Consider the following 57,671-nt stretch of genomic DNA (forward strand, 5'->3'; position numbering starts at 1 on the left):
CCATTAAGGGAGTAGAACCGAAAGAATGGAACAAGCGTCAGCGCCGTGACATTGTGACCAGAGTTGCAGAAGCAAAAAATTGGCAAAAAAAAAGCCGAGTGGGTTAACTCGGCTTTTAATATCTTAGTCTCCGAAGAGATTAAAACTTGAATGTTACGAAATGAAAATGGCGGGAGCGAAGGGACTCGAACCCTCGGCCTTCTGCGTGACAGGCAGACGTTATAACCAACTTAACTACGCCCCCGCATTTCGTAAGACTTAATATAGGGATTCCGGTTTCATTCGTCAATAGAAAAATTAAAAAAAAGTTCAATTTTTTTGTGTCCATCTATAAAATTTGTCTATGGGATCGTGAAAAAGCCAGTAATAAAGGACGTCTTAGAATATTTCTGCTAAGATTAGTCTAGGTAAAAAAGGTAAAAATTTATGAGTTTTTTAACGTCACTTTGGAATTATATATTAGTATCGGCTCCGTTTTTAATGTTTGGGCTTCTTGCTGCAGGAGTTATTAAAGCTTTTATCTCTGTTGAGCGCATAAAGAAGGCAATGGGTGGTAAGGGATTAAAGGGAGCGGTAAAAGCCTCTGTCTTAGGTATTCCACTTCCTCTTTGTAGTTGCGCTGTTATTCCTACTGCGGCCACATTAAAAAAGCAGGGGGCTTCAAATTCGGCCACTTCTGCGTTTTTGATTGCAACACCTGAGTCTGGGGTTGATTCAATAGCCATGACTTATGGAATGATGGATATCCCAATGACGATCATCCGCCCAGTCGCTGCTTTTGTGTCGGCGTTTGTTGCTGGTGCTCTTCAATTAGTTTTTAAGACTGATAAAGATGTTGAACAGGTTAGTGGGGAAGTTAAGCCTAGTTGTTGTGGAAGTTCAAAAAAGAAAGATGAAAGTGTTATTGTAAAGCAAAGCTTTGCAAAGAAGGCGCAAGCTTCTGTTCACTTTGGATTTGTTGAGCTTGTTGATGATATGGCCATCTGGCTTGCCTTTGGTATTGTGGCCGGAGCATTCATTGACTTTGCACTTCCTGCTAATTTCTTTGATGGCCTTTCTGGTTGGGGTGGAAGAGGGGCAATTCTACTTGTAGGGATTCCTCTTTATATTTGTGCATCAGCGACGACACCTATTGCAGCTTCTCTTGTAATGAAGGGAATGAGTCCTGGTATGGCATTACTTTTTCTTTTAGTAGGTCCAGCGACGAATATCTCAAATATTTTAGTTATCGGGCAGTATATTGGAAAAAAAGGTGTTGTGATCAACCTTCTTTCAATTGCTCTTGTTGCGCTAGGTTTTTCTTTCTTAACGGACTACCTTTACAGTGCATTTTCATGGCCTCTTAACTTTAATGTTTCTCATCACAATCACGAGACATCAAGCTGGTGGGAAGTTTCATTAGCGGTAGTGTTTACACTTCTACTTCTTCGCTCACTACTATTTGTCGAGCTACCTAAGAGAGTAAAGAAATATTTTGAAGATAAAGGAAATTCAGGTAGCTGTTGCGGTTAACAGCTACCTGTTTGAATATAGAACTCTTTATTATTTGTGGCGTTTTTCGATATCGTCTTTTGACTTATAGATCATACTTCCAAGAGCATTGATAATTGCAGATGAGCGTTTTCCAAAAGCAACCCCTTGAACATTTGCCTCAAAATTTTCGATATCAAAGATCTCCATCTTTTCTGAGTCGTGCCAGTCTCGACTAAAGCGTCTTTCAAAGCTTGCTACTTCTTTCTTATCAAAGATCTGTGCACCAAATTCTCTAAATGAACCTTGGAGAGTATCTGGATTAATATTTGATGAACCACCTAGAACAGTGATTCCATCAATCGATGTAATCTTTCTATGGTTTTCTTGGTGATACTCTTTAGTTGAGCCGTCTGGAAAGTTTGCTGTAATACCATAAGTCTTACGTGCACGTACTTGAATTCCTGCATCAACAAGCTTTTTAACGAATAGGGTATTTGGCAGGCCGTTCATTCCAAAGTTTCCGTTGTGATCGATAACTAGCTTAATATCGAGAAGAGGGTTCTGTCTCTTGGCCTTTACAAGGGCATCGATTACATATGAGTCATATAGGAATAGCTGTTCCATAAAAATATTCTTTTCTGCCTTTGAGATCATATCAACGAGGATATTTCGAACATTCTTAATTGTTCCATCAACATCGGCTTCGGCAAGGCGAATAACGGAGTCACCTTTAATTTCATACTTTTCTTTCTTGATTCGCATATCTTCTAAGATTTGATCTTTTTGAGAGAGGTAGGCACGGTTATCAAAACCTTGTTCTTTATAGTAGAAACCTACTAGCTCTTTTGGGTCTTCCGTAAGTGCCGCTTGAAGATCGCGGTAGTAAGAAGCTTGAACAAGTCCTGCTGCAGCACCTGTTACGTAGATAGCATCATCGTAGTAGTAACCACCACTATGGTCAGTCCAGTTTTTTGAACCAAAATATGCTTGTGCATTTTCAGTGTTTCCATCAACGACAATTACTTTAGAGTGATCAATTTTTGATTCAAAATATGTACTACCTGACTCAAAATATTTGATCGCTTCAGCAGTTTTTGGGATTAGTTTTGTAATTCCAAAAGGGATCCCTGGAGGGTGACGCTGAATATTTGCCTGAAGTAATGAGACACTTTTCTTTAAAACAGGGTCTTTTTCACGACGCTCTTTAATGTATTCAAAGATCGGCATCATCTCATCTAACATATTATAGTTAGTAGCATAGTCGTGTAGTAGGACAACTTTAAAATTAGGATTTTCTTTAAGCTTCTCTTTCGTTTGATCTAAAAGATACTCTGATAGAGTTGCTCCAAGAGTTCCTCCGAAGAGAAAAATATCGATAAAGATTGAGTCCTTAGAACTTGCAATCATATCACGAATCTTAATGTAAATCGGATCCTGTTGAAAAATGATATTTCCTGTAGGATCTTCTGGTGTTGGCATCTTAATATAATCAGAATCGAAGTCTAGAGTCCCACCTGCAAAGATAACTCTTTGATTCAGCCAATCGATACGCTCTAGCGAACGCTCGTTCTCCGAGACGATTTCTGTTTTATTTGAAGGAACAAAACCAAGCGCTGAAAGAGAGTAGTTATTAATATCACTAAATGTTTCTGAAAAATCAATTGTTGCAATTTCATTCTCTTTAATACTTCCGATTACATCTTTACTGCTTGCGATTTTCATTGCCTGTAGCTTTAATGTTGGAAAATAAGTTGAAATAGAATTTGATGTGATTCCTTTTCTCGTGATCTTTGTAAGAAGCTCTTGTGCAGCTTTTTTATCCTTATCCTTCGTTAGAGGATTATCAATAAAGTCTCTGAGTATAAATAGTTTATAGGCCAGGAAGTAGTAGAGAACCTTACCAAGCTCTTTTTCATTTGGAGAAACTTTTGTCCAGTAAGTAACAGGCATTGCTATTTTATTTGGCAAAACTTCGTCAATATTCTTTAAGAACTTTACTGCTTGTTTCTCTTTCGATTTATCGAGCTCTTTTATCGCATCAAAGAAAGTCGGAGCATGAGCATAGTCACGTTTTCCATAGACTGATTCGTAAGACTCTAGAAATAGTTTCTGTGAGTCGAGACGGTCTTTGATATTAAAGCTTGCTGCAAATGATTGCGTAGCAAGAGTTGAAAGTAGAGCTGTTGTTAATAATTTCTTTGTCGATTTCATTGTCGATCCTATTATTTAATAAATTTCTCTAGATTAAGTTTTTGTACAAGAAAGTCTGTATTTTCTTGTAGAAGAGTTTTTCTGATTGCATCTTTAACATGCATTCTTAAATCAAAATCTCTTGGGTTTGTCGTAATGCGACTCTTGCTCGTAAACTTCTTGTCTTTATGACTGTAAACTAAAGTTTTTAGCTCACCGTTGAAGTTTGTACGGATTGTGCCATTAGAGTAGTCTCCTTGAAATTTGAATTTGGAAGTTCTAATGTCGTTCTTTTTATCAAATACACTAAAAAGTCTTTTGAAGAAGCTATCGTACTTCTTATCAAGGGAAACAATCTCGCCAAAGTGAAAGATCGTTTTAGTTTTCTTAGGAACCAAGCTATCAAGATTGTATTCATAGATTGTATCAACAGTAAGAACTTGTGGTTCTTCATTCTTTGCTTCAAATTCCTGCTCTGTGATATTCAAATATTTTGATTTAAATGAATCTATTTTTAAGTCTGTAGGGTAGTTGATACGATAATACTTACGAAGTCGTACATATCCCTTTATTCCATTCTTTTTTGGATTGGGAATAGGTTGAGATATCTTCCAGTCTGTATCAATTAGCTCTGATGTCAGTGTAATTGCCCCACCGATATATTGATAAATATCGTTAGAAATTGGGATTTGTGTATCTAGGACACGATGTGAGAAATTCTTATTATAAGTTTGGAAAGCTTCATAAAGTGATCCTTGAGTCTCAAGGTTTATAAGTTGATTTGTTTGTAACTCATCCTTATATGAAACAGAGTCTTTATTGTAAGGTGTAAACATAATATCGAACTCAAAATTAGAATCGATAAGCTTATGAACCTTAACTGTATAAACAAAAGTATTGAGGAATTCTTTTGTTAATTCAGGAAGTAGTTCCGATTTTAAAGTCGTCCCTTCCTTATTTCCTTTTTCGATAAGTCTTTTGAATCCAGCACTAAGGCCTTTTTCAATTGCTTCTTTACCGTTTTTTGTGAAGTATTTAGCGCCTTTGTCTGACCAGAAGTCTACAGACATCTTGTAGTCGACATTTCCATTGAAGTCTTCATAGATGACATACTCTTCAAAAGGGAATAGTTGTGGGAACTCTTTGTATTCGCCAGGAACTTTTTGAGACGCTGGAGCTCTTCGTTCATGGATTTTTTCTTTCGAATAGACGTTATCAAACTTAGATGTTGAAAAGAATTGATATGCAACAAATGCATTAACACTAAGTACGCACGCTAAAGCAATAAAACTTTGTTTCTTACCTTCACTCATAGTATGTCTCTCTCATTAGTATTTATCCTTCTTATCTTGTCGGATTTTAAATGCAAAAACTTTACTTTAAATTCGTAATCTCTTGAAAATACTTGATAGAAGTAAAGTCAGACTCTATCACTTGTAAAAATAGCGAGTTGTTTTTTATAAAATCTCGCTCGACATATTACCTTTATTTAAGTTTAGAAAAATCTAGTTGGGCGTTATCGTTATTTACAACCAAAAAAAACATGGAGGAAAAAAATGAAAAAGGTAATTCTAAGTCTACTTCTTGCAACAGGTCTTTCTTTTAATGCGTCTGCAGCAGTTGGTATGTTAACAGGTAACTGCTACATCGCTTATACTGGACTACTGGCAATGAAAGTAGGTGTTGGTTACTCAGTAAAAGCAATCTTCTCAGGTGACCAAAAAGATTGGGCAAAAGCCGCTAAGATTGGTCTTGCTGGATTAATTGTTCTTGATAATGAAGGACTAGCAGAGTTTGGTCCTGTGTATGGAACAATTAAAGGTGTGAGTGCAGATCAAATTGCTATCTACAACTCTGAAGTTGAAGAAGCAAATTTAATCCTTGAAGAAGTTGTTGCTCAAATGGATCGAGACACTTCTGTAGCAGAGACTAAAGAAATTTGGGCACGCTACGAATCATCACTATCTCCTGAAACATTAGATGTAATGCGTGCAATTGTTTCAGAATAATAAATAAAACCTTCTACAAAAAGAAAGGCCCTCTTTATTAAGAGGGCCTTTTTATTTTATAAATTTTCTTCGTAAACGAGCTTTTTTATATCCTTTACATTATCTACGTAAAGTTTCCCATATAGATGGTCGATCTCATGTTGAAAAACTGTTGCTAAAAAGTCTTGTGCTTCAAAAACGACTTCCTCTGCCTTTTCATTTAAATATGTCACACGAATATGATTTGGTCTTTCTACATATCCTCTCAGTCCAGGAACCGAAAGACACCCTTCCCAATATCCATCTTCTTGTTCTGTTAAGAACTCAATTCTTGGATTGAAAATAATGAGCTTTCCACTTGGTGTTGCATCTTCGTATCGTGAATCCTCAGGTACATCAATTATTGTAACTTTCTTAGAAACACCAATTTGGGGAGCAGCAATTCCTATTCCACCTACTGCTAGCATTGAATCATTCATATCTTCTAGAAGTTGCTTTGTCTCTTCACTAAGAATTTCTTCTTTAGTAAAATCTTGTGCTATTTCTCTTAGAACTGGATCTCCCATTGTTCTGATTCTTTGTACTGTCATAATTTTATTCCTTTAAATTTACTTTCACCCTCGATTCTATCATAATTTCGTAATGAAAATCTTATTTGTTTGTCTTGGAAATATATGTCGTTCACCGGCCGCTGATGGGGTACTTCTACATCGTATTCAGGAGCTGGCCTTAGAAGAACAGATTCAGGTTGATTCTGCAGGTACTAGTGCCTATCACGCAGGAGAAGGTGCCGATAGACGTATGCAGGAGCATGCCTTGAAAAGAGGATATAAGCTTCCAAGTATTTCAAGAGGTTTCACAAAAAGAGATTTTGAAGAGTTTGATCTTATCGTTGCTATGGATAAGTCTAATTATCGAAATATTTTAAAACTTGACCCTGAGGAAAATTATAAAAATAAGGTTAAATTATTTTGTAGTTTTTGTAGTGGTCCATATACTTCATATGAAGAAGTACCCGATCCATACTTTGGTGGTGCAAGAGGCTTTGAGGAAGTGATGGACCTCGTTGAAAATGGAGTAGAAGGAATTCTAAGTCAATATGGCAATAAAGAAAGATAATTATATTACTCCCAAAGGCTTTGCAAAGCTTGAAGAAGAGTTAAATTTTTTAATGAAAACTGAAAGACCAGAGATAACTGAAACAGTTAAATGGGCTGCTTCACTTGGAGATCGATCTGAAAATGCTGATTATCAGTATGGAAAGAAGAGGTTGCGTGAGATCGATCGTCGCATTCGCTTTCTAAATACAAGAATCAATGCCGCCTTAATTGTTGATCCTCTCTCTGTCACAACTGATAAGATTCAATTTGGTGCAACGGTTACCTTAGAAGATGAGAATGGAAAAGAGAAGAAATATTCAATTGTAGGCGTCGATGAAGTGGACACGACAAAAGGATATGTCAGTTGGAAGTCTCCAATTGCTAGGGCCATGATTGGAAAAGAAGAAGGTGATGAGGTTATTGTTCAGGCACCAGGGGATGATTTTGAGTACACAATTATAGAAATTAATTATATTGATATTGAGGTATAAGATGATTATTGAATGTCCTGTTTCACTTGGTGAGCTCGTTGATAAGATGACTATCTTAAAAATTAAGACAGAGCGTATAGAAGACAATGAGCGCGTATCTTTGGCACAGGCCGAATATGATGAATTAGCGAAAACTTTGGCAGAACTAAATTTAGAAGGAATAGAATCTTTTATGAGTGAGCTTAAAGAGATTAATGAGAGGCTCTGGGTAATTGAAGATGATATCCGTCTTAAGGAAAAAGAAGCAGACTTTGGTGAGGAGTTTATCTCTCTGGCACGTAGTGTCTATAAAACAAATGATTTAAGATTTAAGGTTAAAAATTCAATCAATATGAGTTACAATTCAGGCATAAAAGAAGTCAAATCATATAAATAAATAACAAAAGAGTATTTAATGTCGAAAATTCCAACGAATTTAAAGTACGAACTTTATGAAAAGTCAGTCCAAAATCACGAAGTTGATATTGAATTTATCAACAAAGAATATAAGAAGATTTTTGGCCGCTCTCCAAGATCTCTACGTGAAGACTTTGGTGGTACAGCTGCAATGGCCTGTGACTGGGTAAAAGAAGGGAAAGATCGTGAAGCTTGGGGTATTGATCTTGATGAAGAGCCACAGGCATATGGAATGGAAAATCACTACTCTCGTTTAACAGAAGAAGAAAAAACACGTATGCATTATATTAATGGAAACGTGCTTGATGATTATGAATTTAAAGCTGACGTTACGGTTGCTTTTAATTTTTCGTATTTCATCTTCAAAGAAAGAAATGTTCTTCTTAATTATTTTAAACAAGTAAAAAAGAATATGGGACCTGAAAGTATCTTTATGGTGGATATCTTTGGTGGTGAAGAATGTCGTCAAGAGCTAGAAGAAGAGACTGAGCACGATGATCACACTTACTACTGGGATTGTGATAGCTACAATCCATTAACAGAGGAAGTTCAGTACTATATTCACTTTAAAACACATAAAGATGGAAAAATGTATCGTAAGGCCTTCTCATATGATTGGAGACATTGGTCAATTGGCGAGATCAAAGACATCATGAAGGATGCTGGATTTGAAAATATCATTACTTTCTGGGAAGGTGAGGATGATGATGGTTCAGGTGATGGTATCTTCTATCGTTCAACTGTTGAAGAGAACTGTGAGTCTTGGGTGACTTATATCATGGCCTACTAACGTATTTTCAATGCCTTAGTTAGTGTAAATTCGACAGAATTTCTTAAAACCTAAATAAATTCACATTTTTAGTGCTACAAGCTACTGTTTTTAAAATCTAAATAGGACAGTAGCTTGTGAAAAAACTAGTTTCATACTTTGTAGGAAATAGCTTTCTAGTAAACTTATTAAGTATCATGATGGTGCTCTTTGGGATTATCTCCCTTGCCCATATGAAACGAGATCTAATTTCAAATTGGTCATCAAAGAGAATTCAAATCACTGCCACATTGACTGGTGCAGGTGCATCTCAAATTGAAAGGTTTTTAACTTACCCAATTGAGCGTGCAATTAAAGGTAGTGCTGGTATCGATAAAATTTGGTCAAACTCGCAACAAGGGTATATGCGTATCAATGTTGATGTGAAAGATGAGTTTGAGGAAATAGGTGATTTAGAGACTCGAATTAAAGATGCTATTGAAACAATCCGTGGAGATCTTCCATCTGAAACTAAAGATATTGTCGTTCGCCATATTAAGCAAACAGATTCTTGGTTTAATTATTATGCAATTTTAAATTTTGAACAAAGTAATGACTTACACCAGAACTGGTTATTGAAAATAGAAGAAGAGCTTGAAAGAGTCGATGGAGTATCAAGAGTCGATACATATGGATATACAAAAGATCTTTATATTAAACTTAATGTCGATAATATGGCCCGCTATAGGATAGCGCCATCAGATGTTTATAATAAGATTAAAGAAACTTTTAGAATTTACCCTTTAGGAAGTATCCGTAAAGGAAGTGATTCTTATTCGATTGAAATTGAAAACTTAAACTACGATATTGAATCACTTAATAATCTTTTGATTCGTTCAAATAATTCAAGCCATACTTTGCGTCTAAGGGACTTAGCAACTCTTGAGTATCGCTTACCTAAAATTAAACGATCTAATTACATAAATGGGAAGCCAGGGATTAACTTTAATATCTTTAAAGATGTTGAAGCCGATTCAATTACACTAAAGGAAAAACTAGAAGAGAAGCTTAAAAAGATTAATGAGCAAGCTCCTGAAGGTGTGAATATCATAAGTGTTGAAGATGGTCCGGCATTCATTGAAAGACAAATTAATGCTCTACAATCAAATGCTCTAATGGGAATCGTTCTTGTTTTGATCACGCTTTGTTTATTTTTAGGCTTTAGAACTGCAATTATGACTTCTCTTGGGATGCCTCTTGCATACTTTTTTACATTTACAGTTCTTGAAACAATGGGGATTTCAATTGATCTAATCTCTGTTGTAGGGATGCTTCTTGTTATTGGGATCCTAGTTGATGATGCTATTATTATCTCTGAACAGTATATGCAAAATCTTGAAAACGGTGCCAGTTCAAAAGATGCGGCCGTAGGTGCTGTTCTTTCGACTTGGAAACCTATTTGTGGAACTGTTGCAACGACACTGATTGCCTTTGCCCCAATTCTTGTTGGGAAGGATTCAATGTCAAATATCTTAATGGCGATTCCTGTTGTGGTTTTCTCGGCGCTTCTTTTAAGTTTATTTGAAAGTTTCTTTATCCTTCCAAATCACTTAAAGCACTTTGTAACAAAAGCAAATGCACATCATGAGTCTAATTACTTCCAGCGCTTTAAAAGAGGGTATCTTAAATTACTCGATGGAGCACTAAGATGGCGCTATATTGTTTTAACAGGTTTCATTGTGGCAATGATTGGCTCAATAATCTTTGCGAGCAAGAATATTAACTTTAATTTCAATTTAAATATTTCTTCTGAAACAGTTGAATTTGTCGGTACTTTGAAAGAATCAAAAAATCTTGAAGACTCATATAAACAACTGACTCCTGTAGAAGAGGTTATGAGTAAGATTGACAAAAATAAGTATAATAACTACCAATTCTCAATTGGACAAAATTATACAAATGGTAAGAAGCAAGAGGGGCCACAGTATTTTAGTTATAGAGTTTCTTTTTCACAGCTTGATAATAATGTTGAGGCCAACAAAAAAGATGTACAAGACTTCCTTAAGGAACAACTTAAAGAGCTTGAGAAAACTGGTAAGTTTGAAAGGCTAGAGGTTAAGATTGCAAAGGGTGGAGATGATGAAAGTCGTGAAAACCTAGTCGAAGTAACAATTCAATCTCTTTCTCCATTTAATGTTGAAGAAGTGACAGAGTATACTAAAAAATCGATTGAGGATTTAAAAATTGAGGGAATTAAATCAGTTGATCTTGATGATTCGCTTTTTAAAGACGCTTGGATTTTTACACCTCATAAAAATGAGATTCAATCACGAGGACTTTCTCTGGCTCAAGTCTCAAGTCAATTAGTTCAGTTCATTAGTAAGAATGAAGTTTATGAGTATACAAGTGGTAATCGAAAGATTCGCTTTTTAACTTATGCAGCTGATGGCGATGATCTAAATTTCGAAGAACTAGGTAACCTTCCTGTCGTTCTGGGAAATGGTGAGATCATAAAGTCATCTGATATTGGAGTTTGGAAAAAAGAAAAGAAGCAATCGACAATTAGGCACTCAAATTTAATGAGAAAAGTTGTTGTTGATCTTCCGTTTGATAAAGAAATTATTAAAAAAGAAGTTCTAATTAAGAAGGTTGATCTACTAACTCAAAAGCTTTCAAAGAAGTATCCCGATTTAATGTTTAATGCACAGGATGCTGATGAGCAGTCGAGAAAGAATAAGAGTTCAATGGTTAAGAAATTTGCTTTTGCTCTTCTTGGTATCTTCTTTATTTTAGCGATTGTTTTAAGAAGTATTATGCAGCCGATCTTAATCTGTTCGGCCATTCCTTTTGGAGTGATAGGTGTTATCTGGGCATTCTACTTCCAAGGACTCGACATTAGTTTAATGGCGATTATTGGTATTATTGGTATGGCCGGAGTTGTTGTAAATGACAGCTTACTTCTTGTTGTTACAATTAATGAGAAAAGAAGTGATTGGTTTAGCTTTCATCGTCCAGAAATTTTAGAAGGGGCAGGAAGTCGTCTAAGAGCGATCATATTAACAAGTATTACAACACTTGGTGGTGTATTCCCAATGGCATATGCAATCGGTGGAGATGCCGGATTTACGAAAGGCCTTGCCATGAGTATGGGGTGGGGACTTCTATTTGCGACAGTTTTAACTCTTGTGGTTCTTCCATGTATGCTTCTTATCCAAAGAGACTTCATGGTTTTCTTTAAGCGCAAAATTTTAAGAATGAATAGAGTAGAAGAAGTTGAAGAAGATATTGATGATGTTGTTATCGTGACAAATAAATTAGAAGAAGAAAGTGTTATTCATTAGAATAACTCTTTCTCTGCTTCTTTCGCTTTTTGTTCTTCAATCTTTTTAATCATTGATTCACGTTTTAGAATACGTTCAATTCTATAGAGGATAGTTTTCTCTAGAATTCCATCCGAACGTACAAGGCGCCAACCTTGTAGAAAATCTTTTTCAATCATTTGGCGTCGGTAAATTGAAACCTTAGAAACCTCTTGTTTTCCGCGATATCCTTTAATGACGTTGATAACTAATTTAAATTGGGCCGCTTTAACCATCTCTTTTGAGCCGAAGGCATCGGAGAAGTTAATTTGACTCGTGTTGTTGATCCAACGTGTTTTTACGACTCCAGCTTCTTGATTTTTTACTGAAATATCATACTGTTGCATGATCTCAAGAACAGCTTGCCATGTCTGGTTAAAATTCGACTTATAAGTTTTTGAAGGTATTTCTGATTCTTCAACTAATTGTTCAAATTGTTCATATGAACTACAACTAAATAGCAGGGAAAAAAGCACTATTATTTTTAACATTTTCATATAATTATAATAACATAGTCGTAGACTCGATCGAGATAGAAAAATTGACACTAAAGGAGATGGTAGTGGAGCATTTTGGTCAGATGAAGGAAGTTTTAAAACTTGAAGCTGATTCAATTCTAAGAGTAATAGATCTTTTAGATGAGAAGATGTGTAACAAACTGACTGGTGTCTTCGAATATCTGCATGCTCATAACGGCCAGATGGTTTTATGTGGCGTTGGTAAGTCAGGCCTTATTGGAGAGAAACTATCTTCTACATTTAGCTCTCTTGGCCTTCGCTCAATTTTTCTTCATCCAACTGAGGCCCTTCACGGAGACCTTGGGAGAGTTAGTGAAAACGATGCCATTATCTTTTTATCAAAATCTGGTACCACAAGTGAGATCTTAAAATTAATACCATTTCTAAGAATAAGAAAAGAGAACCGTATTGCTCTAGTAGGTGATTTAACAAAACAAATTGCACTTGAGTGTGGGATTTCTTTTGATTGCTCGGTAGAGCGCGAAGCCTGTATTAATGATCTTGCCCCAACTACTTCATCAACTGTTGCTCTGGCAATGGGAGATGCCATTGCTGTTGCCTATGAGAAATTTGTGGGTCTATCACGTGAAGGGTTTGCTATTAATCACCCTGGTGGGAAATTGGGTAAATCTCTTACGATGAAAGTAAAAGATTTAATGTGGGTGTCGAAAGAGTGCCCAATCCTTAAACCATCAAATCTTTTAAAAGATGCCGTTCTTGAAATGACGAATAAACCTCTTGGGGCCCTTGCTGTTATTGAGAATAATAGCTTTAGTGGAATTCTTGTCGAAGGTGATATCAGACGCTCGATTGCTAAAAATGCTAATGCACTTGAAACGGCTCTTAGCGAGATTATGACGAAAGAGCCTAAGAAAGTTTCTTCTGATGACCTTGCTATCGATGCCCTAACATCAATGGAGCAAAATAAGATTTATGTACTCCCTGTGATTGATGGAAATGAATTCAAGGGATTCATTCGAATGCATGATCTTCTTAAAGAAGGTTTTTAATTTTAAAGAGAAAAATCTTTTATTTCTTGTTTAAAATTTTCTGTACGAATTAACTCTCGACCATCTTGTTTGATGACGGCCGAGATTCCAGTATTGGTCGCTCTAATAATTGGAAGATTAAATTCCACAGCTCTCCACTTTGCTAAGAATAGGTGCTGCTCTTGTTCTGAGTAAGGCCCATACCATGAATCGTTTGTCACATTGACGATGAAATCAATTTTTTCTCCACGCTTCTTCACTTCTTTAATGTATCTTCCAACATAGCGAGGAAATAGGACTTCATAACAGATGAGTGAAATAAAGTGTTTATCTTTAACTTCAAAGTTTGTGTACTTAGTTCCACTCGCAAAGAATGAGATATTTGTTAAGTAAGGCGCCAGGTATTGGTTAAGTGGTCCAAAAGGTAGTCCTTCTCCAAAAGGAATGAGTACTTGCTTATGATAGACCTGATCAATAATTCCTTCACCTCGAGATAGTACTGTCGCATTATACGTATTCTCTAAGACACTTGGATTTGTTGAAGCAAGATCGTATGTTCCAAAGAAGTAGCTAGCATTACTCTTAATAAAGAGATCCATTAGCTCGTCTGACAACTTTTTACTTTTTTCTGAGAAAACAAATCTAGGATAAGAAGTCTCCGGCCAAATAACCAAATCGATATCTTCAATTCCTTCGGCCAAGCTTAGTCCTTTATAGATATTAATAACTTCTGATGAGGCAAGCTTTATGCCCTGTTCAGATTTAAGCTTTAGGTCATTTCCAATATTTCCTTGAACAATTCGAATCTTAAGATCGTTACTTATATTAGACTTTATTGGGCCTACTCCAAAATTCATCAGTAAAAGTGCAAGGATGATACCACCTTGAACTCTTGGAAGCTTTTGTTTTTGGTAGAACATAAAAATAAGATGCCCAATGAATAAACTTAAGAAGCTATAGAAGGGAACTCCTAGGAGTCGTGCTGGTTTTAAGAATGGAGATATCTTAAGCCACGGATGGCCAAAAAGAGCTGGGAATTGTTGTGGCGTAAAATATTCAAGAATAACGAAGATTAGCGAATAAAGGATTCCTCCCGCTAATGTATCGATCTTCACATACTTCTTTAAAAAGAAAAAGATAATAAGAAAGAGATAGAATTGTGGCGCAATAATAACCGAAAAGAGCTGCCACAGGATAAAGTTAAATGGAAAAAATAGGTTTCCAAACTCGTTTAGTGTGAATGTTAACCAATAGTATCCTGCAAAATTATAACCCCAACAGAATAAGAAAATATTTATGAGGTTATACTTAAAACGAATTTCACTTTTAAGCCCGTAGAATAAAACGGCCGCACTAAAAAAGATTGTTGGAAAGATTGTGAACTTTCCTATGAATGGAAAATTTAATGCGTAAATGATACCTGCAAGAATATGAAGCACAGGTAGAAAGAATTTATTTTTCAGCAGGCTAGACATACTTTATTGTCGTATATGATTTAACATTTGCCAATACTAAGCTTATGAAATTACAATATTCTTATGGATAGAGAATTCTTAAACGACATACAAAAACATCAACATCTCTTCATGGAAGATAATATTGCACAGGATGTGCAACTTATAACATGTCCTAAGTGCGAAAGTGAAAATATTATTGAAGAACGCTGCCAAGATTGTGACTTCGATTTAACTTTTAATCCATTAGGAGAACCATTAGGGGAGAAGAGCTTCTATACTTTTCGTGAAAAGTATTGGCTGACACTTTCTCCTCTTGAAATGGAAAACCCTGCAATTTTCCAAGGTGATGTGAAGTTTAAGAAATTTATGATTAAAGTGCGTCGCCGTTATAATAATCTTCTTGATTACTTCTATAGTGAGCACTCAAAGACTGATAAGCTGAGAGCGCTTTATCTTCAAGAGTTAGTGGATATCGTTATTGAAATGATGAACTCTGGAGTGAGCGAGCAAGAAATTTGGCAACCATATACGCAAAAGGGTATCGAAGAGGTTTCTCTTTATGAGCGTATTAAGGAAGCAATATCTGAAACACGCGAGCTAAATAATAAGAGTCAAATTGAAAGTTTTCTTGATTATAAGATGATGGGATTTTTTAAGGTGTCTTATTTATTGTATGGAATGCTAGGAGTGATCTTTATTATGGGGACGACCCTTGCGCTTACGTCCTATTTTAGGGCCATCTAGGAATTAATTATTTTCTGATAATTACTTTTGGAGTGTTTGCTACTTCTCTTTTGCTTTCTTTGTAGTTAGCTAGTTGACCATTTGTCTTTGTGTTTAGCTTTTCAGCAAGTTCAACAGCTGCTGTAGCATCAACACGTCCTGAAGACTTAACCTTTCCATTAAAAGTGATCTCTTTCTTTGCAGTGATTGAGATGATCTTCTTAATTTGCTTTGCTGAAAGACCTGGGTATCCAGCTTTTAACATTGCTGCTACTCCAGAAACAAAAGCAGTCGCTTGTGAAGTTCCTGTTAGCAGACCGTTTCTTGAAGTCGGGATAGCAGAGTTGATCTTATATCCTGGTGCCGAAACGTCTACTGTTTGTGCTCCCCAGTTTGAAGAGTTAAGAATCTTCATCGACTGATCGTGAGCAGTTACAGTAATAATATTTGATAACTTGTAGCTTGCTGGGAAGTAAGCAGTATTCTTGTTATCGATATTTTCTTGCTCGTTTCCTGCTGCTGCAACTACGATGATTCCTTTTCTTTCTGCTTTCTTTAGAATTTCAAGTTCTTCTAAATCCGGCTCTGGTCCACCACCTGAGTAGTTAATGATATCAACACCAAGATCAACTGCGTAACGTAGAGCCTTGATTGTTGAGTTTAAGTTGTCCTTACCTGAAGCGTGACGGTTGTAGTACTTCAGTGAAAGAATCTTAACATTTGGAAATACTGACTTAATAATTCCCGAAACGTGAGTTCCGTGACGATTCTTATCGTAAGGAGTATTTACATTATCAGCACCTTTAGAGAAATCTAGTCCAAAATTAGAAATGCTAGCATCTCCTTTAGGTACGTAGATATTATCTTTAAGGAATGGGTGAGTTGGATCAATACCTGTATCAATAACAGCTACAACAACTTCTTTTTGTGTCTTTAATTTTTTAAGTGCACCTGGAAGATTAATTGATCCTTGTGCAAAGTTATTTTTGATACCCCAGCTTGAAAAGCGTGAGTGTAGTACGTCAGTATTTGATGTTTCCTGTTGGTATTCTTTTTTGAAAACACGTTGTCTTAGTTGATCAAATGATAATTTCTGACCTTCACCAGCTCCAAAAGCAAAAGAGCTAGCAATTAAAGTAGAAAGTAGTAGAAAAGATTTTAGTTTCAAAAAGTGCTCCTTAGTAACTCAAACTCACTGTTATAGAATGCACAGCTTGTGCCAACACTATGACAGGATTCTACCTACTTAAGTTGTTCACCTATAGCCCATATGGATACTTTATAGATAGGTGTCAAAATCTTATACACTATTTTAAAAGTGGTGGTAGAAAATAAGGCCAAAAAGCCACCGTGTTCATTACTCCACTAAGTTAAGTTGCCGTAATCATTGTACCAGAATTTGGCATGGGCCGTGCTTAATTATGAACAGAAGAAGAACTTACCATGGAGGGTAATTCAGTGAAAACTATTTGGACATTATCAATCAGTATTTTTGTGTTTGCATATGTCATGATCGTCGCGCCAATTAATAATACGAACTCAAGTACAATAAGTCTTAAAGTGGAAGAAGTACTTAAAACAAATGAACAGGTTAAGAAAGTGCTTAAGAGAGACATATCGAAGTATGTCTATATAAAGAAGGAGACCTTTAGTGTAGACGAGGGGATGGCCCTATAAAAAAAGCCTGCATAAGCAGGCTTTTTTACTAACATTTGGAATATGAAAAAAGCTATACGGCTCTTCGCATGTGTTGTTCTTCACGCTCTCTTTCTTCTGCGTGTGTGATACAAAGATCGGCCCATGGTTGATTTTCAAGCCTTTTCTTACCGATTGGCTCGTCACAATCTTCACAGTGCCCATAAGTACCTTCTTCAATTCGGTGAAGGGCCTCTTCGATTTGTCTTAGCTTAGTCATTGCTCGAGCACGCATATTAAATGTAACCTGTTGGTTAATTACTGCGTTTGCTACATCACCTTCATCAGGTAGATCATCTGTCGACATCTTAAGGTCTTCAGTACTTGTTAGAATACCACCGTTAAGAATCTCAGCTTTAGCGGCCAATAACTTCTTTTTAAAATATTCTAGTCTTTCAGCTTCCATTTAGTCCTCCTCCTTAACGAAGTAAAACAAGCAAAGTTTGTTGGTTAAACTATTACGCGACACTTAATTTTAACCCTGAATTTATTTAGTTCAAAAGTCTTCTTAAAAGTCGGCAATTGTTGCTTTTAATACATATTCAATAGTTGCCCTAAAACCTCAGCCTTTGCTTCGCTCTGAAGCTTCATGGGAACCTATTGTAGGCACTCTTCGTGTTTGGCGGGAAAATAATTAAGTTAATTTCTTTTTACCAGTAATATCGGTAAGTTCTGCCGATAATAAAAAAAGGACGCTGAACGCGTCCTTATTTTTTTCGCCTAAATTTATTGGCATTAAACTATGCTTATCGTTGTTCGAACTCTTCTTGAATCATTGGACGATTTAAATCGACAGCTCCTGTTGTTGAATTCACTAGGAAGTACTTATCAAAAGCCGTTGTCGCCATATCTGCAAGAGCGTAATTCGTCCCATTGGTTAGTATCGCTGTATCAAGAACACCTGCAAATGAAGTAGGGTTAATGAATACGTAATGATTCTTTACTAACATTGCTGAACCAGCATTATTCGTGCTGTGAATATCTGTTGGATTGTGTCCATCTTTATGTCCCACGTAGAGAACATTTTCGAAGCTAACATCAAATGTATTATTTCCTTTATTTGAGAAGAATGCATATGTATTGACTGGCGCAGGATCAGTGAACTTATTGCCAATAAACTCAAGATTCTTAAATGCAAACATTTCTGAGCTAGACATTGAATAATCAATGCGATCAACAAGAAGGGAACCTGTAGGTGAGCCAAATGTATTATTTTTCACACTAATATTTTCAAATACTGGCCCATCTCCGCTATTCTCTGTTGAGTAGGCTCCTGCAATTAGACCTGTTGCAGAGCATCCGCTACTACTTTCAATCGTATTATTATCGAATTGAATATTATGAAATTGCGCTCGATCATCATCAGAGTTATTGTAGCGACTAATTCTTCCCATGAGAATTCCGGCATCCCCTGCAGAAGTACAATTAAACTTTACTGTAGAGTTTGCAATTCGGAGATTTTTAATTCGTCCGTGTTCAACATATGGAAAGATACCATTAAACATTTGATTGGCACCAGTGTAGTCATTGTAGAAATTTGAAATAGTGAAGCCATTTCCATCAAGAGCGCCATTGTATGAATTATTAAAGTCTGATAACTGAAGTGATTGTCCACCCATATCAATGTTATTCATTAGTTTAAAACTAAAATTACTTAGGAATAAATTATTCTTAATGAATGTTAAATCACTTGCATTTGAAAGAAGGAATGGACTTTCTTCAGATCCTGTCACTGTTGCTCTACCATTTGTTGCAAATCTCATGAAGCGGTTAAATGCAACATTTAGTTTTGAGCCTCCAGTTGCTGTGAAGAATTGGCTTCCAGCAAATGTTGAAGGGATGAATTTATTTGCAAGATCATTAAAGGTAAGGCTTATTTCGCCACCTGGTGTTCCATACTTTAAAGCACTTTGAGCAAGTGCTGTTGTACTATCACTATAGCCATTGTAAACAACATGATTTGCTGTGATTCTGTCTAGGACGTTTGATAGAGTAGAGTCATTGATAAATCCAATGAAGTCGATAATGTGAGAAGTACTCGTTCCCCATCTTGTATAATGGTGTCCATTAACTATAACGAATGTGTTGATGTCTGGCATAACTCCAACAAGAGATCCACTTGAATTTCCAGTAGCATAGCCAAGGTTATTAAAAAGTAGTCCTGAATAATAATTATTATCAAAGTTTGCTGAGGAAAGATTTGTCGTTGATGAAAGTGTCCCTAGGGCTCCACCAACACCTTCAAGTCCTGCTGATCCCGCAGCTGCACCTGTGACTGAACTTGTTGCGATATGATTAAGTGCAAAATTTGCAGAAGTTCCATCGAGATTTAGTCTTCCGATTAAGCCTCCAGCGCTTCCATCTGCACTAACGCTTACTCTTGTTGCTGAAGAATAAATTCCAAGTGTGTTACCAGGATTAGTAAAAGCAGCATGACCAATAAACCCACCTGCATTTTTTAATGTCGTATCAATACTTCCTGTTGTAATAGATGAGCGAATCTGAAAAGTTTCAGGATTAAATATCTTTCCAGCAATTCCGCCAGCACCTTGAATCGTACTATATGGAAGATCACTTGAAATTGCTAAGTGAATATTATTTTCACCAAGCTCTAGACGGCCTAGATAGTTTGCGGCCGTTGACTGATGTTGTCCTAGAAGGCCACCAATAATCGCTGGTGCCGCTGAAGTATATGAGTTAGTAAAAACATAACTATTACTATAAGTACTAATATTAGTAAGATTTTCTGAGAAGCCGATTAGGCCACCAACTGATTGTTGTGGATTAGCTGCATCAACTTCGATATTAATATTTCCATTAACATCATAAATTTTAACTTCACGACTATTAGTTGCAGTATCAGTTGAGCCACTTGTTAGGGCACCAATAAGGGAGCCTACGTAAGCACTATCAGAACCAGGAAGTCCCGTACATTTTAAACTAAAGTTACTAAAAGTGATTCTTTCAACTTGTGCGAATACATTCTTTGTTGATGTTCCATCATAGTAAGACTGATTAAATAATCCACCGCACGAGTAACCAAAGCTTGAACCAGGTGGTGTTGTTGATGGATTCGAGTTTGTCATTGAACCTGAGATTATTAATTCATGAAGATTTGAAGAATCGCCTAAGTACTTTGCAAGAGCCGGCCCTGCTGTTAACGAATTAACATTGATATTTAAGTTACTAAGTCCTGACTCAGCGTTAGCAACCGTGCTTCCAATACTATTAAATAATGAGTCAGATGCTCCAATAATATGTGGAAGCTTCTTAAGACTTATAAGAATATCTCCCTCTAATTTTCCACTAAAGTCAGTAGCGCCCGTTGCTGGTGCTGAACCTGCAAAATCAATTGTTCTCGCAACAATATAATTCTCTGAAGGGTAGGAAGCGATATTATTAAATTGATCGGCCGTACAAATAATATTAAATCCTCTTGATCCAGCGCTATCAGCTGCAAATGGAGAGCTTGTTGCCGCTCCTGCAAACGCACAAGAATCAAAGCCTGCAAGTAGAGTAAGACCTGTCGCTGAATCTTCTGTTGCTAGTAGATACTCCTCTGAAGGAAGTCCTGCTGTTCTTGGAATCCTTTTAACTTGAGAGGCTCCAGAGCAAGCAGTATCATAGTAGGCTACAATTTCAACTGGATTATAAAAACCACTATCACTAGTAACAACGTTATAGTCGGCAGTTAGGTCATAGGTGAAAATATCTCCAGCATTTGGTGTTAAGCATTTTGATTCAAGAGTTAAGCTTGGATCGACGACACCTTCAGCATTAATTGAAGGGTAGCGAATCTTAAGTGATTGAGCGTTACTTGGAGCTTCATCGCAGCTTTCTCTTTTTCCTTTCCCAAAAACTTGGACAACCCCGTGACAAGTTTCAACCTTGAACTGATTTCCTGTCGTACTGTCATGAACAACTGTATTAGTTAGTGATGCACAATTGGCCGTTGTCATTACTAGATTCATTGGAGTTTCAGTAGAGTCAACTTGAGTATTAATTTGAGAACAATACTTTGTTCCAACTAGATTCGTTGGAGTCGTTCCTTGGTGCCAACCGATGGCCTTTACATCGTAGTTTCCAAAAGGAAGCTCAATTTCGATTTCAGAAGGGGAGCTTGGATCAAGACCAATTTGAAAAACTTGTTTTGTATCGTTATTTCTTCCAAAGATAAGTACACCACCATCAAAGTTTGAGTTTAAGTCTCCAACTAAGAATTGTGATTTTGAAAAAGTAACTTTTGTGTTTGATGTTTTTACCCCACATGAAGTGAGAAGAAGTGAAACAAGAAATAATCCAAATATATGACGGTGCATACGGTCCCCAAATTCAATTTAATCCACAAAACTCATCGGTTAAGCAAATCTTAACCTTTAAAGAATTGGGGACAAAAGCTTACGGGATTTCAGTTGGTTATGGTTTTAACCTCAATAGTGAATGCCATTTCTTAGTGCCATATTAATAATATGTGTAATTAAAAAGCTGACCATTGGCATTTAAGTCAAAATTTCCTGTACCTGCAGGAGAGCCTGTGATTGTAAGTGTACAAGTCGTATAGGGAGAACATGAAATGTCTCCTGAGATTGATAAGGTGTCTGGTGTTGAATAGATACTAAAATTCACAATACCATCAGTGTTATTATTAAATGTAATTGTCGTGCTTCCACCTGTTGTAATATCAACATTTGATCCAGGTACTGGTATGAAATCTGAATCCGGAATCATAACAATAGGGTTTGCCATTACGCTAAAGCGCTTCTCTGGAGAATAGATTAATCTACTTGAAGCGTCATCAAAATACGATCCAATCATTCTAAACTCAAAAGTATCTCCAAGATTAAAATTAGTAGTATTACCGTCGAGAACAACATCTCCTGACGTCGTATCAAATGATATAGGGCCTGAACCGATTGGATATCCACAGGCAACAAAAGTTGAATCATCTGTTCCAGCGACTTTGTACTCACAAGTATAGTTCATCGAGTTGCCAAGATAAGTATCGTTTCCAACATCATATGGGCCACCAACCTGTACTGTCGTTGCAGAGTTTCTTTCAAATGAATAACTCGAATTTGTAAGAGAAAGTTCAAATGGAGTAGGTGGCATAATATAAGTGAAGTAAGTGCCATCGTAGAAGTGACGATCGTTTCCTGCTAGGTCTTTTTCACCGATACTGTTCATGGTCATAAGTGTACCAACTGGCCCGGTAGAGCAGTCAGTTGTTCCACTATCTTTATCTTCATATCCTTCTATTCTAAGAGGTAAGTGGAATCCGCCTGTTAGCCTTACTGGAAGAACCATTCCAACAGAAGCATCAAGAACCATTTTAGCGTAGTCGACTCCATCGAGTAAATTTCCATTAACATTGCTATAGCAAGTATTCATCGATTCATTAAATCTTGATTGAGTATAGATTAGATCCTTATTAATTGGTCCTTCATAGTGAGGAATACCAAATTTAATAGATAGGTCAGTTGAATTAAATCTTATGTATTCACCAACATTACAAGCTGAAGTTTCACAAACAGACATATACTTGGCCGTTTGTAGGCCATCAATAAACTCAGCACAAGGGTGACCTATATCAACGACGTTGGCCGGTGCCACAGTATCGACTTGAGTTAGATTGAAAGTAAAAGTTGTCTGCTCTGGGATTGCTGCGTTTTTTACGACTGAACAATAAAGGCTTCCTTCCATCATCTCGCCTGCAGTTGAACCATGCCAACCAAGAATCATAATATTCCAATTTCCATTATCAAATTCGTGATCAAGTGTTGCTTGTGAAAGAGGAACAACATAGAGAAGAGGAGGTTTATCCGCTGGTCCGCCAACTGCAAGCATGACCGCACCATTATCAAAGAGTCCTGCTACTTGAGAGAACGCACCTTGAAGCTTTACTTCGACGTTTGAGGACTTCCCTCCACATGAAGTAAGGATAATTGCGAATGATATTAGTAGCATATTGATAATTTTCATAATTCCCTCAGGCAGTTAACTAAATAAATTATCGTCTATAGCTATAATAAACTTTAATTTAGTGTGGACTAAATTTCTCGTGATTCTAGGTGTTTAGTAGGATTCTCATAAAGAGATCTGCCAATAATTAGCGCAAGAACTTCGATTTAATATGCGTGAGGATACTGAAAACGATAAGGGCCGAAAAACCACCAATGACACCTAAGAATAGGTTTTGCAGTATTTCATAGGTATAGAGGTCTAAGTGAAAGCTATGAGCAAAGATTCCTCCAGCTACGAGAAACATTGCAATTGTCCCAACTATTCCAAGTCCTCTCATAATCCAAGGCATTGAACTGACACAAGCGTAGCCAAGTCTCTTATACTCTTTTCTTATAAGGTAGAGGCCAAGATCATCAATTTTAACTAAGACAGCGACAAGTCCATAGATAAGGACAGATGCTAAAAGCCCCACAATTACAAGAGTCATTAGCTGATTTACAAAAGGTCCACTAATGCTATTTTGTGCAATTACGATAATTTCAATTGAAAGAATTAAATCTGTGCGAATCGCTCCTGAAACTTTTTTCTCTTCACTAATTTCGGCCAGGATCTTCTTGCTATCTTGCTTGGTAATCTTTTCGACCACTTTGTGGGCGCCTTCATATGCTAAATAAATTCCACCAATTAGAAGAACGATTTTTAGAGCTGGAGGATAAAAATAGGTAAGGGCAACAACGCCTAAGATGCTGTAGACTTTATTTAAAAGTGAGCCTACAAAAATCTTCCAGACCATTGGAAGCTCCTGATCGGCGTTTACTCCATGGATAACACCTGCATTAACTGCAAGATCATCACTCATTAGAGCACTGGTCTTCTTGATGGCAACTTTAGACATGATGGCCACGTCATCAAATGTTGTTGCAATATCATCGAGAAGAGACAGGAGACTAAACATACTTAACAAATGACTTCGGGCTTAAAACAAGCTCGCCCGAGCGCTCCTTTTCATGAATATACTTTCTTAACTCGTCTTGTGCTTTATTGATTGCTGAAGCTGGCTTTGGTTGATCATACTTCATAAGAAATTCTTCTCTTACACCAGCAGTAACTTCAGAAAGAAGATCATTGATTAATTCTTTAGACGACATTCTTAAAGCACAGGCCATAAGATCAAGACTAAATTGTAAAAAGAACTCACGCTTCATATCGATTGTCATATAGCGAAGGCGATCGATATCTTCTACTGACTCTGAGATATTGATAGCGAGTTGAGGGTTCTTTTCATGTATCTTAGCTAGTTGCTTTTGATAATCATCAGGATTTAGGCCATTGAATAGATTTGTATCAAGACCTTTTAATTTATTTTGTCTCTTTTTAACAAGAGAGCCAATTGAATCATATGTTATTGAGTTTAGCGTTTGTGTGAATTCAACTCCAATGCGTAGGAGGTGAGTTTGAAGTCCTTCTCCTGAAACACGGTAGCGATTAACTGAGGCAATCTTCGCTTCGTGTAGCTCAGGTAATTCCTGATCTGTAATTGAAGTAATAAAAATTGATTTTCCTATTTCGTACTTCGCTTTTCTTTTCGCATCGATAACAAATGCAAGACCTCTTAAAGAGATATCGAGAATAATATCATGTTGAGTTTCATCTTCACCCTCAACTTTGTATGAGATATTTTTGAAGTCTGGATATTTATAATTGAATCTCTCCACACTTCGTCGATCGCGCATACGAACTTCACTAGGAGTCTTGAACGAAAGACCACCATTTTCAAGTTTGAAAATATCTTTTTTGAAAATCATATCCCCAGCAGGATAGTGAAAAAAGACAGGTGAAAGAGGTGCTATTCGAGTATAAAAAGGAGCACTTTCTTTTGTGAGCCTGATAGAGCATTTTTCAATTGTAACTGAGCTGAAAGTTGCAGTGTACTCTTCGCGCATGTCTTCATTGTTTTGCCAAAATTTCAAAACTGCGCCTTCCTCATAAAGTTCAGTAAGCCTCTTGAGGATATATTCCTGATCGAATGATGACCATAATTTCATAGTTAATTACTTCTTTAAGTTTTATTGTTTTTTATTTAAGTCTCGCCAGCTACGCCCCTTACGGTTCGCTCTGTTCTTTTGCCAGTAATCTACTGCCTGGCTGTGTTCTTTGTATGTTTTTGAAAAAACGTGTGTTCCATCATTTTTAGAAACAAAGTAAATATATTCGTGCTTCTTTGGGTTTAGAGCAGCTTTAAGTGCCTCTAGCCCAGGGTTTGCAATTGGCCCAACCGGAAGACCTGAGATCTTATAAGTATTATAAGGAGTTTTCTGTCTTAGGTGCTTTTTGCTGATATTTCCTTTATACGACTCCCAGATCCCGTAAATTGTCGTTGGATCTGATTGAAGACGCATTCTCTTTTTTAAACGATTGTGAAAAACACCAGAAATTGTTGGTCTTTCAAACTTTGCACCAGTTTCTTTTTCTACCATTGAAGCAAGAGTTACTAGTTGGTGCTTTGTTAGTCTTACTTTAGAAAAATCAAGTTCTTTCGTTTTATCTTTAAAATTGTCATACATGCGGTGAATGATTGCACGTGCTTTCATCTTCTCGTGAAATTGATATGTATCAGGGTAAAGGTATCCTTCAACTCGATCAGCTGGAATTCCTAGTGAGTGAACAAATTTCTTATCTTTTGCTTCTTTGATAAATTCATTTTCATCAACAATTTTCTCGTCGGCCAGAACTTTAGCAATTTGGAATAAGTTATATCCTTCTGGAATTGTCACGCGAACAGTTAAACTCTTTCCGCTAATTAAAAGGTCTACTAGCTCATCCATAGTGATCCCTTTTGGGATGATGTAGCGTCCGGCCTTAAAGCTGGTTAGTTTACCCTCGAATTTCACATAGCGGTGAAAGAGGCGAGGAGAGTAGATAATTTTATCTTGGGCAAGACGGTAGTTGATTGTTCCAAAAGTGTCGCCACTATTAATTTGGAATTCAGTCTCTGGACCGTTGTATTGCCAATGATAAATGTTGTAATAAGTGTGGGCCACTAAAAGGCAGATCGATAATGCTGGTGCTAGCACCAAAAATACAAATAAGTTTTTCTTCATCATAATGATAATAGGATATCTTATTTTTATATTTTGTGAAATTAACTTCTTATGAAATCTTCTAAGATGATCACCGCACTAAGCTCATCAATTTTTGTTGGATCAAATTGAAAATTATACTCCGGAGAGTTAAGCATTCTCTCTTTTGCCGACTTAGTCGTAAGTGTTTCATCTTGTTGATAGAACTTTATACTAGGAAATTTCTCAACTAAAGCGTTAAAAATGGCCTTGTGCTCTTTTGTTTTCTCACTCTCATTGCCATCAACATAATAAGGTATTCCCATAACAATAACTTCTACCACTTGATCATCGATCACTTGTTCAAGTTCTGTATAGAAATGTGCAATTCCCTTATTAATGATACGTCCTGCACCTATTGGGAAAGGCTCACGTCCTGGGCAGAAGAAGCCAAGGCCTATGACTTTTTCACCGTAGTCGATGGAAAGGATGTTGAGACCACGTAATTCTTCAAATTTTGGATAGCTAGAAAACTCATTCATATTAGGTAGTTATGCCCATTTTGGCGCCTCAAGTCAATCTCTAAAGTCAGCTTGACTAGGAAAGGGTGAAGGTTTATGATGAGTTTATCTAATTAAATCAATACCAACCAATTTAATCTTATAAAATCCATGCCATTAATGGATCATTAATAGAGGCAAATTCTAAACCAATCCAATTTTATATATTCAGATATTTCAGGAGTAGTACATTTTATGCATTTAAGTGAATTGAGAGAGATGGAAATCAAAGAGTTAAACAAGATTGCGGAAAAAGCAAAAATTGAAAACTCTGCGGGTATGAAAAAACATGAACTAATCTTTGCTATCCTAAAAGCACATGCAAAAGAGAAGCAGGACATTTTCGGAAACGGTGTTCTTGAAATTTTACCAGATGGTTTCGGTTTCTTAAGGTCTCCAGGCTATAACTACCTTCCTGGTGCCGATGATATTTATGTATCTCCAAGTCAGATTAGAAAATTCGCTCTTAAAAAGGGTGACTCTGTAGAAGGACAAATTCGTCCACCAAAAGACAACGAGAGATACTTTGCTCTTCTAAAGGTTAGCACAATCAATGACCAAACACCTGAAGCGCACAAAAAGACAGTACTATTCGATAACTTAACTCCACTATATCCACAAAAGAAAATCAACCTTGAGTTTAATCCAAGCAATTACTCAACTCGTATGATTGATATGTTCGTACCACAAGGTTTTGGTCAGCGTTGTCTAATCGTTGCACCTCCAAAAGCTGGTAAGACGCATTTACTACAAGAAGTTGCTAACGCAATTACTGAAAATCACCCAGATTCAGTTCTAATCGTTCTTCTAATCGATGAAAGACCGGAAGAAGTAACTGACATGAAGAGAAATGTTAACGCAGAAGTTGTTTCATCAACATTTGATGAGCCAGCAAACCGTCACGTTCAAGTAGCAGAGATGGTTCTTGAAAAAGCGAAGCGTTTAACTGAAGCAGGAAAAGATGTAATCATCCTTCTTGACTCAATTACTCGTCTTGCTCGTGCATATAACACTGTTGTTCCACCGTCTGGAAAGATCCTTTCTGGTGGGGTTGACTCAAATGCTCTACACAGACCAAAGAGATTCTTCGGTGCTGCTAGAAATATTGAAAATGGTGGATCACTTACAATTATCGCAACAGCTCTTGTTGATACAGGTTCAAGAATGGATGAAGTTATCTTTGAAGAATTCAAAGGTACAGGTAACTCTGAAATTCAACTTGATCGTAAGCTTCTTGAAAAGAGAATCTTCCCAGCACTTGATATCAATAAGTCATCGACTCGTAAGGAAGATCTACTTATGGATCAACTTGATCTTCAAAGAACATATGTACTTAGAAAGGTTCTACACCCAATGAGTACAATTGATGCAATGGAGTTCATGCTACAAAGAATTACGAAGACTAAAACTAATGCTGAATTCATGGATTCAATGAATAGCTAAGAAGCAGCTAAAAGGATTTTCAAATGAGCATGTTTGATAAGCTTGATTCAGTTGTACAGCGCTTTGAAGTACTAACTGAAAAAATGGCAGACCCAACATTATATGATAGGCAAGAGGAGTTCAAAAAGATTTCAGCTGAGCGCTCAAATCTTGAAGAAGTTGTTATTGCTTACAAGAAATATAAGCAGATCAAAGAAGATATTGCGGAAGCAAAAGAGATGCTTAAGGAAAATGATCCTGATATGAAGGAGATGGCAAAAGAAGTTCTTGATGAGAACGAGCCATTAATTCCTGAACTTGAAGATGAGTTAAAGATTCTTCTTCTGCCAAAAGACCCATTAGATGATAAGAACGTTATGGTTGAAATTCGTGCCGGTGCTGGTGGGGATGAGGCTTCGATCTTCTCTGGTGATGTTCTAAGAATGTATCAAAACTACGCTCGCTCAGTTGGATGGAAAGTTGAAATTGATTCTCTTTCTGAAAACGATGAGGGGATTAAAGAAGTTATCTTCTCAATCTCTGGTGAGAAAGTTTACTCAAAAATGAAATATGAGTCTGGAGTACATAGAGTTCAACGTGTTCCAAAGACTGAGTCTCAGGGACGTGTTCACACATCAACAATCACTGTTGCAGTTATGCCAGAGACTGAAGATCTTGAGTGGGAACTTGATATGAATGATGTTCGTGTTGAAGTTATGCGCGCATCTGGTTCAGGTGGACAGCACGTTAACACGACAGACTCTGCGGTTCGTATGACTCACATTCCAACAGGAATTGCAGTTTATAACCAGGATCAAAAGTCACAGTTAAAAAATAAAGAGAAGGCGAAGAAGATTCTTGCGGCTCGTATCTTTGATAAAATGCTTCAAGAAAAAAATGCTTCTGAAGCAGCTGAGAGAAAAGGTCTAATTGGTACTGGTGATCGTTCTGAGCGTATTAGAACTTATAACTATCCACAAGGTCGTTTAACTGACCACCGTATTGGCCTGACTCTTTACTCTCTCGATAAAATCGTAGAAGGTGATTTAGCTCCAGTTCTTGATGCTCTTATTGCTCATAACCAAGCTGAACTTTTAAAGGGCCAAGAAGAGTAGTAAATGAGTTTTACAACTCTCGGTGACTACATTAGCTCGTTCTTTAATGAGAATAAAAAATTCTTAGAGGCAAATTACCCTGGAATTACAATTTCTCGCTTAAAGGGTGAGCTAAAAGATTTCTGTCGCATCCTTGAATCTCAATTCGATGACATTTATATTTCTGAAAATAAAGGTGTCATCGAGCAATTCTTAAAAAAAGTCAGGCAGGGGATTCCCCTCGAATATATTAGTAATCGTGCATTCTTTTATCGTTCTTCATTTTACATAAATGAGAATGTTCTTATTCCACGTAGTGAAACTGAAATCATGGTGGAGTGGACTTCTGAATATATTAAAAAAAATAAGCTAAATGATATTTCAATTGCTGATATCGGCACGGGAAGTGGCGCTATTGCCTTAAGTTTAGCAGGTGAGATTGGTGAAATAGAAGCGCGTATTGTGGCCAGTGACATTAGTCCAAAGGCCCTTGAAGTTGCTCGTGCCAATAAATTCTTTCACCGTTACCGTTATCCAAAGACTGTGAAAATAGTCTTTGAAGAGTCTGATTTATTAACTAACCTCAATGAAAATTTTGATATCATCATTAGTAACCCTCCATATATAAAGGAGAGTGCTGACTTAAGTGAAGTGCATGGACAGGTTCATCGTTTTGAGCCACATCTGGCCCTTTACTTAAAAGATGAAGATTACGATAATTGGTTTAAAAATTTCTTCCAACAGGTGGAGGAAAAGCTGAAAGCAGGTGGACTGTTCATAATGGAAGGTAGTGAATTGCATTTAGAACACTTAAAAGATATTTTGAGTGAATATGAATTTACTAATCTCGAGTTGATTAAGGACTACACAGACCGCTACCGTTTTCTAAAAGGAATTAAAAATGGATAAGATTATAGTTAAAGGACCAGCTCGTCTTTCTGGTGAAGTTGAAATTTCACCTGCAAAGAACGCGTACCTGCCAATTTTAGCAGCAATCCTTTTAACAGATAAGAAAGTAACACTAACGAATCTTCCAAAGCTTCGTGACATCAATACAATGCTTAAGCTTCTTGAAATGATGGGAGTTGAGTGTAATCGTGATGGTAAGAATGTGACTTTCGATGCATCAACTCTAAGTTCTCACGAAGCAACTTATGAGCTTGTTAAAACAATGCGTGCATCAATCTTTGTTCTAGGACCGCTTTTATCACGTCTTGGAAAAGCAAAGGTTTCTCTTCCTGGAGGGTGCGCAATTGGGACACGTCCAATTGATATCCACCTAGATAATCTAGAGAAGATGAATGTAAAAATCGAAATGAAGAATGGTTTTGTTTTTGCTGAAACTGATCATTTAAAAGGCGCACATGTGAAACTTAAGTTTCCATCAGTCGGTGCCACTGAGAATTTAATGATGGCCGGTGTCTTTGCTGATGGTCAGACTATTATTGAAAACGCAGCGATGGAGCCAGAAATTGACGATCTTGCAAACTTCCTAAATACATTAGGTGCAAAAGTTTCAGGTATCGGTACATCTCGCATTGTTGTTGATGGAATTAAAGAATTAAGTGGTGGAACGTACCAAGCAATTGGTGATCGTATTGAAGCTGCTACTTATATTATTGGTGGCCTTATGACAAAGTCAGAGGTTACGGTAAAGAACTTTAATCCTAAGCATCTTTTTAATGTTCTTGAAAACCTTCAAGGCATGGGAGCCAAGCTTGAGATCGGTGATGACTTCGTTAAGACATACCCATCATCACTAAAAGGTTCTAAAGTAATTACAGAGCCATTTCCTGGATTCCCAACTGATGTGCAGGCACAAATGGTAGCACTTCTAACAGTTGTAGAAGGGAACTCTCTTGTAACAGAAAATATTTTTGAAAATCGTTTCATGCACGTACCAGAACTAACTCGTCTTGGTGCAAGTATTGAACAACTTGGTAGCTCTGTCTTTATTGAAGGTGGTAAACCTCTAACAGCAGCACCAGTTATGTGTACAGACCTAAGAGCGTCTGCGGCCCTTGTTCTTGCTGCTCTTTGTGCATATGGTGAAACAAAAATTGATCGTGTCTACCACTTACAACGTGGTTATGAAGATCTACCTGAAAAGCTTAAGAAACTTGGTGCAAGTGTCGAACTCGTAAACGAATAGGGAGAAGCGTAATGAGTGATTGTTTATTTTGCAAAATTCTAAATGGTGAGATTCCTTCAGTGAAGGTATTTGAAAATGAAAATGTTTATGCATTTCAAGATATTCAACCGCTAGCAAAAGAGCACTACTTATTTATTCACCGCAATCACTCTAAGAATATTAATGAGATGAACCGCGATGATATGGCCCAAGTTTTTGATGCCATCAAAGAATTCTCTCAATCAAATGAGCTTGAAAAGAATGGCTTCCGCGTAGTCTCAAATATCAACCAACATGGCTGTCAAAGTGTATTCCATACGCATTTTCACGTACTTGGCGGGGAACAGCTTAAAGGTTTTGGGTCTTAAGTCGCTTTTTAGTATTCCAAATTAAAAAACAACTATTTCAAAATAGAAAAAATATCTCCTTTGGATTGATTTTCGCTATAACGGCAAAAATTAATTTTAAGGAGATTTTTTATGCGTTCATTTTTTCTGATTCCCATGATCCTACTTCTTTCATGTGGGAAATCTAACGAAAGAGCATTTTATGGCCAAAATCTTAATCCAAGCTTTAAAGGCCAGTCACTTACTGCAACACAAATTCAATGTGAATCAATAAAAACGAATATTACAGACATGGAAATTACGTGCCCTATGTCTTTTATCAATGAAGATAAACAATTTCTTTTCTCTATTGATATGGACGAGCAAGCTATCGATATGAAGAAGTATCCAGAGCTTGGCGAAGTAGAACTTGAAATTTCAATTAAAGAAATGATTCATGCAAGATTCTACCTTGTATCTAAATATGGAAAAAGACTAAGTGAAGATACTTTATATGACGGAAGTCGTACTCTTAAGTTTCAAGAGTTAAATCGTGGAGATTTTGCGGCCCATGAAATTTACTTAAAGATTAATAATTATTTTACGGGAGATCGTCCGAAAGTCGTATCACCAGAGGAAGATCTAAATTGTAATACAGGTATTTTTAATATTAATGATGTGAATCTTGCAGATCTTAAAGGTCAGTGTGAAAATTTAAAATTCATTCCTCTTGTAAAGGCCAAGGTTATTATTCCAAAAGTGGAGACTGTTTCGACCAATGGAAGGCTTTCAGCACTTACTACAGCAAATAGTCCAATAAAATTACCAAATCGAGATCTCGTAAATTTTAAATATGTATCAGTAAGTGATTTTGAAGAAGGTGAAGTCGATCCAAGTTTATTTTATCTTGAAAGTATTGACCAATATGGCCTTCACTACTTTTTAAATGATTCAAGTTACTGTGTAACTGTAGGAGTGATGGAAGTTTTTAAAGTTAATATCGACAAGAGCTTACATCGTTTGAACATTAGTCATTTTGAAGGTCTTAATATCATAAAAGATAAATCTAGCTATAAAATAAGTCGTCAAAAAAAGTGTTATCCTGTTGAGCCTGTTTTAACTGGATTTGTAGTAGTTAAGGAATAGGGAGAGTTATGAAAGTATTAAGTTTAGTTATGTTATTTGTATTAGTTTCTTGTGGCTCAGGTAGTGACAAAAGTAAAGAAAGTGCTAATCAAGCAATGATCTCAAGCAAATCATTTCTACTTGAATGTAATAAGTTAGAGAGTTCTCTATTTAGCGATAGTGAGTGTAATAAGATCGGTATTACAAACCAAAAATTATTTCTATTTAATTTTGATTATTCTAACAATCAAAACATTTATGAAGATGGAGTAGAGAACTTCGTAAATCTTAAAATAAATCTAGGTGAAGATGTTATTGAAGGCCGTTTCATATTGATTTCAAAATATGGGAAGGTTTTATCAAATGAAGCTGTTTATAATCAAAACGAAGGAAAACTTTCGTTTTTTGAACTTGAAGAAGGAAATTTTCTTTCACATGAAGTCTATCTGCAGACAAAGTCCCTAATTCTTACTAATGGGGAAAATATTAAATATGATTTAGGAAAATCTTTAAAGTGTGTAACAGGTAAAGTGAATTTTGAAGAGTTTCAAAACTTAGTTCAACCTGACGGATGTGAAAACTTGAGGATGGAAAAAATCTATACTGGTGCTCTTGTTCAAAAAGCTGAGTTTTATGAAGCTGAAGAAACAAGGTTAGTCACACGCGTAATGAAAAATGGAGTGATCTCTAAACCTAAGAAAGGGCAAGAATTTGTAAGTATTTCAGTTTTATCAAAATATGAGGTGAAGTTATTTAATCATTTCTCTAAAGAAGTGAAAGAATTTTCTGAAGTATATGAAATAGATGAAGAGTCAGGGACACTTTTTATTAAAAAGGAGAAACAGTGTTTAACAACTGGAATCTTGAAATATACAGATCGAGAAGTTAGAACTGGGAAATGGTTTGTCGTAGCAGATGAGATTGTGATGAAAGCTGCTTCGGGAAGTATTGAAGTTCAAGGTACTGTTTTAGATGCAAAAGAAGATTATAAACGAAATGAATGTTTTGATCTAAATCCACAACCGATTGGATATATGTTAATTAAAGAATAAAAAAAGCCTCCGTAATGGAGGCTTTCTTTTTATATGCTGATTAAGCTTTAACAATTGTCATTTTTAGATTTTCATCATCAACCTTAAACTCATGCTCAAGTTCCCCTGTGCTAACAGTTAGAGAGTTAGCAAGAGTTTCTTTTGTGATGTAATCAGTATGAGTCGTGATTGCTTTTGCAAGAAGATCAGTAGCTGCAAAAGTTACTTCAATTCTATCTTCAACATTGAAACCAGAATCTTTTCTTGTTCTTTGGATTCTGTTTACAACCTCACGAGCAAGACCTTCAAGGATTAGCTCTTCTGAAAGGTTCGTGTCGATATCAATTGAGATATAACGATTTGATAGGGCCTGAGTACCTTCTTTTGCTTCACGGAAGATTAAGATATCTGAAGGCTCAAATGTTTCTCCAGCAAGTTCTAGGCTTCCTTTTTCTTCAAGCTCATTCAGCTCAGCTGCTCCAAGCTTTGAGATGATCCCCATAAACTTACCAAAATCTTTTCCTAGACGTTTTCCTAGAACAGGAGAATTTGGTTTAGCGTATAGTTTGATGTAGTGGTCTTCATCAGTAGTATACTCAACAGTTTTAACGTTAAGTTCTGACTGGATATATCCTTCAAGCTTCTTGATTTCATCAAGTAAAGCTTGGTCTTTGTGGATTACACTTAGACGAGCAAGTGGAGTCTTAACCTTGATTTGTACTTGATTACGCTTTTGACGTCCAAGAAGAATAATCTGTTGCATTCTATCAACTGCATCTTCAAGGATTGAATTTTTAAGTTCTTTATTAGCAACAGGGTAGTCACAAAGGTGAACTGAAAGATTCTTTTCACTTGAATCAAATTTCTTAAGTTCACTAAAGATATGCTCAGATAAGAATGGTGCAAATGGTGCCATTGCAATCGTAACTTCTTTTAGTGTTGTGAAAAGTGCAGTGTATGCTTGTTTCTTATCTGATGTTAGTCCTTCGCCCCAGAAACGTGATCGGTTAAGGCGAATATACCAATTTGTTAAATCTTCAATGAAGTGGAATAGGGCAGGAACAACGTTGTAAAGTTGGTACTGTGCCATTTCAGCTTCGATATTTTCTTTAAGAGTTTGTAGTTTTGAGATTACCCAATTGTCAGTAATATTGTCGCCACTTTCAGCATGCTCACTTAAATTCCATCCATCAATTGATGCATATGTTTGGAAGAATTTGAAAGAGTTTAGCCATGGTAGAAGGGCACGACGAACCATGTCCTTAACACCTGCATCTGTAAAGCGTTGTTCTTCACCTTTCACAAGTCCTGAGTTGATTAGGTATAGTCTTAGAGCGTCTGATCCGAATTCTTCCATAAGCTCATCTGGAGCAGTGAAGTTTCTTAGAGACTTACTCATTTTCTTTCCATCTTCAGCAAGAACTAAACCATTAACAATTACGTTCTTGAAAGCTGGCTTATCAAATAGCGCAGTTGAAAGGATTGTTAGTGTGTAGAACCAACCACGTGTCTGGTCGAGACCTTCAGCAATAAACTCTGCAGGGAATCCATTTTCAAACATTTCTTGGTTTTCAAATGGGTAGTGAAGTTGAGCGTAAGGCATTGATCCTGATTCGAACCAACAGTCGAATACATCAGGAATACGCTTATAAGTTCCAGCTTCACCTTCGATTGTAAATGTCACTTCATCTGTGTACTCACGGTGAAGGTCAGTTAGCTCAACACCTGAAAGTTCTTTAAGCTCAGCAATTGAGCCAAGGCATTTCATATTTCCTGTTTCGTCGTTGATCCAAACTGGAAGAGGAGTTCCCCAAACACGTGTGCGAGAAACTGCCCAGTCGCGAGCGTTCTCTAGCCACTTACCAAAACGACCTGCTTTGATGTGACCAGGTACCCAGTGGATTTGCTCGTTGTTTGCAACAAGCTTATCAACGATCTCTTCTACTTTTACATACCACTGTGGGATTGTACGATAGATTAGTGGAGTTCCTGAGCGGTAGCAGAATGGGTAGCTGTGCACTAGGTTTCCGTGATCGTATAATTTTGTATTATCTTTTAGTTCTTTGATGATTTCTTTATCAGCATCTTTTACATAAAGACCTGCATAAGTTGAAACTTCTTTTGTAAATTGACCAGCATCATCGATTGGACAAACTTCTGCCATCATGCCAGCTTCTTTACAAATTCTATTATCGTCTTCCCCGAATGCCGGTGCTTGGTGAACAATACCAGTACCACTGTCAGTTGTTACGTAGTCGTCATTTAAGATTTTGAAAGCACCTTCAGCTTTGAGATCAGCGAAGAAGTCAAAAAGTGGCTCATAAGTAAGACCTAGAAGTTCGCTTCCTTTGAATGATTCCCCAACAACTTCAAGGTTGCGCTTCTTTGCAAAAGCTTCAACTCTTGCTTCAGCGAAGATGATTGTTACACCACGGTCGTTATCTTTTACACGAACGTAATCAACATCTGGCCCAACACAAAGAGCAAGGTTCGATGGAAGCGTCCATGGAGTTGTCGTCCATGCGGCAACATAATCTGCACCTGCTTTAGCTGGATCATCTAATTTGAAAAGTACAGTTACGGCCGGATCTTGAACGTCACGGTAATCAAGACCTGCTTCAAAGTTTGATAGACCTGTTCCTAGACCAGTTGAGTAAGGAACAACTTTTGTTCCCTTGTAGACCATATTCTTATCCCAAAGAGATTTGAAAACCCACCAACATGATTCCATGAAAGTTGGATCCATTGTCTTATAGTCATTGTCAAAGTCTACCCAACGTCCAAGGCGTGTTACAGTTTTACGCCATTCAGTTGTGTAGCGATCAACAATTGAGCGACACTCTTGGTTGTAACCAGCAACACCAAGTTTCTCTAGTGCTTCGTGTGCAGTCATTTCTAATTTTTTATTAATTTCTTGCTCGATCGGTAGACCGTGAGTATCCCATCCAAATCTTCTTTGAACGTAGCGACCTTTCATTGTCCAATATCTTGGAACGATATCTTTTAGCGTTCCAGCAAGTAGGTGACCGTGGTGAGGAAGACCTGTGGCAAATGGAGGGCCATCGTAGAAAATATATGGCTCTTTCTCTTTTGTTTGTTCTAGTGATTTTTGGAAAATTTCATTCTCTTCCCAAAATTTTAAGACTTCATGTTCTGTGTTAACAAAAGAAAATTGTCCGTTATCCTGACTCATCGTATCAACCTTGTCTGTTATAGTTTTGTGTAAATTAATATTTGGCCCAAAATTTAACATGAAACCCATGATTTTGACAGTTTAGATGGGCCTGAAAGTGGCAATTCTTACCGAAAAACTTGCAAATTCGCGGCACAGTTAGGGCCGGTGGCCGAAATTGTCGATAAAGTTCATGATGCTACGTATTTTATTTATTTTAACCATTACACTTTCAACTTTTGCTAGCTCATCAGAGTTAGAAACAAAGTTTAAGGACGACCGTAAGTCTCTAATCAAATGGGATGAGCTTAAGGCCCAGAAGTGGCTAGACTTTGATGAGTGGAAAGAGGAATTACGCTTTAAAGAAAGCTATCCACTTTGGCGTGATCTTGAAAAAATCTCAGGTATCGATGAAGAGATTGGCCGTGTGATCAAATGTGTGGGGGAGTGTACTCTCTTTCGAAAGCTTGGAAATAATAAAATTGGTTTTCGATCTCTGATAAAAGAAAATGATGATATTGAAACTGGTATCGATAGCTACCTTTGGCTTATGCTCTTTGATGGTACATTGATTCGTATAGCACCTGAAAGTTCAATCTCACTAAAAGAAATGAATATTTTAAAAGACGAAGTATTTTTCAATATTCGTATGAATGTAGGAAATGTTCTTTTGATTTCACGCTCAAAAGAAAAACTTAAAGAGTTGGACCAAAGAGATACTGATTCTGTTTTCTTTCCTCTTCCTATTAATAAAACCAATCCCGTCGTCTTTGATAAAGATGTTTCTATGAATGAGTATCTTTTTGAAGATGGACTACGTTATAAATCTCGTACTCGCTTTATTAATGAGGCGATAGAAAAGAACAATAAAAATGTCATAAGAAAGAGTCGATTCTTTATACAATCTCCATTGTATTCATTTGAAGCCTATTCTCCATCATTTGAAACTTATGTTTCAATTGGTGATGATAGCTACCTTAAATTCAGAGATGATGAACAGTTAGGATACAAAAATGACTTGGCCTCATCTCCAAAAGTAAACTTACGTGGTTATGAAAATGATAGTTTTGAAGAGTTAGAATATGGAAGTTGGTATAAATTTTCTTTCATTAATCGTAATGTTTTTGTCACGAAAGACTCTGAAGTTTTAAGTCAAAATGAATTATTTACGAAGAGAATTTACGGAATCTACTATACTCGTGAAATCTTTTTAGAACGCTACGGAAAGCCATTATTTGCTGAAGGTGATGAGGTTCAGTTAGCCAAAAATTATGGTTTGAGACTTTGGAAAAAAGAAGAATTAGAAAAGCGTCTAAAATTTCTATGGACTCATGTTAGAGAGGTTGAAACGACAAATCTTGCGATCGCTGATCGTTATCGAAAGTCTGTTTTAAATCGAGCAAACCGTCGTGATAAAGATGTCCTACGAAAAGATTTTTACACGAAGGCACAAGAAAGTTACTATAAAGTCGGTGCGATGGAGAATTCGAGAAGTTATTTTCCAAAGCTTAATTCAGAAAAACAAGAACTATGGAAGAAGTTAAATGGTATCTACACTGAAATTTATCCTGGCCTCAGGGAGTCCACGTCGAAAGGAACTACTATCTTGGATGAAAGTTCCGATTCAAATTAAGCCTTCAGCTGTTGAAGAAATAACAACTAAAGAACATCCAAAAGATATTGTCGAAGAATTGGCCGAGCTAAAGGGAAGAGATATCTTTACCCAAGAATTTCCAAAAGATGGAAATGTCTTTGTTGTCGCTTCTGATACTCTTGTTGCTATAGGTGATAAAGTTTTAGGAAAACCTAATGATCGCGACCATGCAAGGCAGATGCTACTAGAGTTATCTGGTAAAGAGCACGATGTTTTTACAGCTGTATATATGGCCTATCGAGACAAGGAATATACTTTTTCAAGATGTTCAAAAGTAAAGTTTACAGATATTTCACCGGAAATTTTAGAGCTTTATTTAGAAAGTGATGAGGCCCTTGATAAGGCGGGGTCATACGGAATTCAAGGACAAGGTCTACTCTTTGTTGAACATATGAGTGGCTCGTATTCAAATGTTGTAGGTTTTCCTCTCGCTGACTTTATTGCTGAAATGAAAACTTTTCTTGATGAGCTTGGATTTGAGAGCAGCAATTGGAGAGAATTATTTCAATAAAAGACTATTTAAAAACACAATGCCTGAACTTCATTACTCTTTCGAATAGTGAAAGTGAATTAATAGTTGAACTTGAAGTTTGGGCAAAGCCTGGTGCAAAAGTTGAAAAGGTGAGTGTTGCGGAAACTGGGCAACTTATCGTTAGCACTCAGGCCCCTCCTGAAGATGGAAAGGCCAATGCTGGTATTGAAAAGTTAGTTGCAAAGAAATTCGGCGTAGCAAAAAATCAAGTTCAACTTACTCAAGGACTTCAGTCTAAGTTTAAAAAAATGGCCATAAGCTTCGTCTTTGCGCATAATAAAGATACTGAATATTACTTAGCTAAGATAAAAAAGGCCCTAAATTGAAATCAGTTTTAATGACTCTTTTATTCATACCGACTTTGACTGTCTATGCTCAAGCAGACAAAGGTGAGACTCAATCTGAAAAAGAGATGAGTAAAGTAATGTATGCGAAAATTGAAGAGGTGAAGAATATCCCTCCAAAAGATTACGTAACAAAGACTCAAATCATAAGAAAAGAAATTGATCATTATATTGATCTTAAAAAGGGTGTTTGCTCTGGGGATTACTCGACATTTGTTTTAGATCATAAGGATATCGAGGCCAGTCAGCATAAATTAACTAAAATAGAAAAAGATCTTTGCTACAGAGAGCTTAGAGGCTTTCAAGTTACTTATATCAATAACTTATTCATAGCCAAAAAGAATTACCTCAATCATTTACATGAAGAGAGACTGAAAAAACTGGAAGAGATACGCGAGGAAACACTACGTAGCTTAAAAGCTACGTACGACAAGCAGCTGATTTCTCCTAAGGGAAATCGCAAGAAAAGATAAATAAGAAAAAAGCTGTGGGCCTATTCTTATTCCGCGTCTTCTTGTGTTGCTGTTCTACCAAGAACTGCACGAGTTGGTCTTAAGCTTCTCACTTTTAATAGTGATTTTCTTGGCTTTAGTGAAGCTGACTTACGAATAGTCTTTAGCTTAATTTGACCAATTACGCTGTTGTTCGTGTTAGACGATAATTTTTCGTTAGATGTTTCTTGTGATGACATCTCCATCTCCTTATTAAACGATTAAAGGTTAAAAAATCACTTACCTTAATCGTAATAAGATTCAAGAGACTCCAGAACTTAAATCCGATTAGGTAAGTAGTTCATCTACTCGTAGAAAAACTACTCTCAATGGTCACTCCGTGACAAAGTTTAGTAACTTAAATATATACTCGGCACAAATTAGCAAAAAATTGAGCCTTTCGAAATATTTCCCTAATCATATCACGAGGTTAGAAATGGTGCAACACGGCTATCACTAAGGGATTTGGGCGTCAATGAAAATGCATTAACCACTTGTAATTACTGAATAGATAAGGCAAATTACTACTATATTAATTATAAGGATCGCCTGTGAATTGCAAAAAAATGTTGGCATTGCTGATATTGTTCATAAATCTAGTTTCTTGCTCAAGTATAAAGAAAGTGGCCACTAACCAGATGGGGGATATGATCTTTGAGACATCTGAGGCCGTTTTTACTGAAGATAACTGGGACTTATTTGAATCGACAATTGATAGCAATATTAAATTAGTTGAAAATCTCTACGCCGCTGATCGCGAAAATCCTGAATTCATTGTTACTCTCATAAAAGCATATAGCGGTAAGGCATTTGCCATCGATGAAACTTACTATCTTAAAGATCAACTTAAAGAACTATCAAATTCAAAATACCGAGTTAATGCTCTTTCAAATTACACTCGTGCTCTAAATTATTCTGCGCTATTTTTTGAAGTACGAGGATTTAAAGATTTTGATTTCACTCGCTACATTTCTTCACCTGAAGATTTTAAAAAATTACTTGATGAAAACTTAAGTGATAACGCTACAAATATCGAAGGTGTTTTCTATACAGGACAAACGCTTGCTTCAATCATTAATCTACAAAGAGATAATATGAGGGCCGTCGCTTATCTTCCTCTTGCAAAGGTTATGTACGATTGGTCATGTGAAAAGAATGGAAATTTAGCGCAAGGTGCTTGTGATATTTTCAATGCTTCTTACGCTGCTTCAAGACCTCGTGGACTTGGTGGGGACCCTGTAACTGGTAAGCGCTTATTTGAAGAAGCTATTCAAAAATGGCCAAATAATATGTTAGTTAGACTTTCATTTATTCAGTTTTATGCAGTTCCAATGTTTGAAGAAAATATCTATCGTAATCAGAAATTAGAAATGAATAAATTTCACCGTGAGCAGATGGAGCTAACTTATTGGAGTGGTGGAAAAATTGAAACACCAAAGGTTGATTACAATAACCTTTTTAATTTAATTGCACGTAAGAGATTAAAAATAATTGAAGGCTTAGAAGAAGAGATCTTCTAATTGGAAAAATCATGTCAAAATTTAAAGCATTATTAATTCTACTATTAACGACGAATGTAATGGCCCTAACTTTAAAAGTTGGTGTTCTAACTCCTGAGGGAACGAACTGGGCAAAGAATCTTAAGAAAATGGCAAAGGCCATTAAGAAAGAAACAAATGGTGAAGTAAAAGTGAAGTTCTACTTCGGTGGATCTCAAGGAGATGAACCAGATGTTTTAAGAAAGATTCGCGTTGGACAACTTCACGGTGGAGTTTTTACTGCAAAGACACTTGGTGATATCAATGGTGATGTTCGTGTTGTCGAAATACCTTTTAACTTTTTTCATGATCGCAAGAAGGCCCTAAAGACACTTGATGATTTAACGCCATTTTTAAATAAGAAAATTAATGAAAGTAATTTCGTTAATCTTGGCTTCTTTGATATTGGGATGGTTTACTTTGTTTCAAAAACAAAGATTTCTTCTATTGATAGTCTAAAAGGTGTAAAAATCTGGTCTTGGGAAGGGGATCCTCTTGTTGAAACTATTCTTGGAGAGATGAAGCTTGTTTCGGTTCAGCTACCTCTTCCTGATGTTTTGTCTTCTCTTTCAACTGGAATCATTGAAGCAGCTTATGCACCACCTTTAGCGATTCTATCAATGCAGTGGAATACTAAAGTTAAATATCTTATTGATTTCCCTCTTACAATGTCTGTTGGAGCCTTCTTAGTAAATGACAAAGTCTTTAATAAGATCTCTCCTGCAAACCAAAAGAAAGTTTTAGCAATTTCTAAGAAGTATATTGATCTTGTTAAGGCGACAAATGAAAAAGACAATCAAGATGCTCTTGATCTGATGAAGGCATCTGGTGTTGAATTTGTTAAATTTAGTGATGCCGATATTAAACGTGGATATGAAGTACGTGAGGCAACAATTAAAAAGTTAAAAGGAAAATTATTTTCTGAAGAAGCATATAATAGACTTGAAAAAAGTTTAAAAGCTCAAAAGAAGTAGAAAGAACTCATGATACGCAAGATAGAAGAAGTTACAGATCTCGTTGTAGGCTGGCTAGTTGTGGCCAATGTTGCTGTTATGCTAGGCTTAAGTGTTTTGGCCATTATCTTTCGTTGGTTTGATATTTCATTTTCTTGGGTTGATCCACTTGTTCGACATCTCGTATTTGCTCTGGCCTTCTTAGGTGCAACACTTGCCAGTGGAAAGTCGAGGCATATTGCAATTGAGATTTTACCAAAATTTTTAGAGAGTGAAGGTAAACACCGTTCTTTATTCATTCTAAATAAGATAACTCAAGTGTGTATTATTGTTGGAACAACTTGGCTTTTTGCTTCAGGTGTTCAGTTCTATAATGTCGAGAAACAATTTGGAAACTTAACTTCACTGGGATTGCACTCTTCTGTTTTAGTCGCAATCATTCCAATTGGCTTCGCCCTGATCTTCATTCGCACGATCTTGGCATTTTTAAATTTTAAGGAAGATTATGAGCCTCATAACAATTAGTATTGCCGCATTTATTTTGGCACTAATTGGAGTGCCACTCTTTGTTGTTCTTGGAAGTCTTGCCCTTGCAGCTTTCTTTCATAATGGAATTGAGCCGTCGGCCGTCTCTGTTGAAATTTACCGTCTCGCATCGGCTCCGACAATTCTAACGATACCTCTTTTTACTTTTGCTGGTTACTTACTTGCTGAATCGAATGCACCAAAAAGACTATTTCGTTTCACGAATGCGCTACTTTCATGGATGCCTGGAGGAGTTGCTATTGTTGGACTCGTTCTTTGTGCTTTCTTTACTGCCTTTACTGGTGCTAGTGGGGTAACGATTGTTGCTTTAGGTGGATTAATTTATCCAATTCTTATGAATCGCGGTCACGATGATAAATTCACGATGGGATTTATTACGACTTCAGGTTCTTTAGGTCTTCTCTTTCCACCAAGCTTACCAATTATTCTCTATGGAATTGTAGCAGGAGTGGATATTGATCAGCTTTTTAAGGCCGGTATTGTTCCAGGAATGCTTCTCATCATTGGTTTAGCAATTTATTCAATCTTAAAGGCTCCGAAGAACCATAGTGAAAGAGGGAAGTTTGATTTGAAAGAGGCGCTTCTTTCTTTAAAGGGCGCAGCGTTTGAATTATTTTTGGCCCCTGCTGTACTTGTCGGAATTTACGGTGGGATTGTAACGGTTACAGAAGCAGCTGCCTTTACTGCGTTTTATATTTTAATGATCGAGTGCTTTGTCTATCGTGATCTAAGCTTTACAAAGGATGTACCTAAAATCGTTGTGGATTCAATGACAATGGTAGGTGCTATTTTAATTATTCTCTGTTGTGCTCTTGGCTTAACTAATTTCTTAGTAGATGAAGAGGTGCCTAATCAACTCTTTGGTGCTTTTAACCACATTCTTACGAACAAGTACGCTTTTCTTGCTTTCTTGAACATCTTCCTTTTAATTGTTGGAAGTTTAATGGATATATTTAGTGCGATAATTGTCGTCGTACCTCTCATCCTTCCATTAGCTCAAGAGTTTGATATTCATCCAATTCACTTGGCCATCGTCTTTTTAACAAATTTAGAGATCGGCTATATAACTCCTCCAGTGGGAATAAACCTCTTTATTAGTTCTATTCGATTTAAGAGACCGATTACTGAACTGTATCGCTCGGCCTTACCTTTTCTTCTTATTTTACTAATTTGTTTGGCCATTATTACCTATGTTCCTGCCCTGAGTCTTATCTGGGTAAAATAAAGAGGATGAATATTTTTAAATACTTACAAATTTTTGCCTTGGGTTTTACTGCCTCGGCCTTAGACGTGAAAAAAGGTGAGTGGGACTTTGAAGTCTATGAAGGACCACTGGACCCTCGATTAGTTATTGATTATCAAAACGATAAACAAGAGTTCCTTGATGAGGTTACAGGACGGACATACTTTAGTGTAATGCTTGAGCCTGCTATCTTTGATTTAACTCAAGAATTTGATCGCTATATCTATCCTAACTTTGCTTGTTCAAAGCATGAGATGACTGAAAATATTGAGTATATGCGCTACCTAGTGCGACTAACAAGTATTGCAAGTCTTTATGAGTTTTACCGTCAATCAAGTATTGCTCTTTATCAGTTAGGTGATGAAAAGAGTTGCGCTCTTAGCTATGATGCAATTTTTAAATCATGTAAGCCGAAGTCTAAAGATATGAAACTCTTTACTAAAAGAGTATCTGACTACTTTCCCGATATCGTTGACTGGGGGAAGTATCCTATTAAGCTCCAAACGGATCGACGTTTTGATTTAGCAAATTACCATCCAACTTTAGTTAAGATTCTTAGCAGTCACTTTGGTGGTGATAGCAAGACTTCTATTATTAACAGCTGCCAATTCGTTAAGAGTGAAATTCAAAGCTTGTGTAGTGAGGAAGATAGCTATTTATCTGCGCTAAATGTTGAAGAGATTAAGAAAGAAATTTTAACGACGAGTGCCTATAAAATTATCAATGCTAGTGGAAAAGGTGAGTCTTGTTTTTCTCGTTATGAAGAGATGACAAAGGATCAAGTTTCTATCGATAAGAAGAGTGCTGAGATTATTCGTACCGCATTAAAGGGTGAGGATGATTTAAAAGTTTTCTGGTTTGGTTCTTTGCGAGAGTTTGATGAGAAGGGAATTACTTTAGTTGAAGAAAAGATCGTTAAAGAAGAACCTAAAATTGTAGCAAAGGTTGAAGTTAAAGAGCCTAAGGTTATCAAAACGGTTGATATAAAAACAATTAAAATCATTAGAAAACCTAAGCCTGAACCGAAGAAGCCTGAGCCAGTTAAAGAGATTGTTTTTTCTGCGTTTGAAACGGCCGTCTTAAATTATGAGAAGTCTAAGAAACAAACTGAAGTAGCAATGCCTTCTTTTAAAGACGATTATAAATTCTCAAAGAAGACTCTTGAAAGATTTAATGGTTCATTAAGAAGCTATCAAACAAGAAAACAACTTTCTAAAATGAAGAGAGTTGATAACCTTGGAAGTCTTCAGGCCCCAATGAGTTTAACGTTTATTAAGTATCTAATCGATTATAACCTTCATCAAGGTCTTTATAATATGACAAGTATTCTAGGAAATGAATTCTTTGTTATTAACGATCTAGAGGGGAGAACTCGTCCAATTAAGATTGTTCTTGATAATAATGAAGAGACGAAGTTTAGATGGAAGATTTGGGTTACTCAAGCTGAATAAGAAAGGCCCGCTATAAGCGGGCCTTCTATTTTGTAGATGCTTAATACTTACGTGATAGCTTCTTAAGTCTCTTCTCGTATGCAGATTTAACTGATAGAGCTAGGAAGAAACCTGCGTTTTCACCATTCTCATCTTGACCAAATAGTGAGATGTTACCAACTCTCTTGTCACCAGCTTTGAATGATTTTGTCCATGCAAATCCGTAAAGGTTAAAGTTTTGTAGTGGTACCCAAATACCAAAAACTTTTGGACCAACATAGAATGCCATGTTTTTTACTTTTTCAACAGTAAATGCTACTGCTGGTAGAGCACCTGCTGCTACACCTGGGATCATACGTCCACCAGGAAGAGTCTTAGGGTCTAGTCTATTTACATCTGATGAGAAAATATCATCAAGTGAAACAGTAAACGTTAGAACTGAACCAGCACCTTCTAGGTTAGGGTTAAGTCCGATAAATGACTTCTTGTACTTTGGTACTTTGTAAGTAGCACCTGCCATAATTGAAACATCTTCAAGTACCATTGAAACGACAACGTTATCTTCAAGTAGATTAACATTCGGTCCATCAACACCTGGGATTTCAACATTTCCTTCTCCACAAGAAACAGAGAAGAAAGAGAAGCTTAGTAGAGCCACGACTGTCAGTAGTCTTTTTCTTAATGTGATTTCCATATCCATACCTCACTAGTTTATAGGAAAAAATTCTCTCGTATGTTCATCTATCGACAGATATGAAGGGGTTCTTAATTTTTTTTGAAGAAAAAAAAAGCCCCTAGATTCCTAGGGGCATTTTTCCTGTATAGAATGTTTTGGTCAGTTATTACAGAATTTTTAAAACTTCTGATTAGTATCTATCAGCAAGTCTTTCAAGTGATCTTTCTTGTGAGCTTGAAACTGTAAGCGCTAAGAAGAAACCACCGTTTTCACCATTTGCATCTTCACCAACAAGTGAAAGGTTACCAACTCTCTTGCTATCAGTATAGAAACGAGTTGTAAGCATTGCACCTGCCATATTAAGGTTATTTACTGGAACCCAAATACCAAAGATTTGTGGACCTACGTAAAAAGCAATATTCTTAATACTTGGTACTGAGAAAGCAACTGCTGGAAGGGCACCACCAGAAACACCTGGAATTGCACGTCCACCTGGTAGAGTAAGTGGATCAAGACGATCAACTTTTCCGCCAAAAATATCATCTAACGATACAGAGAAAGCAAGTAGTGTACCGTTTGATTGAAGGTCTGGTGAAATTTCAACATAAGAATTTGTGTAGTTAGGGATATTGAAACGAGCTCCACCCTCAACAACAACGTTTTCTAAAATAATATCAACTAAGATATCATCACCTAGAAGGACTACTTTTGGTCCATCTACACCTGGAATGTCCATGTTTCTAGAACTGTCCCCCGAACCACATGACGTCGTTAATAGTGACAGGGCCATAAGTGCAGAAGTGATTAAAAGTTTTGATTGCTTAAATACTACAGAATTTTTCATAATTACCTCAAATGACTTTCTATTGATTATTCATTTTCCTTTTAATAGAAGTCTCTTTGAAGGCTTGTGCTCTTTTACAACTAATTGAACTCCACTGACGTACGACAAAGACCACAAATCGTTCTCTCTTCAATTTCGATAAATGCATTATGAAGAAATCAAGAATTTAAACAAGGTGATGTTGATCTGAATTTACTTTTTTTGAAAAAAATGTAAATTTTTTCAGAAATGGTCTTGTTATTTCAGCTACTTAGTGGTGCTCTACATGACTTTTTTTGAGGGTGATCGCCTCGGATGGTCGTTTAGAATTTTACTTTCAAAACTGCCGTAGAAAATGGACACTGCCTTTGTAACTAGTCGAAACCTTAATCGAAAAGGCCCATCCCCCGAAATTTTCCACCTAACATCTCAAGTGAGAAAAGGTTAAAATATAGGGGTGAGATTATTAAGTGACAGAACAAATTTACGAACTAATTCAACAACGGCCACTAAGAAAGTAGGGCGTAGTAATGCCGCTGCAGACTTACCTGTTGCTTCAAAATCTACTGGTGGTCAAAGTATCGTTCGACGTGAAAGGCCTTCTGAGCTAAGTAGAGGCGAAATTAAGGCAAAAATAGAAAATCACAAAAGAGAAAAAGAAGAAAAAATGAAGGCCGCAATTGCTGAACATAAAGCTACTAAACAAGGGCAAGCAGTGCAAAAAGCGTCTTCACCTGTAGAGAAAAAAGCGCAGGCCATTAAAGAGGCGACAAAGGCGGAAGTAAAGATCACTCCTGAAGGAGAGCCTTTTGGTGATATCGCAAAGAATGATCCAAAAGATCCAGCTACTCAAGAAAAGCTTAAGGGTGTACTAACAGCAGGGGCATTTAATTTTTCTGATAAAGAAAGAGATGTTCTGGCAAAAATTCTTAATCAGTAGAGTCTACTTACTCAATCATTAATTCAATTTTTTCAATCACCTCAGGAATGACCTTTGCAAGGTTTCCATCAATGATTGTAGCTGCTGAGTGATTGTGTCCACCACCACCAAGGGCCTGGGCAATCACGCCAACGTCAACTGTTTGATTGACTGAGCGAAATGAGATCTTAACTTTGTCACCAACTTCTCTAAACATACAAGCAACTTCAATACCTTCAAGAATGAGTAGGTGATTGATAAAGCCGTGAGTGTCTTCAGTTTCACAACCAAAGCTTTCAATCTCTTCTTCTGTTAGAGAAATCCAAGCAACCTTGCCATTAGGACTCATTTGACAAGAGGATAGAACCTTTCCTATGAGCTTCATGTATTCAACTTGTTTAACACCGTTGATTTGATTAAATGCTTGAGGAGGAGAAATTCCAGTATCCATAAGTTTTGCAACAATACGATGCGTATTACCTGTTACAGTAGGATAGCGGAATGAGCTTGTGTCGATAATAATTGAAGTATAAAGGGCCAAGGCCATTTTCTTATCAAATTTTACACCAAGCGCCTCAATTAACTCGCCAACTAGTTCTCCTGTTGCAGCCTTTGAAGAATCGACACAGTGGATGGCCGCAATTTCTTTTGGGCAAGGGTGGTGATCGATAAATAGAAGCTCGCTTGATTTTAAAACAAGCTCTTGAACGTTCTTTCCGATGCGAGGAAGAGCGTTAGTATCTGTTACGATAAATAAATCAATTTTATCAAAGTAGTCTTTTGAATCATTGTAATTTGTAATCACACCATCTGGATCTAGGTAGCGATAGCGATCGAATAATTTTTCTTCATTAATGCAGATTGCATTCTTCCCAAGCTTTCTTAAGGCCATGCAAAGGGCAATCTCACTTCCGATACCATCGGCGTCTGGAAAGATGTGAGTTGTAATAACAATATTATTAGCTTTTTCAATAAGCTTCTTGAAGCGTTCTACATTTCTGGTCATATTTATCCTAGTCGGCAGAGTTAGGTAAATGATTAAATTTTAAGACTTTTCTTATTGTTTCATTTTTTGCTAGGATTTTAAAGAAGGATTTTTAATTAAGGACTTATGGAATGAGTGACAATAACCTTGTAGAGTTGTCGGACATTAGAAAAACATTTCCTGGTAAAGATGTTCTCAAAGGGGTGAATCTCACAATTGGTCGCAAAGGAGTTTTAGGATTCCTTGGACCAAATGGTGCAGGTAAGTCGACTCTAATGAAAATCATCCTTGAAGAGCAGGAGTATACGGGGGGAAGTCTCGTTAAAGATAGCGAGCTAACGATTGGCTACCTTCCTGAAGAGCCTGCGCTCTATCGCCATATGTGTGTTAGGCCATTTCTAAAATTCGTCCAAGAAATTTATCAAGTTGAAGAAAATATCTATTCAATCGAAGAAGTTATTGAGAAGTGCGGACTTAAAGAAGTTGCTCATCAAAGAATTGAGAATTTATCTAAAGGTTATAAACAAAAAGTAGGGATTGCTGCTGCAATTTGCCACAATCCAAAGCTTCTTGTACTAGATGAACCACTTGTTGGGCTTGACCCACATGCCATTATTCAAATTAAGGACGTGATTAAGGATCTTTCAAAAGATCACACGATCTTCATTTCTTCTCATCAGTTAAGTGATCTTGCTTCGATTTGTGATGATATTGCAATCCTTAATGAAGGTATCATTGTTGCTCATGGGCCTATAGGTGATATTGAAAAGCAGCTTGAAGTTGATCAAAGAGTTGAAGTTGAGTTTGAATCAGTTGATGAAAATAAGCTTCAAGGCCTAAAAGAGATGGGAATAAGCTTTATTAAAAAGAATGATCTTTATGAGTTTAGCGGACAAACACAAGACAGTGATTTAAGAATTACACTATCTAAATATTTTGCTCAAAATGATTTAGCTATTTTATCGCAGCAAAATATTAAGGTAGGGCTTGAGGATATCTTTAAAAAGCTAACAGCAAAAAAGGAGGGAACACATGAATAAGAAGCTTCCTCTGTTTAAAGGTATTAAGTTGATTTATAAGAAAGAAATTAGCGAAAGCTTTTCTTCTCCAATTATTTATATCTTTGCGGCCATCTCAAATTTTATTATGTCTGCAATCTTTTACAATAATCTACAAATGGCACCGCAATTAACAAATAAGACAATAGTGGACTTTGTTATTGCACCGACATTTTCAGCACTTAATTTTATTCTTCTCTTCTTTGCTCCAATGCTAACGATGGGAGCCTTTGTGAAGGAGAAGAGAGAAAATACTTTTGGGCTTTTAAAGCTTTCAAATTTAACTGACGATTCAATCTTCTTTGCAAAGTATTTTGCAGCTGCAACGAAGCTTGTTTTCATTACTTTACCTATTTTTATTATTCCACTTTTCTTAGCTCCCAAAGGTTTTAATGACTTTGCTATTTTATTTACAAATATGCTTGGAATTTATGGATTAGGTCTATGCTACTTAATTGTTGGGCTTAACGCTTCATTATTAAGTCGCTCTTATATTGCATCCATTGTTATTTCATTTGGTGCACTTTTTTCTTTCTTAATTATTTATGCAAGTTCGAATGTTATTGATAATGAGATGATTCAGGCCATGATGAGATATTTTAGTTTTAGCTCACATATCTTCTATTTCGCTAGAGGAGCTGTTTCTAGCTTTGACTTAGTTTATATCCTTTCTTTCGTTGGCTTCTTTAGCTTTATTGGTATTCGAAACTTGGGAGTTAGAAAATGAAGAAAATTACCCTAAGCCTCTGTGCCATTTTTTATCTTATTGCTTGTTTTCTATTTCTTATAATTCCTGAGCATATTTTTTTAGTTGGCGCGACATTTATCATTGCTCTTTGTTTAACTCTTCTAACTTTTTACTTTCATCTTGAAGAAGTTAAAAATTTTGTTAAGAGTACATTTGGAAAAAATCTTCTATCAAACTTTACTGCCTTCTTTCTAATATTTTGTATCCTTGCAGTATTAAACCTAATTGTTTTTAAACGAGGACCAATCTGGGACTTAAGTAAAAGACAATTAAATACTCTTTCTGAACTAACAATTAAAACTGTTAAGAAGATTGATGATAAGGTTGAAATGGTGGTCTTTTCTAATAAAGAATCAAAGAATGCTATTCTTTCACTACTTGAACTTTATAAGAATCAAAATCCTTCACTTGTGACTAAGTTTTATGATCCTGAGTTAAGGCCAGATATGATTGCTCAATATGGAGTGACAGTTTCTCCTTCAATTGTATTAGCAAAACAAGAAGGTTCAGAACTTAAGAAAGTTGTGGTGACTCGTATTCTTGAGTTAGGAATTACTAATGGTCTCATTCGACTTGAAAGAGATAAGGATCCAACTATTTGTTTTAATTATAATGCGAAATTTCAAGATAGTTCTGATAATGGTTTTACAGGACTATTACATGTTCTTAAGCAGTCGGCTTATCGTTTAAATGTAGTTGATCTTTTAAAAGCAAATGAAATTCCCAAGTCTTGTGATGTCTTTACGATTCTTGAGCCAACAAATGATTTCTCAAAAGAAGAAATCTCAAAACTAGAAAATTACTACTTCGATGGTGGTCGAGTTTTTGCAGCGATTATGCCGAATTTCCACGGAGAAAAGCTGGCAAATATAAAGAAATTCTTTTCGGATAACGGACTTAATATTGCAAATGACATCGTGATGGATCCTGTTAATGGACTTGAGTCATCAAAAGGGACTGCGCCGATTATTTCTCGCTACGATTCTTTAAATATCAATTCAGACTTTACTGAGAGAGTTTTCTTTCCGCTTGTTTCGTCCATAACTTCAACTCTACCACAAGAAGAGAAGGGAAGTTTCCATGCCCTGGCAACCTCGACGCCTGAAGGCTGGGCAGAGAAGAAGATGATTTCTGTTATCGCTGGGGATGTAAAAAAAGATAGTGAGGATATTGAAGGACCTATTGATATGGCCGCGGCCATTACAAGAGATGGAGTTCCTGCAATTGTTGCTATTGGAAACTCTGCCTTTATTTCAAATAAGTTCTTTAGTTATCAAAGTAATTTTAAATATGTATCAAATCTTTATCACTGGTTATCAGGTCAAGGACAACTGACTTCTCTACACTCAGTCGTATTTAAAGAAATTCCACTTTTAGTTTCAGATATTGAAAAGAAAGTGATTTTTTATTTCTCTATTGTTGTTCTGCCTCTTGTTTATCTTGTGATCGCTCTAGTTCTTTACCAGAGAAGGAAGTTTGCAGCTTAATGAAGAATCGTTATCTCTTTGTCATATTAGTTCTTTCTATTTTTGCAGCGTATTTCTTAGTTGAAAAAGATGAGCAAAAGGAAGTTGCCTTAATAACTCAGAAAAGAAATATTCTTAGCTTCTCTACTTATGGAAAGATTAAATCTATTACTGTTGCTGGAAATACAATTGAGATAAAAGAAGCAATTGAAGATAATCTTAACCTTTTCTATGATGAATTACAGAAGCTGAAAGTTGATCGCATCCTTGAAAGTGATGAAGTAGACGAGAATTTTTTAAAATTTGATGGGGCAGAGACTATCACATTTAATTTTACTAGCGGAAAAGTTGTCAGCTTCTTAGTGGGAAAGAAGATTGAATTAAATCAGTCTTTTTATATGGCCGTAATTGATGGACAAAAGTTGACATGGCTTATTGCTCGCTTCGAAACAGCTTTTCCAGCAGATGCTAACGATAAGAATCGCGATCGCTCAAGTATTCCTTATGAGAAATTTCGTGAAGTTTTACAAACACCTAAAGAGTTTTTTTATACTAAACTTAAAGAGTAGGTCATTGCCTAGTTTCAATTTATGAGGAACTCGATTAAAATAGAGACGTGCTAGAAATATATATTCAATACATTAAATTTCTTCTTTATCCGAAACTTGTGAACTCTAATATAGCTCACCACAGGTTAGAGATAGAACGCATCAAAGAAGCGAGGCTTTTTGAGATCGTTAAAGAGGAGAGTGAGCGTGGAGTTAATTTAAAGTTTGCAGACTTCGCTCTAGCTTCATGGCCCTTTGTTTTCATTTATGGACTATACTCTCTTGCACAAATTCATATTGGAATAAATCTTGCGGGGAAAATGGCCGAAGATGGTTTCTTGCCAGCAATCTTTTCTTCAAGTGAATTTCAACAGAAGCTTTTTCTCTTTTCGACACTTTTTAAAGTCGTCTTCTTTCCACTTTCTGCTTGGGTATTTGTTAAGTTCTGGCGTTTAATTATCACAATGTTTGCAAGTCTATTCGATAAAGACCTAAAGGATATTGAGTTAGAAGATGTGATAGCAGGTGCGTTAGTTGGGAATTTCTTCTTAATCATCCCAATTTTTGGAGATTTTTTAAAATTTATTTCTCAAGTGATCTACTTGTACTTTGGACTGCGTTATAATCTGCAATTCTCATTTGTGCAGAGCTTCTTCATCCTTATGTCTCCGTTATTACTCATCGTGGGCTTCATGCTCTTTATGGTGATGTACCTAACGCTCATGATAAGCTTTATTTAGTCTTTACGCGTTGAGCGCATTGCCTTCCTTTTTTGAAAGAAGATGTAAGTGGCCTAAAACTGGCCCGGCCGTCATAATAGAATTTAGAGACACAACACAAAAAATATCTGACATTAAGAGGAGTTTAAGTCAATGTACGCAAGTCACGCACACGCAACTGGTGGCATTGAAGTCGTATGCGGCCCAATGTTTTCTGGAAAAACGGAAGAACTTATCCGTCGAGTAACTAGAGCACAAATTGCTCGTCAAAAAGTTCAAATTTTCAAGCCTGTTATTGATGATCGCTATCACAAGACAAATGTCGTAAGTCACTCGTCACGTCATGTGGAAGCTGAGCCAGTCAAAGACGCAGTTGAAATCTTACAGAAGGTTTATGATTCAACTCGTATCGTGGCAATTGATGAGGTTCAATTCTTTGATGCAACAATTATCAAAGTTGTTTCAAAGTTAGCACGTCGTGGTATTCGCGTTATCTGTGCTGGTCTTGATCAAGATTTCAAATCAAAGCCATTTGGTCCAATGCCTGAGCTTTTATGTATTGCTGATGATGTTATGAAGATTCAAGCGATTTGTACTGTTTGTGGCGCACCTGCTTCGAAGTCTTACAGACTACCATCTGACAATAATAAAACAGTATTAGTAGGTGAGGCCGATCTTTACGAAGCTCGTTGTCGTGCTCACTTCGATTACTACGAAGAAGATGAAGATGTTAAGGCATTTTCGATTTCACTTGGAGGCCTAAAAGAGGTAAACTCTAATGGCGAGGTGAAATTGAACAATGAAAACACAATCTAAAAATTCGAACCAATATAAAATTAGTCAAATCGAACATAAGTATGGAGAGAATGTTTTTATTCTCTCCAATCCTCTTGCTGAAAGTTTACTTGCACGCTTCTCAAGCGAAGGTGTTATTCAGCCAGAATTAAATCACTTAATTCATAAACTCTATTTCATTTTATTAGAATCTGTTTTAGGAAACTCGTTTCCTAAAGAAGTCGTGGAAGTGCGCTCTCGTATGGCCGGATTAACAGAGAAGGCCATCTTTAAACAAGAGGTGATAAAAAGGGAACAGCCAGTTCTTTGTGTGGACCTTGCTCGCGCTGGAACTTTTCCAAGTCATATCTGTTTTGAGAATTTAAATTACTTTTTAAATCCTGAACTAATTCGCCAAGACCATTTCTATGTTCAGCGCAAAGTCGATGAGAATGAGCAAGTCATTGGTGTTGATGTTTCGGGCTCAAAAATTGGTGGTGGCCAAGAAAATGCTATTGTTCTGCTTCCTGATCCAATGGGAGCAACAGGTGGTTCAATGTCATTTGCCGTTGGTCATTATAAAGACAAAGTTAAAGGGCGTGCACTTAAGTATATTTCACTTAATCTTATCGTAACTCCTGAGTATATTAAGAGAATGCAAAAAGATCATCCAGATGTTGAAATCTATGCTCTTAGACTTGATCGTGGGCTATCTCCAGATCATGTTCTTAAAACAATTCCAGGAACACTGTGGGATGAAGAAGTTGGGCTTACTGGAAAGCAATATATTGTTCCGGGCGCAGGTGGCGTTGGGGAAATTTTAAATAATTCATTTGTATAGGAATTGGGGAAGAATTCATGGCAATCGAAACTTATTTTTCTGAAGAGAAAATTAACGAAAGAATCAAAGAGCTTGCAACTAAGATTGATTCAGACTTTCAAGGTGAGGAAGTTGTGATCATTGGCGTGCTTAACGGAGCCTTCGTTTTTGTGGCCGATCTAATTCGCCAAATGAGTTCTCCTGTATATTTTGACTTCATTGGAGCAAGTTCTTACAAAGGGACCGAAAGTACTGGAAAGGTTTCCATTACAAAAGATATTAAAGTCGATATCAAAGATAAGAATGTTATTCTTGTTGAAGATATCGTGGACACAGGTCTTACAATTAGTGAGCTAACGAAAATGTTAAAAGAAAGAGGGCCTAAGACAATTAAGCTAGCGACTCTTTTACATAAGAAAGTAAAAACACAACACGAAGTTCAAATTGATTACCTCGGCTTTGAAATTGAGGATAAATTTGTTATCGGCTATGGGCTTGACTTTGATGGCCGCTACCGAGAGCTTCCGTTTATTGGAATTTATAATGGATAATATGATTGCCAAGGCCGAAGGATCGGTTCGCGTTGACCTTCTTGGTGGAACTCTTGATATTGTTCCACTAAATCAGGTCTTAAGACATACAATTACTCTTAATCTTGCAACTTCTCTTAAGGCCAAGGTTAAGGTTGAAGAAATAGAATTTGAGGGTGTTGAGTTTGTTTCAGTTGATTACGATTCGGTAACAAGACACTCTAGCGTAGAATTCACATACGAAGACTTTGATAGTGATACATTTGGAGCTTTATCTTTTCTGGCCCAAATTCTTCATCACTTTAAATTAACTAGTGGTATTCGTTTAACGACAGAGTCTGGTTCTCCTCCGGGGGCAGGCCTTGGTGGTTCGTCTTCTATGGGAGTAACTGTTTATAAGGCCCTGTGTGACTATTGTGGAGTTGAGTTTCATCGCCAAACTGCGATTAATACAGTTCAAAATATTGAGGCCAAGATTTTAAATAAGGGCCCTTGTGGGTATCAGGATTATTATCCTGCTCTTTATGGTGGCGTACTTGCTCTAAAGGCGACAAATAGTTGTATTGAAGTTGAGCAGCTCTACAATGAAGAATTTAAGAGCTTTGTGGAGTCACACTTAACACTTGTGTATTCAGGACAACTTAGACTTTCGGCCATTAATAATTGGCAAGTTTATAAAGACTTCTTTGATAATCAAAATGGTGTAAGAGAAGGGCTTGGAAAAATTCGTGATTTAACTTTTAGCGCATACAATGCAATTCGAAATGGTGAGTACGATGACTTTCTTGGAATGCTTTGCCAAGAGGGTGCGCAAAGAGAAAAGCTATTTTCGGGTATTGTTACAGATGATATGCGAGATATTTATAATAAACTTCGTGAAAAAGACTTGGTTATTGGAATGAAGGTTTGTGGAGCTGGCGGAGGCGGATGTTTCTTACTGGCACATGGCCCTCAGCATAAGTCCCAGGTTTTAAAAGAACTAGCACGTGTAAAAGATATGCAAGTGTTAGAGTTTAGTGTTGAGAAACCGCTATGAATTTAAGCTTCAATCGTGTTGCAGGACTATCAATGAAAGGTGGACGAAGAGATAATTTCTTCTTCTGTCTTCTTGATCATCACGAGGGAAGCGGACGCTGGTTTTTAAAATCAATTCTACATGTAAAAGATGAAGTTCGTGATGAAGACGTTGAAGATGGTGATGATATCCTCAATCAGTGGATAGATAAGTATAATCTTAAGCACGTTATTATCGACTTTCCATTATCGAAGCCTCCTTGTCATAACTGTGACCTTAAGTGTCCAGGTGTTGCAAAATGCCCCGTTGGCGATGTGAAGCAGGTTCGTGAAGATATTGCATCGATCTTAGAGATGGATCGAAAGATGGAAGAGGAAAATCCAAAAGAGTATGAGCGAAGGAGAAATTTTGAAGACCTCACTCATTTTGATCGCGATACATTTGTAAAAGAGTCTAATGATTTCATGCTTTCGAAGTCTTTTAAGAGAAGATTAAAGAAAGGCTTTATTCCTTACTGGAATCGCTCTCTTGATTTTTGGATATGGTGCTCTTATCACGATCAGCTATTAGAGCTCTTCAATACAACTTTTGATTCATTTGGAAATACATCTCTTATGATGCTTTCACGCTTCTCATATATGAAGAGACACTTTCCTGAAGAGTGCCAATTCTATGAAGGACATGTAAACCTCATTCTATTAGAGCTTTTAAAGAGTCGCATTGTCCTTAAAAAAAATATCGTCAATTTAACGGATCTTGATCTTGGAGTTGAGGCACGCCTTGATATCGTTAAAAAGATTGAGAATAAATTGGGAATCTTTATTTACGATAATGATCTTGAAGTTATTGTA

Annotated in this window: 55 protein-coding genes and 1 tRNA gene (1 of these 56 running past the window's edge); 37 read left to right on the forward strand and 19 right to left on the reverse strand. The window is 36.6% G+C overall.

What is annotated here, in order from left to right; all coding sequences use genetic code 11:
* Positions 1-167: 167 nt before the first annotated feature.
* Positions 168-244, reverse strand: a tRNA-Asp gene (locus tag C0Z22_RS14950).
* 182 nt (positions 245-426) lie between these two features.
* Between C0Z22_RS14950 and C0Z22_RS14955 the strand changes: the two genes are divergently transcribed.
* Positions 427-1,512, forward strand: coding sequence for an SO_0444 family Cu/Zn efflux transporter (locus tag C0Z22_RS14955; RefSeq protein WP_103219178.1), 1,086 nt, complete (start codon positions 427-429; stop codon positions 1,510-1,512).
* 30 nt (positions 1,513-1,542) lie between these two features.
* On the opposite strand, the gene C0Z22_RS14960 is transcribed toward C0Z22_RS14955, so the two are convergent.
* Positions 1,543-3,684, reverse strand: a complete 2,142-nt coding sequence (locus C0Z22_RS14960; RefSeq protein WP_103219179.1) for a phospholipase D-like domain-containing protein — start codon at positions 3,682-3,684, stop codon at positions 1,543-1,545.
* Positions 3,685-3,695: 11 nt separating this feature from the next.
* Entirely contained in the window at positions 3,696-4,976 is a 1,281-nt protein-coding gene (locus C0Z22_RS14965) for a hypothetical protein (RefSeq protein WP_103219180.1), read from the reverse strand.
* Positions 4,977-5,219: 243 nt separating this feature from the next.
* On the opposite strand from C0Z22_RS14965, the gene C0Z22_RS14970 reads away from it, so the two are divergent.
* The gene (locus C0Z22_RS14970; protein ID WP_103219181.1) at positions 5,220-5,672 is read left to right on the forward strand and encodes a hypothetical protein; all 453 of its coding nucleotides are present in this window, start codon (positions 5,220-5,222) and stop codon (positions 5,670-5,672) included.
* A gap of 56 nt (positions 5,673-5,728) precedes the next feature.
* On the opposite strand, the gene def is transcribed toward C0Z22_RS14970, so the two are convergent.
* A complete protein-coding gene (gene def, locus C0Z22_RS14975; RefSeq protein ID WP_103219182.1) occupies positions 5,729-6,241 on the reverse strand; it encodes a peptide deformylase in 513 nt (170 codons plus the stop codon).
* A gap of 52 nt (positions 6,242-6,293) precedes the next feature.
* Between def and C0Z22_RS14980 the strand changes: the two genes are divergently transcribed.
* The 5 genes from C0Z22_RS14980 to C0Z22_RS15000 all read left to right on the forward strand — a co-directional run bounded on the left by C0Z22_RS14980 (position 6,294) and on the right by C0Z22_RS15000 (position 11,727).
* Entirely contained in the window at positions 6,294-6,770 is a 477-nt protein-coding gene (locus C0Z22_RS14980) for a low molecular weight protein-tyrosine-phosphatase (protein WP_103219183.1), read from the forward strand.
* Entirely contained in the window at positions 6,751-7,242 is a 492-nt protein-coding gene (greB, locus tag C0Z22_RS14985) for a transcription elongation factor GreB (RefSeq protein ID WP_103219184.1), read from the forward strand. Before C0Z22_RS14980 ends, greB begins: the two co-directional genes overlap by 20 nt.
* A gap of 1 nt (position 7,243) precedes the next feature.
* Positions 7,244-7,618, forward strand: coding sequence for a DUF6165 family protein (locus C0Z22_RS14990; RefSeq protein ID WP_103219185.1), 375 nt, complete (start codon positions 7,244-7,246; stop codon positions 7,616-7,618).
* Between the two features lie 18 nt (positions 7,619-7,636).
* Positions 7,637-8,428 (forward strand): hypothetical protein, encoded by a 792-nt coding sequence (locus tag C0Z22_RS14995; RefSeq protein ID WP_103219186.1) that lies wholly within the window; start codon positions 7,637-7,639, stop codon positions 8,426-8,428.
* A 116-nt stretch (positions 8,429-8,544) separates the two neighbouring features.
* Positions 8,545-11,727 (forward strand): efflux RND transporter permease subunit, encoded by a 3,183-nt coding sequence (locus C0Z22_RS15000; RefSeq protein WP_103219187.1) that lies wholly within the window; start codon positions 8,545-8,547, stop codon positions 11,725-11,727.
* On the opposite strand, the gene C0Z22_RS15005 is transcribed toward C0Z22_RS15000, so the two are convergent.
* Positions 11,724-12,242 (reverse strand): hypothetical protein, encoded by a 519-nt coding sequence (locus C0Z22_RS15005; protein ID WP_146037919.1) that lies wholly within the window; start codon positions 12,240-12,242, stop codon positions 11,724-11,726. The two genes, C0Z22_RS15000 and C0Z22_RS15005, sit on opposite strands and share 4 nt — an antisense overlap.
* Positions 12,243-12,307: 65 nt before the next feature.
* On the opposite strand from C0Z22_RS15005, the gene C0Z22_RS15010 reads away from it, so the two are divergent.
* A complete protein-coding gene (locus C0Z22_RS15010; protein WP_158246949.1) occupies positions 12,308-13,273 on the forward strand; it encodes an SIS domain-containing protein in 966 nt (321 codons plus the stop codon).
* Between the two features lie 2 nt (positions 13,274-13,275).
* On the opposite strand, the gene lnt is transcribed toward C0Z22_RS15010, so the two are convergent.
* Positions 13,276-14,727 carry an apolipoprotein N-acyltransferase gene (gene lnt, locus C0Z22_RS15015; protein ID WP_103219190.1) on the reverse strand — a complete coding sequence of 484 codons (1,452 nt, stop codon included), beginning with the start codon at positions 14,725-14,727 and terminating at the stop codon, positions 13,276-13,278.
* 63 nt (positions 14,728-14,790) lie between these two features.
* Here lnt and C0Z22_RS15020 point away from each other — a divergent pair, with 63 nt between their 5' ends.
* Positions 14,791-15,453 (forward strand): hypothetical protein, encoded by a 663-nt coding sequence (locus C0Z22_RS15020; protein WP_146037921.1) that lies wholly within the window; start codon positions 14,791-14,793, stop codon positions 15,451-15,453.
* Positions 15,454-15,460: 7 nt separating this feature from the next.
* Here C0Z22_RS15020 and C0Z22_RS15025 read toward each other — a convergent pair whose 3' ends face one another.
* The gene (locus C0Z22_RS15025; RefSeq protein WP_103219192.1) at positions 15,461-16,600 is read right to left on the reverse strand and encodes a S8 family serine peptidase; all 1,140 of its coding nucleotides are present in this window, start codon (positions 16,598-16,600) and stop codon (positions 15,461-15,463) included.
* A 290-nt stretch (positions 16,601-16,890) separates the two neighbouring features.
* Here C0Z22_RS15025 and C0Z22_RS15030 point away from each other — a divergent pair, with 290 nt between their 5' ends.
* Positions 16,891-17,109: a hypothetical protein gene (locus C0Z22_RS15030; protein WP_146037922.1), complete on the forward strand. Its 219-nt coding sequence runs from the start codon at positions 16,891-16,893 to the stop codon at positions 17,107-17,109.
* Between the two features lie 52 nt (positions 17,110-17,161).
* Here C0Z22_RS15030 and C0Z22_RS15035 read toward each other — a convergent pair whose 3' ends face one another.
* From C0Z22_RS15035 to ruvX, 7 genes are all read right to left on the reverse strand, one after another.
* Positions 17,162-17,533 carry a TraR/DksA family transcriptional regulator gene (locus tag C0Z22_RS15035; protein ID WP_103219194.1) on the reverse strand — a complete coding sequence of 124 codons (372 nt, stop codon included), beginning with the start codon at positions 17,531-17,533 and terminating at the stop codon, positions 17,162-17,164.
* 340 nt (positions 17,534-17,873) lie between these two features.
* Complete coding sequence (locus C0Z22_RS15040) at positions 17,874-21,446, reverse strand: hypothetical protein (protein WP_103219195.1); 3,573 nt, start codon at positions 21,444-21,446, stop codon at positions 17,874-17,876.
* Between the two features lie 142 nt (positions 21,447-21,588).
* Positions 21,589-23,091, reverse strand: a complete 1,503-nt coding sequence (locus C0Z22_RS15045; protein WP_146037923.1) for a hypothetical protein — start codon at positions 23,089-23,091, stop codon at positions 21,589-21,591.
* Positions 23,092-23,233: 142 nt separating this feature from the next.
* Entirely contained in the window at positions 23,234-24,043 is an 810-nt protein-coding gene (locus C0Z22_RS15050; protein ID WP_146037924.1) for a DUF808 family protein, read from the reverse strand.
* Entirely contained in the window at positions 24,036-25,133 is a 1,098-nt protein-coding gene (locus C0Z22_RS15055; RefSeq protein WP_103219198.1) for a FliG C-terminal domain-containing protein, read from the reverse strand. The genes C0Z22_RS15050 and C0Z22_RS15055 overlap by 8 nt, the downstream gene beginning before the upstream one ends.
* Positions 25,134-25,154: 21 nt before the next feature.
* Positions 25,155-26,189 (reverse strand): endolytic transglycosylase MltG, encoded by a 1,035-nt coding sequence (gene mltG, locus C0Z22_RS15060; protein WP_158246950.1) that lies wholly within the window; start codon positions 26,187-26,189, stop codon positions 25,155-25,157.
* Positions 26,190-26,230: 41 nt separating this feature from the next.
* Positions 26,231-26,689, reverse strand: a complete 459-nt coding sequence (ruvX, locus tag C0Z22_RS15065) for a Holliday junction resolvase RuvX (protein ID WP_103219200.1) — start codon at positions 26,687-26,689, stop codon at positions 26,231-26,233.
* A 213-nt stretch (positions 26,690-26,902) separates the two neighbouring features.
* Here ruvX and rho point away from each other — a divergent pair, with 213 nt between their 5' ends.
* From rho to C0Z22_RS15100, 7 genes are all read left to right on the forward strand, one after another.
* On the forward strand, positions 26,903-28,150 hold the full coding sequence (rho, locus tag C0Z22_RS15070; RefSeq protein ID WP_103219201.1) for a transcription termination factor Rho: 1,248 nt from the start codon (positions 26,903-26,905) through the stop codon (positions 28,148-28,150).
* 29 nt (positions 28,151-28,179) lie between these two features.
* Entirely contained in the window at positions 28,180-29,244 is a 1,065-nt protein-coding gene (gene prfA / locus C0Z22_RS15075) for a peptide chain release factor 1 (RefSeq protein WP_103219247.1), read from the forward strand.
* Positions 29,245-29,247: 3 nt separating this feature from the next.
* On the forward strand, positions 29,248-30,132 hold the full coding sequence (locus C0Z22_RS15080; RefSeq protein ID WP_103219202.1) for a HemK/PrmC family methyltransferase: 885 nt from the start codon (positions 29,248-29,250) through the stop codon (positions 30,130-30,132).
* A complete protein-coding gene (murA, locus tag C0Z22_RS15085; RefSeq protein WP_103219203.1) occupies positions 30,125-31,375 on the forward strand; it encodes a UDP-N-acetylglucosamine 1-carboxyvinyltransferase in 1,251 nt (416 codons plus the stop codon). Before C0Z22_RS15080 ends, murA begins: the two co-directional genes overlap by 8 nt.
* A gap of 11 nt (positions 31,376-31,386) precedes the next feature.
* Positions 31,387-31,722: an HIT domain-containing protein gene (locus C0Z22_RS15090; RefSeq protein ID WP_103219204.1), complete on the forward strand. Its 336-nt coding sequence runs from the start codon at positions 31,387-31,389 to the stop codon at positions 31,720-31,722.
* A 111-nt stretch (positions 31,723-31,833) separates the two neighbouring features.
* Positions 31,834-32,826, forward strand: coding sequence for a hypothetical protein (locus C0Z22_RS15095; protein WP_103219205.1), 993 nt, complete (start codon positions 31,834-31,836; stop codon positions 32,824-32,826).
* 8 nt (positions 32,827-32,834) lie between these two features.
* The gene (locus C0Z22_RS15100; protein WP_103219206.1) at positions 32,835-33,857 is read left to right on the forward strand and encodes a hypothetical protein; all 1,023 of its coding nucleotides are present in this window, start codon (positions 32,835-32,837) and stop codon (positions 33,855-33,857) included.
* Between the two features lie 40 nt (positions 33,858-33,897).
* On the opposite strand, the gene ileS is transcribed toward C0Z22_RS15100, so the two are convergent.
* On the reverse strand, positions 33,898-37,029 hold the full coding sequence (ileS, locus tag C0Z22_RS15105; RefSeq protein ID WP_103219248.1) for an isoleucine--tRNA ligase: 3,132 nt from the start codon (positions 37,027-37,029) through the stop codon (positions 33,898-33,900).
* 172 nt (positions 37,030-37,201) lie between these two features.
* Here ileS and C0Z22_RS15110 point away from each other — a divergent pair, with 172 nt between their 5' ends.
* Genes C0Z22_RS15110 through C0Z22_RS15125 form a run of 4 tightly spaced genes read left to right on the forward strand, consistent with a single transcriptional unit; the run spans position 37,202 to position 40,011 of the window.
* Positions 37,202-38,641 carry a FecR domain-containing protein gene (locus C0Z22_RS15110; RefSeq protein ID WP_146037925.1) on the forward strand — a complete coding sequence of 480 codons (1,440 nt, stop codon included), beginning with the start codon at positions 37,202-37,204 and terminating at the stop codon, positions 38,639-38,641.
* The gene (locus C0Z22_RS15115) at positions 38,619-39,173 is read left to right on the forward strand and encodes a nucleoside triphosphate pyrophosphatase (RefSeq protein WP_233189738.1); all 555 of its coding nucleotides are present in this window, start codon (positions 38,619-38,621) and stop codon (positions 39,171-39,173) included. The genes C0Z22_RS15110 and C0Z22_RS15115 overlap by 23 nt, the downstream gene beginning before the upstream one ends.
* Complete coding sequence (locus tag C0Z22_RS15120) at positions 39,152-39,520, forward strand: DUF167 domain-containing protein (RefSeq protein WP_103219209.1); 369 nt, start codon at positions 39,152-39,154, stop codon at positions 39,518-39,520. Before C0Z22_RS15115 ends, C0Z22_RS15120 begins: the two co-directional genes overlap by 22 nt.
* Positions 39,517-40,011: a hypothetical protein gene (locus C0Z22_RS15125; protein ID WP_103219210.1), complete on the forward strand. Its 495-nt coding sequence runs from the start codon at positions 39,517-39,519 to the stop codon at positions 40,009-40,011. Before C0Z22_RS15120 ends, C0Z22_RS15125 begins: the two co-directional genes overlap by 4 nt.
* 26 nt (positions 40,012-40,037) lie before the next feature.
* Here C0Z22_RS15125 and C0Z22_RS15130 read toward each other — a convergent pair whose 3' ends face one another.
* Positions 40,038-40,229 carry a hypothetical protein gene (locus C0Z22_RS15130; protein WP_103219211.1) on the reverse strand — a complete coding sequence of 64 codons (192 nt, stop codon included), beginning with the start codon at positions 40,227-40,229 and terminating at the stop codon, positions 40,038-40,040.
* A 423-nt stretch (positions 40,230-40,652) separates the two neighbouring features.
* On the opposite strand from C0Z22_RS15130, the gene C0Z22_RS15135 reads away from it, so the two are divergent.
* From C0Z22_RS15135 to C0Z22_RS15155, 5 genes are read left to right on the forward strand one after another with little or no spacing between them, the layout of a single operon-like run.
* A complete protein-coding gene (locus C0Z22_RS15135) occupies positions 40,653-41,549 on the forward strand; it encodes a TRAP transporter TatT component family protein (RefSeq protein ID WP_158246951.1) in 897 nt (298 codons plus the stop codon).
* Between the two features lie 11 nt (positions 41,550-41,560).
* Positions 41,561-42,541, forward strand: coding sequence for a TRAP transporter substrate-binding protein DctP (gene dctP, locus C0Z22_RS15140; protein ID WP_103219213.1), 981 nt, complete (start codon positions 41,561-41,563; stop codon positions 42,539-42,541).
* Between the two features lie 9 nt (positions 42,542-42,550).
* The gene (locus C0Z22_RS15145) at positions 42,551-43,045 is read left to right on the forward strand and encodes a TRAP transporter small permease (protein ID WP_103219214.1); all 495 of its coding nucleotides are present in this window, start codon (positions 42,551-42,553) and stop codon (positions 43,043-43,045) included.
* Positions 43,026-44,291: a TRAP transporter large permease gene (locus C0Z22_RS15150; RefSeq protein ID WP_103219215.1), complete on the forward strand. Its 1,266-nt coding sequence runs from the start codon at positions 43,026-43,028 to the stop codon at positions 44,289-44,291. The genes C0Z22_RS15145 and C0Z22_RS15150 overlap by 20 nt, the downstream gene beginning before the upstream one ends.
* 5 nt (positions 44,292-44,296) lie before the next feature.
* A complete protein-coding gene (locus C0Z22_RS15155) occupies positions 44,297-45,760 on the forward strand; it encodes a hypothetical protein (RefSeq protein ID WP_103219216.1) in 1,464 nt (487 codons plus the stop codon).
* 40 nt (positions 45,761-45,800) lie between these two features.
* On the opposite strand, the gene C0Z22_RS15160 is transcribed toward C0Z22_RS15155, so the two are convergent.
* Together C0Z22_RS15160 and C0Z22_RS15165 are read right to left on the reverse strand one after the other, a co-directional pair.
* Positions 45,801-46,433, reverse strand: coding sequence for a hypothetical protein (locus C0Z22_RS15160; RefSeq protein ID WP_103219217.1), 633 nt, complete (start codon positions 46,431-46,433; stop codon positions 45,801-45,803).
* A 172-nt stretch (positions 46,434-46,605) separates the two neighbouring features.
* Complete coding sequence (locus C0Z22_RS15165; RefSeq protein WP_103219218.1) at positions 46,606-47,259, reverse strand: hypothetical protein; 654 nt, start codon at positions 47,257-47,259, stop codon at positions 46,606-46,608.
* Positions 47,260-47,695: 436 nt separating this feature from the next.
* Here C0Z22_RS15165 and C0Z22_RS15170 point away from each other — a divergent pair, with 436 nt between their 5' ends.
* Complete coding sequence (locus tag C0Z22_RS15170; protein WP_103219219.1) at positions 47,696-48,178, forward strand: hypothetical protein; 483 nt, start codon at positions 47,696-47,698, stop codon at positions 48,176-48,178.
* Positions 48,179-48,185: 7 nt separating this feature from the next.
* On the opposite strand, the gene C0Z22_RS15175 is transcribed toward C0Z22_RS15170, so the two are convergent.
* Complete coding sequence (locus tag C0Z22_RS15175; RefSeq protein ID WP_103219220.1) at positions 48,186-49,163, reverse strand: bifunctional oligoribonuclease/PAP phosphatase NrnA; 978 nt, start codon at positions 49,161-49,163, stop codon at positions 48,186-48,188.
* Positions 49,164-49,273: 110 nt separating this feature from the next.
* Between C0Z22_RS15175 and C0Z22_RS15180 the strand changes: the two genes are divergently transcribed.
* From C0Z22_RS15180 to C0Z22_RS15225, 10 genes are all read left to right on the forward strand, one after another.
* On the forward strand, positions 49,274-50,182 hold the full coding sequence (locus C0Z22_RS15180; protein WP_103219221.1) for an ABC transporter ATP-binding protein: 909 nt from the start codon (positions 49,274-49,276) through the stop codon (positions 50,180-50,182).
* Positions 50,175-50,927 (forward strand): ABC transporter permease, encoded by a 753-nt coding sequence (locus C0Z22_RS15185; protein WP_103219222.1) that lies wholly within the window; start codon positions 50,175-50,177, stop codon positions 50,925-50,927. The genes C0Z22_RS15180 and C0Z22_RS15185 overlap by 8 nt, the downstream gene beginning before the upstream one ends.
* Positions 50,924-52,435 (forward strand): Gldg family protein, encoded by a 1,512-nt coding sequence (locus C0Z22_RS15190; protein ID WP_103219223.1) that lies wholly within the window; start codon positions 50,924-50,926, stop codon positions 52,433-52,435. The genes C0Z22_RS15185 and C0Z22_RS15190 overlap by 4 nt, the downstream gene beginning before the upstream one ends.
* Positions 52,435-52,983, forward strand: coding sequence for a hypothetical protein (locus C0Z22_RS15195; RefSeq protein WP_103219224.1), 549 nt, complete (start codon positions 52,435-52,437; stop codon positions 52,981-52,983). Before C0Z22_RS15190 ends, C0Z22_RS15195 begins: the two co-directional genes overlap by 1 nt.
* Positions 52,984-53,030: 47 nt before the next feature.
* Complete coding sequence (locus C0Z22_RS15200) at positions 53,031-53,702, forward strand: hypothetical protein (protein ID WP_103219225.1); 672 nt, start codon at positions 53,031-53,033, stop codon at positions 53,700-53,702.
* 132 nt (positions 53,703-53,834) lie between these two features.
* Positions 53,835-54,497, forward strand: a complete 663-nt coding sequence (locus C0Z22_RS15205; RefSeq protein WP_103219226.1) for a thymidine kinase — start codon at positions 53,835-53,837, stop codon at positions 54,495-54,497.
* The gene (locus C0Z22_RS15210; protein ID WP_103219227.1) at positions 54,481-55,296 is read left to right on the forward strand and encodes a uracil phosphoribosyltransferase; all 816 of its coding nucleotides are present in this window, start codon (positions 54,481-54,483) and stop codon (positions 55,294-55,296) included. The genes C0Z22_RS15205 and C0Z22_RS15210 overlap by 17 nt, the downstream gene beginning before the upstream one ends.
* Before the next feature lie 17 nt (positions 55,297-55,313).
* Positions 55,314-55,826 carry a hypoxanthine phosphoribosyltransferase gene (hpt, locus tag C0Z22_RS15215; protein ID WP_103219228.1) on the forward strand — a complete coding sequence of 171 codons (513 nt, stop codon included), beginning with the start codon at positions 55,314-55,316 and terminating at the stop codon, positions 55,824-55,826.
* Entirely contained in the window at positions 55,819-56,841 is a 1,023-nt protein-coding gene (locus C0Z22_RS15220; RefSeq protein WP_158246952.1) for a hypothetical protein, read from the forward strand. The genes hpt and C0Z22_RS15220 overlap by 8 nt, the downstream gene beginning before the upstream one ends.
* Positions 56,838-57,671, forward strand: partial view of a hypothetical protein gene (locus tag C0Z22_RS15225; protein WP_103219230.1) — the 5' portion only. Its footprint extends 141 nt past the window's final position; the window shows 834 of its 975 coding nt (coding positions 1-834); its start codon is at positions 56,838-56,840; its stop codon lies off the right edge, out of view. The genes C0Z22_RS15220 and C0Z22_RS15225 overlap by 4 nt, the downstream gene beginning before the upstream one ends.

It is taken from the genome of Halobacteriovorax sp. DA5 (assembly GCF_002903145.1).
In the GTDB taxonomy this organism is placed as follows: domain Bacteria; phylum Bdellovibrionota; class Bacteriovoracia; order Bacteriovoracales; family Bacteriovoracaceae; genus Halobacteriovorax_A.

Bases quoted from the DNA above. Each gene is read 5' to 3' on its own strand.
- C0Z22_RS15150 (WP_103219215.1), top strand. From the start codon at position 43,026: ATGAGCCTCATAACAATTAGTATTGCCGCATTTATTTTGGCACTAATT.
- C0Z22_RS15165 (WP_103219218.1), bottom strand. From the start codon at position 47,259: ATGAAAAATTCTGTAGTATTTAAGCAATCAAAACTTTTAATCACTTCT.
- C0Z22_RS15185 (WP_103219222.1), top strand. From the start codon at position 50,175: ATGAATAAGAAGCTTCCTCTGTTTAAAGGTATTAAGTTGATTTATAAG.
- C0Z22_RS15115 (WP_233189738.1), top strand. From the start codon at position 38,619: ATGAAAGTTCCGATTCAAATTAAGCCTTCAGCTGTTGAAGAAATAACA.
- C0Z22_RS14955 (WP_103219178.1), top strand. From the start codon at position 427: ATGAGTTTTTTAACGTCACTTTGGAATTATATATTAGTATCGGCTCCG.
- C0Z22_RS15160 (WP_103219217.1), bottom strand. From the start codon at position 46,433: ATGGAAATCACATTAAGAAAAAGACTACTGACAGTCGTGGCTCTACTA.
- C0Z22_RS15090 (WP_103219204.1), top strand. From the start codon at position 31,387: ATGAGTGATTGTTTATTTTGCAAAATTCTAAATGGTGAGATTCCTTCA.
- C0Z22_RS15055 (WP_103219198.1), bottom strand. From the start codon at position 25,133: ATGAAATTATGGTCATCATTCGATCAGGAATATATCCTCAAGAGGCTT.
- prfA (WP_103219247.1), top strand. From the start codon at position 28,180: ATGTTTGATAAGCTTGATTCAGTTGTACAGCGCTTTGAAGTACTAACT.
- C0Z22_RS15080 (WP_103219202.1), top strand. From the start codon at position 29,248: ATGAGTTTTACAACTCTCGGTGACTACATTAGCTCGTTCTTTAATGAG.
- C0Z22_RS15110 (WP_146037925.1), top strand. From the start codon at position 37,202: ATGATGCTACGTATTTTATTTATTTTAACCATTACACTTTCAACTTTT.
- ruvX (WP_103219200.1), bottom strand. From the start codon at position 26,689: ATGAATGAGTTTTCTAGCTATCCAAAATTTGAAGAATTACGTGGTCTC.
- def (WP_103219182.1), bottom strand. From the start codon at position 6,241: ATGACAGTACAAAGAATCAGAACAATGGGAGATCCAGTTCTAAGAGAA.
- mltG (WP_158246950.1), bottom strand. From the start codon at position 26,189: ATGAAGAAAAACTTATTTGTATTTTTGGTGCTAGCACCAGCATTATCG.
- C0Z22_RS14965 (WP_103219180.1), bottom strand. From the start codon at position 4,976: ATGAGTGAAGGTAAGAAACAAAGTTTTATTGCTTTAGCGTGCGTACTT.
- C0Z22_RS14980 (WP_103219183.1), top strand. From the start codon at position 6,294: ATGAAAATCTTATTTGTTTGTCTTGGAAATATATGTCGTTCACCGGCC.
- C0Z22_RS15100 (WP_103219206.1), top strand. From the start codon at position 32,835: ATGAAAGTATTAAGTTTAGTTATGTTATTTGTATTAGTTTCTTGTGGC.
- rho (WP_103219201.1), top strand. From the start codon at position 26,903: ATGCATTTAAGTGAATTGAGAGAGATGGAAATCAAAGAGTTAAACAAG.
- hpt (WP_103219228.1), top strand. From the start codon at position 55,314: ATGGCAATCGAAACTTATTTTTCTGAAGAGAAAATTAACGAAAGAATC.
- C0Z22_RS15130 (WP_103219211.1), bottom strand. From the start codon at position 40,229: ATGTCATCACAAGAAACATCTAACGAAAAATTATCGTCTAACACGAAC.
- C0Z22_RS14990 (WP_103219185.1), top strand. From the start codon at position 7,244: ATGATTATTGAATGTCCTGTTTCACTTGGTGAGCTCGTTGATAAGATG.
- lnt (WP_103219190.1), bottom strand. From the start codon at position 14,727: ATGTCTAGCCTGCTGAAAAATAAATTCTTTCTACCTGTGCTTCATATT.
- ileS (WP_103219248.1), bottom strand. From the start codon at position 37,029: ATGAGTCAGGATAACGGACAATTTTCTTTTGTTAACACAGAACATGAA.
- C0Z22_RS15095 (WP_103219205.1), top strand. From the start codon at position 31,834: ATGCGTTCATTTTTTCTGATTCCCATGATCCTACTTCTTTCATGTGGG.
- C0Z22_RS15220 (WP_158246952.1), top strand. From the start codon at position 55,819: ATGGATAATATGATTGCCAAGGCCGAAGGATCGGTTCGCGTTGACCTT.
- C0Z22_RS15155 (WP_103219216.1), top strand. From the start codon at position 44,297: ATGAATATTTTTAAATACTTACAAATTTTTGCCTTGGGTTTTACTGCC.
- C0Z22_RS15195 (WP_103219224.1), top strand. From the start codon at position 52,435: ATGAAGAATCGTTATCTCTTTGTCATATTAGTTCTTTCTATTTTTGCA.
- C0Z22_RS15045 (WP_146037923.1), bottom strand. From the start codon at position 23,091: ATGCTACTAATATCATTCGCAATTATCCTTACTTCATGTGGAGGGAAG.
- C0Z22_RS14960 (WP_103219179.1), bottom strand. From the start codon at position 3,684: ATGAAATCGACAAAGAAATTATTAACAACAGCTCTACTTTCAACTCTT.
- C0Z22_RS15035 (WP_103219194.1), bottom strand. From the start codon at position 17,533: ATGGAAGCTGAAAGACTAGAATATTTTAAAAAGAAGTTATTGGCCGCT.
- C0Z22_RS15190 (WP_103219223.1), top strand. From the start codon at position 50,924: ATGAAGAAAATTACCCTAAGCCTCTGTGCCATTTTTTATCTTATTGCT.
- C0Z22_RS15175 (WP_103219220.1), bottom strand. From the start codon at position 49,163: ATGACCAGAAATGTAGAACGCTTCAAGAAGCTTATTGAAAAAGCTAAT.
- C0Z22_RS14970 (WP_103219181.1), top strand. From the start codon at position 5,220: ATGAAAAAGGTAATTCTAAGTCTACTTCTTGCAACAGGTCTTTCTTTT.
- C0Z22_RS15145 (WP_103219214.1), top strand. From the start codon at position 42,551: ATGATACGCAAGATAGAAGAAGTTACAGATCTCGTTGTAGGCTGGCTA.
- C0Z22_RS15210 (WP_103219227.1), top strand. From the start codon at position 54,481: ATGAAAACACAATCTAAAAATTCGAACCAATATAAAATTAGTCAAATC.
- C0Z22_RS15040 (WP_103219195.1), bottom strand. From the start codon at position 21,446: ATGCACCGTCATATATTTGGATTATTTCTTGTTTCACTTCTTCTCACT.
- C0Z22_RS15005 (WP_146037919.1), bottom strand. From the start codon at position 12,242: ATGAAAATGTTAAAAATAATAGTGCTTTTTTCCCTGCTATTTAGTTGT.
- murA (WP_103219203.1), top strand. From the start codon at position 30,125: ATGGATAAGATTATAGTTAAAGGACCAGCTCGTCTTTCTGGTGAAGTT.
- dctP (WP_103219213.1), top strand. From the start codon at position 41,561: ATGTCAAAATTTAAAGCATTATTAATTCTACTATTAACGACGAATGTA.
- greB (WP_103219184.1), top strand. From the start codon at position 6,751: ATGGCAATAAAGAAAGATAATTATATTACTCCCAAAGGCTTTGCAAAG.
- C0Z22_RS14995 (WP_103219186.1), top strand. From the start codon at position 7,637: ATGTCGAAAATTCCAACGAATTTAAAGTACGAACTTTATGAAAAGTCA.
- C0Z22_RS15020 (WP_146037921.1), top strand. From the start codon at position 14,791: ATGGATAGAGAATTCTTAAACGACATACAAAAACATCAACATCTCTTC.
- C0Z22_RS15205 (WP_103219226.1), top strand. From the start codon at position 53,835: ATGTACGCAAGTCACGCACACGCAACTGGTGGCATTGAAGTCGTATGC.
- C0Z22_RS15050 (WP_146037924.1), bottom strand. From the start codon at position 24,043: ATGTTTAGTCTCCTGTCTCTTCTCGATGATATTGCAACAACATTTGAT.
- C0Z22_RS15180 (WP_103219221.1), top strand. From the start codon at position 49,274: ATGAGTGACAATAACCTTGTAGAGTTGTCGGACATTAGAAAAACATTT.